Source organism: Bradyrhizobium sp. (assembly GCF_016213215.1).
GTDB lineage: Bacteria > Pseudomonadota > Alphaproteobacteria > Rhizobiales > Xanthobacteraceae > Bradyrhizobium.
The window spans coordinates 1-57,671 of sequence record NZ_JACRAW010000007.1 but is presented as its reverse complement, the minus strand read 5'-3'; the positions used below and the strand labels follow the sequence as shown (position 1 = coordinate 57,671).

The window sequence follows — 57,671 nt, the reverse complement described above, 5'->3', positions numbered from 1 at the left end:
TGGCAGCGGGCTCGGCGAACCTGTAGGACAGGCCGGCGCGCACGACGTCGAGATCATGGTGACCCGATTGATCTGCATAGGGCACGACCCCAGGGCCGTCCTGCCTGTACGATTCGTTGATCGTCCCGAAACCGTAATGGAGGTATTCGATCCGCCCGATCCAGTTGCCGCCGGGTAGCATCGCCTCGGCGCCCACACCTGCCACCCATCCGAACCGATCGGTCGGAGAGTAAGTCGAGGACGTCCACGAACCGGCCGCCGCGACGTTGGTGCGATCTGTGGTAATGCCAAGGCGTTCCCACCCCAGACCAGCCGTGCCATAGAGCAGCACGCTCTCTGTCGGCAGCCACCCGAGCCGTCCGCGCAGCGAGCCGAGCACCTCGACCTTGTCGGTCAACGTTCGCGTATAGATATTCTGTCCGACCGTATACTGGACCTGAGAAGAGCCGCCAATGTTGCCGCTGCCGAAATCCAGCTCCCACCCGGCGACCGCGCGGTCGAACTGCCAATTGTGGCCAGCATGGCCGCCGTAGACGCCGCCGCTCAGCTTCGGTCCGGTCATGTCGATGCGCGGATTCAGCAATTGCATGCGGATGAAATCGTCCTTCCCCCAGCCATAACCGCCGTGAACGCCGAGATAGAATCCCGCCCAGGATGCCGCCACGGCTGGCGTCACAGCGGCATACGCCGCCATCGGCCCTGACGGCGCACCGAACTTGTAGGACAGTCCGGCGCGAAGCAGATCGAAGCGCTGGTGGCCGGCGTGGTCTGTGAGCGTAGGCGAGGAACTTGACGCACGAGTTGCGGTCGCCTGCACCGCTCCGAAATCATAGTGCAGGTATTCGAGCCGGGCGACCCAGTTCGGCCCGAACGGCGTCACCTCGATGCCCACACCGGCAACCCAGCCAAAGCGATCGAACGGTGTGGTGCGGACAGAATTGTAGGTGGGGGCGGCGAAATGTTCCGTCTCCTCGACCCGTTCCCAGGCCAAGCCGCCCGTGCCGTAAAGCAGTACATTCGCGCCAGCCAGCCATCCCAGGCGCGCCCGTGACGTGCCGAGATATTTCAGGCGGTCAGATCGATCGGCGGAATAAGGGCCCGATCCAAAAATGGAAGTCCAAGTCGTTGTCGCGCTGCTGCCACTGACGTCAGCGGCGCTGAAGTCTAACTCGACGCCGGCGACCGCGCGTCCGTACTGCCAATTGTACCCGGCGTGTCCGCCAACAATGGCACCGCGCGAATCGAAGCCGTTGCGAACCGGGTAGGGCGCATACTCATTGAGATACTCGCGGAAGTCGTTCTGGCCCCAGGCGTAACCGCCGTGAACGCCGAGGTAGAAGCCCGCCCAGGATGGCGCGACAGGTGGAGGAGCCTTGGTCACGAGCGGCAGATCGGCGGCGGCAGCCGCCGTGGTCCCGGCCAGGCCCAACGCGCAAAGGGCGATCCAAACCCTCAAATCCCCGACAGCAATCGCGTGCCGTGTTTTCTCCGCTCTCGCCCTGTTCAGCATTCCAAATCCCCGAGTCGCATAGGCTGACTATAGAGAGAGGAATTCCGATCTTTAAGCGGATAATACGCGACAGATTCGCAAAAATAGCTAATATATCCGTATGTTGCACGGGCGCAACGACACCTGAGCGGATTACCAGCGCCAAAGGGGCGCATTGTCATCGATGCCGCCATCAAGGCGGGGCTGGCGCAATGAGAGGAAACCAGACAAAGAGGGGATGAACCCGCGCGCCTGATTCCGAGATCATGCCCAAGCTCGACGACACCGACCGTCAATTGCTCACGCTGCTGCAGGAGGATGACCGCCAGCCGCTGTCGGAGCTCAGCAGGCGTATCGGGATACCTGCCTCGACCGTCAACGACCGCATCAAGCGGCTGGTCCGACACGGCATGATCGCGGGCTTTCACGCACGGATCGCACCGGAAGCCCTGGGACTGAATCTGCTCGCCTTCATCCTGGTGAGCTGGAGCAACCCGAAGGTGGAAGCCGTCTTTTTGAAGAAGGCCAAGGCATCTCCCGACGTGCTCGAATGTCATCACGTCACCGGCGCCTGGAACTACCTGCTGAAAGTCCGGGTGAAAACGACGGGTGATCTGGAAAAGCTTCTCAGCGAAACCATCAAGTCGGTGGAAGGGGTCGAGCGCACCGAAACCCTGATCGCACTGTCTTCCGCCAAGGAGACCTGGAAGGTCAGCCTGGCCAGCCTCTAGGCTGCGGCACGCGGGACCAGGCACGTCCGACAACTTGCGCGCAAATGCCGGGCGGTTATCCTGCCGCGAGCCGTGCTATGCTGGCGGCGGCCCCAACGGCCGCCGCATTCAATCTGGCCTTGCGATCCCGTTCCAAAGCAAACGGAGTTCCCGCCATGTCGATGCACAGTGTGGCATCTCCTGCGGTCAACCTGACGCCGCCGAAGCGCAATTCCCTGAAGCACATTCCCGGCGACGAAGGCTGGCCGATCATCGGCAAGACGCTTCAGGTGCTGGCCGACCCGAAAGGCCACGTCGAACGGAACGCGGCAAAATACGGCCTCGTCTACCGCAGTCACATGTTCGGCGAGACCAGCGTCGTCCTGCTCGGGCCGGAAGCCAACGAACTCGTGATGTTCGACCAGGCCAGGCTGTTCTCTTCCGAGCACGGCTGGGGCCGGATCCTCGGCCTGCTGTTTCCGCGCGGCCTGATGCTGCGCGACTTCGACGATCACCGTCAGCAGCGCAAGGCGTTGTCGGTCGCCTTCAAGTCGGGACCGATGAAGTCGTACCTGACGGAGCTCGACAAAGGCATTGCGGCGCGGGTCGCGCAATGGAAGACCCGGCCCGGCCCGATGCTGGTTTATCCGGCGATGAAGCAGCTCACGTTGGATCTTGCCGCGACGTCGTTTCTCGGCGCGGGCATCGGACCGGAAGTCGACGAGATCAATCGCGCCTTTGTCGACATGGTGGCGGCCGCCGTCGCCGTGATCCGCAGGCCATTGCCCGGCACGCAAATGGCGCGCGGGGTGAACGGCCGCAGGCGTATCGTGGCCTATTTCAAGGAGCAGATTCCGATCCGCCGCGCCAGGGGCGGCGGCGACGATCTGTTTTCGCAGCTCTGCCAGGCAATCGACGACGACGGCGCGCTGCTCTCCGAGCAGGACATCATCGATCACATGAGCTTCCTGATGATGGCGGCGCACGACACGCTGACTTCGTCGCTCACCGGCTTCATCGGGGAACTCGCCGCTCATCCCCAATGGCAGCAGCGATTGCGCGACGAAATCTCGATGCTCGGACTTGCCTCGGACGAACCCACCGCTTCGGAGCACCTTGACAGGATGCAGCTGTCGGAGATGGCGTTCAAGGAAGCGCTGCGCATCAGGCCGCCGGTACCTTCGATGCCGCGCCGGGCCGTTCGCGATTTCACCTTCAGGGGCTTTGCGATTCCCGGCGGCACCCAGGTCGGCGTCAATCCGCTGTTCACCCATCATATGAAAGACATCTGGCCCGAGCCCGAGGCCTTCGAGCCGATGCGCTTCACCGACGAGGCGCAGCGCAATCGCCATCGCTTCGCCTGGGTTCCCTTCGGCGGCGGCGCGCATATGTGCCTCGGCCTGCATTTCGCCTACATGCAGGCGAAATGCTTCGCGCGACACTTCCTGCAGAATCTCTCGGTGTCGCTGGAGCCGGGCTACAAGGCCGACTGGCAGATGTGGCCGATCCCCAAACCGAAAGACGGCTTGCGGGTCATCGTGAGGCCGGTATGAACGGCAGATTTGCACCGCCCCTCCGGTTCACATTTTCGTTTGCCTGGCGGCTTTGAACCCTTTTCGACCGCTTCTCTCGAACCGGTCTCGGTTTGGCACCGTCAAAGTGCCGTGCGGGCCTTCCGATTTCGCCCGAGCCGATGGACGGAGAAGTCAGGTGTCAATGAAATCAAGGTTATCTGCGACGGCTTTGGTCACTCTCGTTGCTGCGAGCGCCATGGCAACCAACGCCAGCGCGTACGATCCGCGCATTCCGCCTTGCGAGCTGTCTCAGAGGCGGGGCTGCGGCGACCAACTCATTATCATTCCGCAGACAATCATTCCGCCGATACGGCATGGCCGGGGCGACATTTCTCCGCTGTACATTCAGCAGTCCGATTCGCGCTACAATCAAGGAATGCTCGACGCAGGCGGTGGGGGTGGTGGCGGCGGCGGCGGTGGCGGTGGCGGCGGTCGGTAGCAGCGCGAGCGGCAAGCCCACCGACCGATCGGGTGTCGCCACGAAACCAACCTTCGTCCTTAAGCGGGATCGCGAGAGAATCGCTGCAGTCGAAACCTCGCGCCACCTCGATCCAATTTTCAGATCGAAACGATGATGGGCACGGCGCTCAGGCGCCTTTGCCCACCCCGACAGATCCGGTTTTGACGGCTACCCAGCGTTCTGATCGAAAGCCTGGCGCAAGGCGACGTAGCCTTGCTGCTGCTGGGTCCAGTTGCGGCCGCCGGTGATGGCGCCATCGACGACGAGATCGTGGCCGTTGACGAAGCTGGATTCATCGCTCGCCAGGAAGACTGCGGCGTAGGCGATGTCGTCCGGCAGTCCCGCACGCGGAATCGGCTGCGCGGTCTTGTAGACCTCGCGCATCACGGCCGGCGTCTTCTCCGCGGCATCCGTCGACAGTCCGAGCGCCTTGCCGAAGATGCCGGTCGCGATGGCGCCCGGCGAGATCGAGTTGACGCGAACGCCGGATTCTCCAAGTTCCATTGCCACGCACTTGGTGAGGTGAATGACCGCCGCCTTCGCCGCGCCGTAGACGATCGAGGACGAGAAGCCGGCGAGCCGTCCGGCAATGCTGCCATTGTTGATGATGCTGCCGGAGCCCTGCTTCTTCATGTAGGGGGCGGCGTGCTTCATGCCGAGCATGACGCTGCGCACCAGCGTTGCCATGGCGGCATCGAAGCGGGCGACCTCGAGGCCTTCGATGCCGCCGGTCTGCGCCGGGCCGCCGGCATTGTTAAAGAGACAATCGATCCTGCCGAACTTCTCGACCGCGAGCTCGATCAACGAGCGCATCTGTTCCTCGATCGTGACGTCCGTCTGGCGGAAGATGCAGGACCCACCGAGCTTGTTGGCCAGCGCCTCGCCTTCCGGCACACGGCGGCCGGCGATCACAATTTTGGCGCCTTCCGCAACGAAGATCTCCGCGGTACGCAATCCGATGCCGCTGGTCGCTCCGGTGATCACCGCGACCTTGCCGTCCAGCCTTCCCATGGCGTGTCCCTGTTTTTGTAAGTATTGAACCAAAATCGACGGGCGCCGATCGACGCCTCGTTTCCAGGCACTATTCCCGGCTGCTCGCGACAACGCAAGCCGTGCCTGCGATGGCGCCATGTGCATTTTTGCCTTGTTTCCGATTCGTTGATCGGCTGAACTGAACCGGGTGAAGATCATCGACGAATTCCGGCGGAGCTGGCAGGCCGTCTCCCAACCGTCGTTGTTGTTGAGCACCGGCTTCGCGGCTTCGTGCCTTGCACTGGCCACGGTCGTACGCTGGGGCCTCGCCCAGTTGCGGCCTGACGTATTCTTCACGCCCTATTTTCCTGCCGTGTTCTTCGCCGCAGCGTTCGGCGGCATCAGGATCGGCGTGGCGACCGCGCTGGTCGGCGGCGCGCTCGGCGTCCTGATCAATTTCGACCAGTCCCCGGTCGATGGCACGCGGCTTCTTCTCTTGCTGATGTACCTGGTCGTGTGCGCCCTCACGATCTGGGGCGTCGAGCACTACCGCGCGCTCCTCGCCGAACAACGCAGGATTTCCAAGCGGCTGACCGAGGAAGAAGAGTATCGCAAGGTTCTGGTCGACGAACTGCAGCACCGGCTGAAGAACAAGCTCTCGACCATCCACGCGGTCCTGCACCAGGTGCTCCACAACCAGCCGGAGGTCTGGGCGAGGATTGATTCCCGCCTGCGGGCGCTGTCGGCGACTGACGACCTGATCGCGAAGGTCGATGGCACCGGATGCGACATCAGGGATCTGCTGGTGTCCGAACTCGAACCCTACGGCCACGTCCGCTTCACGCTGAATGGGGACCGGCTGTTTCTTCCGGCAAGGCTCGCGGTGAGCCTGGCGCTGATGTTTCACGAACTGGCGACCAATGCCAGCAAGTACGGCGCGTTCTCTTCGCCCCGCGGTTTCCTGCAGGTATCGTGGACCGTGACCGACGATCGACTCACAATCACCTGGGACGAAACGGAAGGCCCGACGGTGGAGAATGTCGCTCCGGCCGGTTTCGGCACGAAATTGCTGAACTCCGCGCTGCTGCCCTTCGATGGCAAGACCGAGATCTCGTATCTGAAGACCGGCGTTCACTGCGTCATGCAGTGCCGGATTCCACGGAGCGACGCTCCTGCCTGACACGGAAGCGGCGCATGTTCCCGCGCCCGCTCTTTGGCCGCGGAGGTTGACAGTGTGTTAATGACAGCGCGCAGCACCGGGACCGACAGACCATCCCCGTCGGGCGCGCCGGAGATTCTGCATCGCCCTTAACCAAAACTAAGAGGGAACTGAGCAAGATTGCGCCGACGCAACCTCGCGCCGAATAAGAAGATCTGTGGGTTCATGACCAAGGGCAAACGCGAAGGCGCGACCGAAGCCGAGCTCGGTTTTCTCAAGGAAATCATTAGAATGCTCCCGGCGGCCGTGACCGTCCTGGACGAGGCCGGCGATTTCCTGCTGGTCAACGATACGGCCGCCGCCCAGCTCGGCATGCAGGGGGAGCAGCTGGCACCCGATCTTAACCAGCGCCGAGCGGCCTGCCTGCAGGCGCTTCAGGACGGGCGTCCCGTCGTGGCCGAGGAATTCCTGAATGACGGTGATGCACGGCAGGTTCTGCTGACGACGCACCGACCGGTGCGCATCGCTGACCGCAATCTCCTGATCTCGGCTTCCACCGACATTACCGGGCAAAAGACCTTCGAGGATCAGCTTTTCCGCTCCGCCTACTACGACGAACTGACCGGCCTGCCCTCACGGCGCGTGATCGAGCACCGCGCCAATGCGCTGCTCAAGAACGACGGCGCCGGACGGTTCGCCCTCGCCTTTCTCGACATCGACAATTTCAAGCACATCAACGACTATTACGGCCATTCGGTCGGGGACGCGCTGCTGGTCGAAATCGCCAAAAGGCTCAGCCGCGACTTGCGCGAATCCGACATACTGTCGCGGATCTCCGGAGACGAATTCCTGCTCCTGCTGCATCCGGTGGTGAGCGATCTGGAGGTGGCCGAATTCATGCAGGCGGCGCTGAAGCGGCTCAGCGCGCCGTTCTTCATCGACGGCTCGGAGGTCTTCGCGTCCGTGTCGGCCGGCGTCAGCCTGTATCCCGATCACGGCCGAAGCTTCGAGCTGCTGCGCCAGAACGCCGACATCGCCATGTACCGCGTCAAGAACGAAGGCAAGGGCGCGGCGGCAATCTTCGATGCCGGCATGGAACGAGAGGCCACGGCGCGCATGAAGATCGAGCAGTCGCTGCGCCTTGCCATTCTCGAGAAGCGCTTCTGCTGCGCCTTCCAGGCGAAGGTCGACATCCGCACCCAGGCGGTGCAGGGCATCGAGGCCCTGGTGCGCCTGCGTGACAACGACGGCGTCATCCAGGCGCCCGGCTCGTTCGTCAACCTTGCGGTCGAGCTCGGGCTGATCGACGATCTCACTCATCTCGTCCTGGCCGAGATCGTGAGATCGATCGACGCCATCAACGAGATGTTTGGCCCGGAAGCCTCCATCAGCATCAATGTGGCGGCGTCTCAGGCCGGCAACCCCGAATTCATGCGATCCTTCGCCCAGGCACTGGAGGAAACCGGCTTTCCCAAACGCTTCATGATCGAAGTCACAGAAGATGCTTTCGTGACAAAGACCCGTTTCCAGAGCGAGATCGTGCCGATGCTTCGCAGGATCGGGGTCGGCATTTCGATCGACGATTTCGGCATCGGCTATTCCTCCTTGTCGGCGCTGGCCGACATCACCGCCGACGAGATCAAGATCGATCGCTCCTTCATCACCGACATCCATAAGCGGCCCCGCAGCCAAGGCATCCTGCGCGCCATCGAGTCCTTGAGCGAAGCGCTCGGCATGACCGTCATCGCCGAGGGGCTGGAAACGTTCGAGGAGCTCGCCTACCTGCAGGCGGCCACCAGGATTCGCTACGCGCAGGGCTACTACTTCTCTCGTCCGGTCTTCCTCGAAGAGCTGAGGTCGGCGGCCCCGCGCACCAGCGAGAGCCGGGTCAGCATTGCCGGCCGCCTGCCGCAGCAGACCCGGCCGACCTATTCACGGGCCCAAGGCTACCGGCGCTGAGCCGGACCGGGCCAGGAGCCCGGCGCATTTCGCCGATCAGCCCTATGAAATCTCAGGAGTTTTGATATGAAGCGTTGAGCCTCGGCAAACGCTTACGTTTTCCGATCCGGCCTGTATCGAGGGAGGGTGGCGCGCCATGTCCGATCGCCAGCCTGTTGGCAGTGCTCCCGACCTCATCCGCGCGCGGGCGATGGAAACGCTGTTCGAGCGGCTGGAGAGCCTTTGCGAGGGCGCGATTGCGATCGATCGCGGCGGACGCGTCGTCTATGTCAACGAGAAGTACCTGCCCTCACTTCGACTGCGCCACTCTTCCGAAGCGATCGGCCGGTCGATCGAGGAGATCATCCCCAACAGCCTGATGCGGAAGGTCGCGGAGACGGGCGAGCCCATCCTTCTCGACATCATGGAGCTCGGCGGCGAGCAGCTGGTCGTGACGCGCATGCCGATCGAAGACGAGCAAGGCAAGGTGATCGGCGCCATCGGTTTTGTGCTCTACCACCGCCTCGACAGCCTCAAGCCGCTGCTCGCGCGTCTGACGCAGCTTGAAAACGATCTGCGCTCGGCAAGGCGCCAGCTCTCGCATCCGCGCACCGCCCGCTTCACTTTCGACGATTTTGTCGGACGCTCCGCCGGGATCGCCCGTGCCAAGGAGCTTGCACGCCGTGCGGCGCGGCAAAGCGTCACCGTGCTGCTCACCGGAGAAACCGGAACCGGCAAGGAGATGCTGGCGCAGGCGATCCACAACGCTTCGTCCCGCGCCGAGCGGCCGTTCGTCAGCGTCAATGTCGCCGCCATTCCCGATACCCTGATCGAGTCCGAGTTTTTCGGCACCGCGCCCGGCGCCTATACCGGCGCGGACCGCAAGGGACGGGAAGGCAAGTTCAGGATCGCCGATGGCGGGACCCTGTTTCTGGACGAGATCGGCGAAATGCCCCTACAGCTCCAGGCCAAGCTGCTGCGCGTGTTGCAGGAACGCGAGATCGAGCCGCTCGGATCGGACAAGGTCACGCCGGTCGACGTCCGCGTGATCGCCGCGACCAACGTAGACCTTGCGAAGCGCGTCAGCGAAGGGGCCTTCCGGGCCGATCTGTACTACCGGCTGAACGTGCTCTCGATCCATTTGCCGCCGCTGCGCGACTGCCTTGACGACCTTCCCGAGATATCCGGCCGGCTGCTCGACGACATCCGCCTGTCGGGCGATTATGTCAATGCGCGGCTCACCCCATCGGGCTTGACGGCCCTCGCCCAGTACGGCTGGCCGGGGAATGTGAGGGAGCTCCGCAACGTGCTGGAGCGCGCGCTGATCCTGAGCGATTCCGGGCGGCTGACCGCCGACGACTTCGCCCGCATGCTGACGCTCGGGCCACAGGTCGACCTGGAAAGCGAGACGAGGCCGGCAGGCACGGTTATCCCCTACGCACAGGCGGAAGCCGCGTTCGAGCGGCAGATGCTTGAACAGGCGCTCGCAGCCAGCAACGGCCAGATTTCGGAAGCGGCCAGGATGCTGCGCATTTCGCGCGCCACGCTCTACAAGAAGCTTTCGAAGTTCGGGCTAACCCCGTCGGGCTCGCCAGCCGTCTGAACTGCGAGACTCCGACCGTCTTGAGTCTCAGAAAGTGACAGCGCCGGAGGCCGCCCAGATCGCCGGGGTCGCCGCAAAACGCCCGCCTTTCAATCGATTTGCACAACCGCCTCGCGTCTGGCGCGGGCCTTGCTCTGCCGCATCAGCGATGCACGAGAAGTGCGCACCAAGGACAGGGAGGATGAATCGGGCGATGACGATCCTGTACGAGCACACGCCCAGCGCCGCCCACCACCGGCTCCACCTGGCAACCTCGCGAACAGGCTCTTCCTCCAAGATCCCGTCGAATCGGCCGTCATGATCGCGCTCGCCTTCAGCTGCAGCAGCGGATAAAACCATGGGAGGAAGAAGCAATACCGGCATACGGTTGAAGACGCACCGGGGAGGTACGCCGTGAGCCAGCATCCCGCCTTGCCTTACCTGCGCAATTCGGAGAAGGGCAAGATCGTCACGGCGGCCGAAGCCGTCATGCTGATCCGCGACGGCGATACGGTCGCTACCGGCGGCTTTGTCGGCATCGGATTCGCCGAGGAGATCGCCGTTGCCCTGGAAGCACTTTATCTCTCCAGCGAGGGCGAGCCCCCCTATTCCCAGGGCAAGCCGCGCAACCTGACCCTGGTCTATGCCGCGGGACAGGGCGACGGCAAGGATCGTGGCCTCAACCATTTCGCGCATGACGGACTGGTGAAGCGCGTGATCGGCGGTCATTGGGGCCTGGCGCCCAAATTGCAGCAGCTCGCGATCGCCAACCAGATCGAGGCCTACAATCTGCCGCAGGGCGTGATCACGCACCTGTTCCGCGACATCGCTGCGCGCCGCCCGGGTCATATCTCGCGTGTCGGGATCGGCACCTTCGTCGACCCGCGCAATGGGGGCGGCAAGCTGAACGTGCGCACGGCGGAGGACCTGGTGGAGATCGTCTCCCTGGGCGGTCAGGAATGCCTGTTCTACAAGGCGTTCCCGATCAACGTCGGCATCATCCGGGCCACCACCGGCGATCCCGACGGCAATCTCACCATGGAGAAGGAAGCACTGACGCTGGAGGCGCTGGCCATCGCCATGGCGGCCCATAATTCCGGCGGCATCGTCATTGCGCAGGTCGAGCGGGTGGCCGAGAGCGGAAGCCTCAACCCGCGCCAGGTCAAGATACCCGGCATTCTCGTCGATTGCGTGGTCGTGGCGAGGCCCGAAAACCACTGGCAGACCTTCGGCACGCAATATAACCCGGCTTACAGCGCCGAGATCAGGGTGCGCGCCACGTCTTTGCCGCCGATGCCGATGAGCGAGCGCAAAATCATTGCCCGGCGCGCCGCCTTCGAGCTGAAGGCCAACAGCGTCGTCAATCTCGGCATCGGCATGCCCGAGGGGATCGCAGCCGTCGCCAACGAGGAACGGATCATCGATCTCATCACGCTGACGGCGGAGCCCGGCGTCATCGGTGGCATTCCCGCCAGCGGCATCGACTTCGGCGCGGCGATCAATACCCAGGCAATCATCGACCAGCCCTATCAGTTCGATTTCTATGACGGCGGCGGACTTGACGCGGCGTTCCTCGGCCTTGCCCAGGTCGACCGCGCCGGCAACCTCAATGTCAGCAAGTTCGGTCCCAAGCTCGCCGGCGCCGGCGGCTTCATCAATATCAGCCAGAACGCGAAGAAAGTAGTCTTCGTCGGCACTTTCGGCGCCGGTCGGCTGCGGATCGTTCTTTCCGACGGCAAGCTCTCCATTGTCGAGGAGGCGAAGGAACGCAAATTCGTCCAGGCCGTCGAGCATGTCACCTTCAGCGGCGCCTTCGCGGCGGCACGCGGACAGAACGTGCTTTACGTCACCGAACGCTGCGTCTTCGCCTTGCGACCTGACGGGCTTCAGCTCATCGAGGTTGCACCCGGCATCGATATCGAACGCGATATCCTGAGCCTGATGGATTTCAAGCCGCTGATCCCCCACGATCCGGTGCTGATGGATACGCGCATCTTCCGTGAAGAAGTGATGGATCTGCGCGAAGACCTGCTGTCGATCCCGCTCGACCAGCGCTTCACCCTGGACGAGCAGCAGAACCTGTTCTTCGTCAATCTCGAGCGCTATCCGGTGCGCAGCAAGGCCGATATCGACGCCATCGCCAGGACCGTCGAGGCCAAGCTGACCCCTCTGAACCGGCGCGTCTATGCGATCGTCAACTACGACAACTTTTCGATCGTGCCTGAGCTGCTCGACGACTACTCCGCCATGGTGCGCAGTGTGGTCGATCGTTTTTATTCCGGCGTGTCGCGTTACACGACTTCAGGCTTCCTCCGGATCAAGCTCGGTGAAGCACTCGAGCAGCGCGGCCTCGCCCCGCATATTTTTGAAAGCGCGGAGGAAGCGCAGTCGGATTGGCGAAACGTCGAGGGTATCGCCGCGCAAGCTGGCGAAAGCCGTCAAGAAAAGGTGGTAGGATAGTGCAAATTTCGTATCGGCAACATCGCCCGCGACAGGAAGATCGAATTGCAATGTTCCCCGGCCTGTGCGAATCGCTGTTGCCACTCAAGGGAACCTAAACCAGGAGGGATATCCGTGCGTCTAACTCTCTTTGCTGCTGCCGCCATTCTTGGCCTCGCCGCGAGTACCTCCTCGCAAGCAGATGACCTGAAGATCGCGCTGATCTACGGGAAGACCGGACCGCTTGAGGCCTATGCCAAGCAGACCGAAACCGGCCTGCAGTTGGGCTTCGAATATGCGACCAAGGGCAGCATGACCCTCGACGGTCGCAAGATCGTCATCATCACCAAGGACGACCAGGGTAAGCCGGACCTTGCCAAGGCCGCGCTCGCCGAAGCCTATCAGGACGACAAGGCCGACATCGCCATTGGCACGACCTCGTCAGCCGCGGCGCTCGCCATCCTGCCCGTCGCCGAGGAGAACAAGAAGATCCTGATTGTCGAGCCTGCGGTCGCGGATCAAATCACCGGAGAAAAGTGGAACCGCTACATCTTCCGCACCGGCCGCAACTCGTCGCAGGACGCGATCTCGAACGCGGTCGCGATCGGCAAGCCGGGCGTCACGGTCGCGACGCTGGCGCAGGACTACGCCTTCGGTCGCGACGGCGTTGCCGCCTTCAAGGAAGCGCTGGCCAAGACCGGCGCAACGCTTGCCGCGGAGGAATATGCTCCGACCAACACCCCCGACCTCACCGCTGTCGGCCAGCGCCTGTCCGACGCCCTGAAGGACAAGCCGGGCCGCAAGATCATCTGGGTGATCTGGGCCGGCGCTGGCAATCCGCTGGCCAAGCTGCAGGACATGGATCCGAAGCGCTATGCCATTGAGCTGTCGACCGGGGGCAATATCCTCCCCGCGCTCGCCGCTTACAAGGCGCTGCCGGGCATGGAGGGCGCGACCTATTACTACTATGACATCCCGAAGAACCCGGTGAACGATTGGCTGCTTGCCGAGCACAAGAAGCGCTTCAATGCCCCGCCGGACTTCTTCACTGCGGGCGGATTCGCCGCCGCCATGGCGGTCGTCACCGCGGTCACCAAGGCCAAGTCGACCGACACCGAGAAGCTGATCACGGCCATGGAAGGCATGGAGTTCGACACGCCCAAGGGCAAGATGGTGTTCCGCAAGGACGACCATCAGGCGCTCCAGAGCATGTATCACTTCAAGGTCAAGGTCGATCCGAACGTCGCCTGGGCCGTGCTGGAGCCGGTTCGCGAGCTGAAGATCGAGGACATGAACGTTCCTATCCGCAACAAGCGCTGATGCTTCCTTCCTCTCCCCGCATCTGGCGGGGAGAGGCTCTCTTGTGAACGAGCCCAGAGTTCATCGATGGCCCTGACGCTTGAAACGCGTGACCTGACCATTCGCTTCGGCGGCCATGTCGCCGTCAACGGCGTCAGCTGCACTTTCAAACCGGGTGAGCTCACGGCGATCGTCGGGCCGAACGGCGCCGGCAAGACCACCTATTTCAACCTCATCTCGGGCCAGCTCCGGCCGACGGCCGGCACCATCTTTTTCGACGGCGCCGACATCACCCAATTATCCGCGCCCCTGCGCACCCGCGCCGGCCTTGGCCGCGCCTTCCAGCTCACCAACCTTTTTCCGAACCTGAGCGTGGAAGAGAACGTTCGTCTCGCGGTGCAGGCGGCGAACGGCACCCACTATGACATGTTGCGGCCGTGGATGGTACGGCGTGACCTGATTGCCCGCGCCGATGAGATCCTCGACCGGGTCGCGCTGGGCAACCGCCGGCAGGTGACGGCGACCGCATTGTCGCATGGCGACCAGCGCAAGCTGGAGGTCGCCCTGATGATCGCGCTCGAGCCGAAGGTATTCATGTTCGACGAGCCGACCGCTGGCATGAGCATCGACGAGGTCCCGGTCGTCCTGAATCTGATCGCACAATTGAAACAGGATGCGAGCAAGATCATCCTTCTGGTCGAGCACAAGATGGACGTGGTCCGCTCGCTGGCCGACCGCATCATCGTCCTGCACAACGGCCAGCTGGTCGCCGACGGCAAGCCCGCCGAGGTGATCGCTTCCCCGATCGTGCAGGAGGCCTATCTCGGCGTCGCACCCGGCAGGAGCGCGGCATGAGCGAACTCCTGACGCTTTCCGGCGTGCACACCCATATCGGGCGCTATCATATCCTGCAGGGCATCGATCTCGTCATCCCCGAAGGACGGACCACGATGCTGCTCGGGCGCAACGGCGCCGGCAAGACCACGACGCTGCGTACCATCATGGGGCTGTGGCAGGCATCCTCCGGTCAGATCAGGCTGGCCGGCGAGCGCATCGATCAGCGTTCAACGCCGGAGATCGCGCGGTTGGGAGTCGGCTACGTGCCGGAAACCATGGCCGTGTTTTCCGACCTCACCGTGAGAGAGAACCTCGTGCTGGCGGCGCGCGACGGGCCGCTCGACGACAAGCAGCTCGACTGGGTTTTCGGCTTCTTCCCGGCGCTGCGCCGCTTCTGGCTGTCGCGCGCGGGCAGCCTGTCCGGCGGCCAGAAGCAGATGCTATCGATCGCGCGCGCCATCATCGAGCCACGCAAGCTGCTCCTGATCGACGAGCCAACCAAGGGGCTGGCGCCGGCGATCGTGATGGCGCTGATCGAGTGCCTGAGGGAGATCAAGCGCAAGGGCGCGACCATCCTCATGGTCGAACAGAATTTCTTCGCCGCCCGCGAACTCGGCGACAACGTGCTGGTCATGGACAACGGCACGATCGTGCATCGCGGCGAGATGGAGCTACTTGCCGCCGACGTAGCGCTGCAGGAGCGGCTGTTGGGATTGAGCCTGGAGGCGCATCAGTGACCGATCTGGCTGCCAGCGATCCGCTACCGAAGCCGAAGCGCGACGTCGCACCGGTCCTGTTGCCGGTCGCGCTGGCGCTTGTGATGATCCCCTTTGTCGGCTCGACCAGCTCCTGGGTGACGCTCACGATCGCAAGCCTTGCCATGGGCATGATGATCTTCATCATGGCCTCCGGGCTGACGTTGGTGTTCGGCCTGATGGACGTTCTGAATTTCGGCCACGGCGCCTTCATCGCAGTTGGCGCCTATATCGCAACCCTGATCCTGCTGCCGCTTGCGGGTTCATTGCAGGCCGATTCGCTCTGGCTCAATCTCGCCGTGCTGGCGCCTGCGGCGCTGCTGGCGATGGCTGCGTCGGGCGTGCTCGGCCTCGTGGTCGAGCGCGTGCTGGTCCTTCCCGTCTACGGCCAGCATCTCAAGCAGATCCTGATGACCACCGGCGGCCTGATCGTCGCTGAGCAGATGCTCTATGCGCTGTGGGGACCGCAGATCATTCCCCTTCCGCTGCCGGCTTCGCTGCGCGGCTCCGTGATCATCGGCGACATAGCGATTGCAAAATACCGCCTGCTCGCGATGCTGGTCGGCCTTGTCGTCTATGTCGCGATCGAACTCACCCTCAACCGCACCAAGATCGGACTTTTGATCCGCGCCGGCGTGGAAAATCGCGAAATGGTCGAAGCGCTTGGCTATCGCATCCGCCGCCTCTTTCTCGGCGTGTTCATGACCGGCTCGGCGCTCGCCGGCCTCGGCGGGGTGATGTGGGCGCTCTATCGCGAGCAGGTGCACGCTTCCATGGGAGGCGATCTCACCGTGCTGATCTTCATCGTCATCATTATCGGCGGGCTGGGCTCGATCAGCGGCTGCTTCATCGGCGCGCTTCTGGTCGCCATGGTCGCCAACTACGGCGGCTTTCTCGTGCCCAAGCTCGCACTCGTCTCCAACATCCTGTTGATGGTCGCCATTCTGATGTGGCGGCCGCGCGGGCTCTATGCGGTGACCAGCCGATGATGATCCTTTCCGGCGATCCGCCGCGCAGCCGCGTTCTCAGCATCCTGCTCGTCGTTATCATCCTGGCGCTCGCGGCCACGCCCTTCCTCTTTCCGGGCGCAAAGGCGATGAACGTCGCGGCGCAGATCTGCATTTTCGCGGCATTGGTGGCCTCCTACGATCTGTTGCTCGGGTATACCGGCTCGGTCTCGTTCGCCCACACCATGTTCTACGGCATCGGCAGCTACGCCATCGCGATCGCTCTTTATTCGATGGGACCCGTCTGGGCCGCCGTGGCAACCGGAATTGCGGTCGGATTGCCGCTTGCGGCGCTGCTGGCGCTTGCGATCGGCCTGTTCTCGTTGCGCGTCGCGGCGATTTTTTTCGCGATGGTCACACTCGCAGTCGCCTCGGCCTTCCAGGTGCTTGCCTCGCAGCTGTCCTGGCTCACCGGCGGCGAGGACGGCCGCAGTTTCCAACTGCCGGAACTCCTGCGGCCGGGAACCGTGCTGATCTCGAAGAGCCTGATCGGATTCGAGCTCAACGGGCGCGTGCTGACGTATTATCTGGTGCTCATTGCGGCGGCGACGATGATCCTCTGCCTCCTCCGGGTCGTGAACTCGCCGTTCGGACGGGTGCTGCAAGCGATTCGCGAAAACCGTTTCCGTGCCGAAGCGCTCGGCTTCCGCACCGTCTTCCACCTCACCTACGCCAATTGCATCGCTGCCCTGGTGGCAGCCGGCGCCGGCATGCTCAACGCCCTCTGGCTGCGCTACGCCGGTCCGGATACGTCGCTCAGCTTTACCATCATGCTCGATATTCTCCTGATGGTGGTGATCGGCGGCATGGGCACGATCTATGGCGCGATCATCGGCGCATCGATTTTCATCCTCGCCCAGAACTACCTGCAGGCGCTAATGGGCGCGGCATCGAAAGCGGCAGCGGATGCCGGCCTGCCGCTGCTGCCCGGACTATTGCATCCGGATCGCTGGCTGCTGTGGCTCGGCCTGTTGTTTATCGCAAGTGTGTATTTCTTCCCGACCGGCGTGGTCGGACGGCTGCGCGGAGCCGGAAGCGCGAAGCACTGAGCTTCCAGCCGCAAGGCGGTGCGTCAAGCCCAAGTTTACGGTATTATGGGAAGCCGCTCGTCCGAGGCGGCCCTGCAAGAATTCGTAGCACTCTGCAGAGCTCTCGATTTTGACAGAACGGTTAAGCGTCAGGTAACCGGCTTTCCTAAGGTTTAAGCCACCTGTCTGTCGTATTCAGGCCCCGCTGGAGAGTGGGAAATGCGGGGTTGGATTTCCGCCATAGCGAGCACTGTGTCCCAGGCTGCGACGTCCGCGCGAGAAGCCGCGTCGCGGCGCAGCCCGGTGTTCTGGCTGACAGCGTGCGGCGGCGTTCTTGTCACAGGCATTCTCATCGGCACGATCGTGATTATCAACGGTTTCCGCGAGCGCGCGCTCAGCAACAGTGAGCGCGAGCTTGAAAATACCGTGCTGCTCGTGACTCGCCATTTCGATCAGCAGATCGAGGAGTCCGAAACGCTCGCCGAGGACCTGATCTCCCAGATGGAGCTTTCGGAGATGGCCTCCGCCGAGGAGTTCCGCGAGCGCATGTCGCGCCCGGAGGTCTATTATGCGCTGAAGAGCAAGGCGGGCCCGACATCCTATCTGGGGAATATCGCGATCTACGATGCGAACGGAGACCTGATCAACTGGTCAGGCCCCTCGCCTCTGCCGAAGATCAGCATCACGGACCGGGTCTATTACCAAAGGTTCAAATCAGACCCGCACGTCGAACCGGTGCTGACCGAGAGCGCGCTAAGTCACCTTTCGAAGAAATGGACCACGATCATCGCGCGGCGGCTCAGCGGACGTGACGGCGTGTTGCTCGGCGTGATGACGCGGCGAATCGAACCCGAGAGCTTCGAACGCTATTTTGCCTCGGTAGCCCTTCCCGGAGCCACCTCCATTTCGCTGCAAGACCATAGCGGCAAACTGATTGCGCGTTACCCACATGCGCCAGAGCTGGTTGGACGGCCGCCCAGGAACATCAAGGATATGCCGCTGCTGCAGCAGATCATCGCCGATGGACGTCGGCATACGCTGCGGATCAACAGCCCGATCGACCACCAGGATCGGCTGATCTCGGGGGCGCCGCTGGGCGCCGTGCCCATCGTGGTCATTGCCACCAACACGGAATCCGCCGCGCTCGCCGATTGGCGCGAGCAGACCCGATCTTTGGTCGTGATCGCCGTCCTCTCCGCTGCGGGGGTCGCTCTGATCCTGTATCTGGTCATCCGGCAGATCAACCGGCAGAATCTCGAGGCGCAGCGGCGGCTGGAAGCGGAAAGACTGAGGCTCGATACCGCGCTCAACAACATGACGCACGGGCTTATCTTCTACGATGCCTCGGGGCGAATGGTCACCTGCAACCGGCGTTACATCGACATGTACAATCTGTCGGCCGACGTCGTGAAGCCGGGCTGCCGCTTCCAGGACGTCATGCAGCACCGCAAGGATCGAGGTTCCTTCAACGGAAACGTCGAGGAATTCTGTTCGCTCGTCATGAAGGGCGTGGCGTCGGGCAAACCCGCACAAAGAGTCCTGGAATCACGCGACGGGCGTTCGTTCCAGGTCCTGAACAAGCCCCTTGGTCAAGGTGGATGGATTGCCACCATCGAGGACATCACCGAACGGCGCCACCTGGAGCAGGAACGCGATCGCAATTACGCTTTCCTGCGCAACATTCTCGATCACATCCCATCACAGATCTCCGTGAAGGATGTCCGCGATCGCCGCTACCTCGTGGTCAACCGCGTCGCCGAGGAGCACTGGGGCCGCTCACGCGATGCCATTATCGGCAAGACGCCGTTCGAGATATTCTCGAAGGACTCCGCCGATGTCATCACCGACTACGACAACAGAACCTTGCAGTCTGCAGACGGATTGTTCCTGGACGAGCACGAGTGGCATTTCAACGGGGGACGTCGCTACATCACCTCACGCCGAATCACGATCCCGGACGAAGTCGGCGACCCCCGCTACATCATCAACGTGGTGGACGACGTCACGGAACGCCGGCGCGCGGACGAAAAGATCGCGCGCCTTGCCCATTACGACGCCCTTACCGACCTGCCCAACCGGGTGCTCTTCCGGCAGCAGATCGAACTCGAGCTCGAGAAGGTTCGTCGCGGCGACAAGTTCGCTGTGCTCTACATCGATGTCGACGAATTCAAGGGCATCAACGACTCGCTCGGCCATCATGTCGGCGATGAGCTCCTGAAATCGGTGGCCAGCCGAATCAGAAGCTGCCTCAACGAAGGCGACTTGATCGCCCGGCTCGGCGGTGACGAATTCGCTGTCATTCGCACGGGCATCGAAAGCAGCCAGGAAGTCGCCGCATTCGTCGGACGGGTGCAGGAGTCAATCCGACAGCCCTACGAGTGCCTCGGCCATCGCCTCGCCACGGATGCCAGCATCGGCGTCGCGCTGGCGCCACAGGACGGCTCGGACCTCGATCAGCTCATCAAGAACGCGGACCTTGCCATGTATGCTGCAAAGGCCGGCGGGCGGCGGACCTGTCGCTTCTTCGAGCCCGGCATGGACGCCAGCGCCAAGGCGCGGCTCGCCATGGAACAGGATCTGCGTCACGCCCTGAGCAACGGCGGCTTCGAAATTCATTACCAGCCGCTGGTCGACCTCCACAGCAATGAGGTGTCGTGCTGCGAGGCGCTGCTGCGCTGGCGTCATCCCGAGCGCGGCGCCGTGTCGCCGGCCGAATTCATTCCGATTGCGGAAGATACCGGCCTGATCGTCGAGCTCGGCGAATGGGTGCTGCGGACCGCGTGCATGGAAGCCGCAAGCTGGCCGGACCACGTGCGTCTGGCCGTCAACGTCTCGCCGGTGCAGCTCAAATGCGGATCGGTGGCGCTGAAGATCGCCAGCGCGCTGGCGGGCTCCGGGCTCGATCCGCGGCGGCTGGAGCTCGAGATCACCGAGGCGGTACTGATCCGGGACGACGAAGCGGCGCTCGCCATCCTGCATCAGCTTCGCACCATCGGCGTGCGCATTGCGCTCGACGATTTCGGCACCGGCTATTCATCGCTGAGCTACCTGAAGCGCTTCCCCTTCGACAAGATCAAGATCGACCGCTGCTTCGTCGCCGATATCGCCGAACCCGGCGGCACGCCAGCCATCGTTCAAGCGGTGGTGAACATCGCAACGGCGAGCAACATGACCACGGTCGCCGAAGGCGTCGAAACCGAGCAGCAGCGCGAACTCCTGAAGTCGTTGGGCTGCACCGAAATGCAGGGCTACCTGTTCAGTGCTCCGAGGCCTGCCCACGAGGTGAAGCGGCTGCTCGGAATGGCCCAGGATGATGATGCCGCTGTCGCCTGACGCGCGCACGGCCGCGCCCCCGCCCGCGGCTTGAAGCGTGGATGAGCTGGCCGCCCTGACGATGCTTCCTCGGGGGGCAGCTTCGCTGGGGCGCTTTACGGCATCAGGTCTACCCCCCCGGCGGCCCGGAGCAATCGACCTGGAGCCGACCGAGGGCCTCCGCTCCTCGGATTGTCGACCGTCCTGCCGTTGCCGAGTTCTCTCCAATCGGCTAAGGAAGTCCGCAAGCACCCGTAGCTCAGCTGGATAGAGCGTTGCCCTCCGAAGGCAAAGGTCACACGTTCGAATCGTGTCGGGTGCGCCAGAACTGGCTAATCGGGCTGCCTGCCATTCCTTGCCCCAAGAACACGCCTAAAATCTGCCGTCCGTGCCGGGACTGGAGGATGAATGAGGCAATCTCGGGAGGCCGCCCCGCTTTGGGTGGCGGTTTTCCGAAGGGATCGTGCTCAAACAACAAGCTAACGCGCGATGATGTCTCACCCTGAAGCCGCCGCGCTTTAGGGAGATTGAAGTTCGCCGGGCCGGCACCGTAACCGGACAGAGCTTGCCGCATCGTAGTCTGCCCGGCGGCAGCTGAGCTCACGCGCAATCGGCTGCTTCAACCAACCCGAGCGGCTCCGCCGTTCGGCACGCCGACGGCCAACATACGCGTGGCATGTCGGCCAGCTCTCGTAAACGCAGGCTTACGCGGCGAGGCTGTGCGCCGGATTGTCATTGGCCCCAAAATAGGCCTCCAGCTCTGCCAGCGCACGATGCTCCCACTCCCTGGCTTGCTCCAGCAAGGACCAGCTTTGACGCGGCCGGAACACCGCAGTTTGGCGATACAGCGAAGCGATCCCGCGGTAGCGGCGCACGTTTTCCATGACGGCCAGCCCATTCATAGGCTTATCTCCCCTCAATGTTCCCGTGCCGGCCATATTTCCCGTCAGGATTTTCAACTTCGTTAGCGTGCCGGACAGAAAGCTCGGGTGGTTTCCGAACGGTTGAAAGGGGTTCAACACCTCCCCTGCGCAACCGGGGCCATGCTTGTGCATCTCAACATTTGAGTAACAATCGAAACGCGCGGCGAGCTGTGCCCTGTCTGGTGCCGCGGGCAGGGCCGAAGCGAGTTCGCGGTGAAGACGGCGAGGATCTGCTGGACAGAGTTCGGACCCTTTAACTTGGATTAGCCAGATCAACGTTCCCGCTCTGGAACACGATGTTCCTTCTAGTCAGGAGCTTCGAGCGGAGTCTAAGCTCTGCCCGCACCGGGGGACGGACTTTGAAGCTCGGATGTATTTTGATCCGGTCAGGCATTTTTACTTACGTACGCGTTAGACCAGCGCAACCAAACTTACCGCCTTCGGGCGGTTTTTTCTGTGCATGGACCGCTGGCTCCATCTGCTGAAGGGCAGTTGCGTTGTCGGGATCCATAGTAGCGCGACAACCGGCATTCACGACGGCTCGTTTTAGTTGCTCTGCTGGTAGATCTCAGCCCTTGAAACGCTGCGCATCTCAACTTGCGAGTGGAATTCGCTTTACCTGCCCTTTGCCGAACAGCGATGACGTCGAGTTTCACAAAAAACGTTCTTACCCCGGAACGGCCGTTACCCGACCACGTTCTCTAGGCAGGATGGCTTTGCGCTCGTTGCATCCCATACCAACCTCACACCAATCAGAAATCGAGGAGCAAGAATAATGGCAAATCCACGCCAGGAGGATAAGTCTACTCAGGCCGCCGAAGACGCAATTCGCCGCACCACCGAGAAGGCTGCGGAGGAAACGAGGCGCGTCGGAGAGACTGCGGCTCAGGCCGGCGAAGAGATAGCTCGGGTCGGCGCCAAGCTGTTCCAGCAGAACACGGAAACACTGCAGAACACTTGGCGCTTCGGTCTGGACATGGCGACGACGATGGTAGGTCGCTCTACCGAGCAGCTTGGCCGAACGCTGGGCCTGTCGGGAAACGACGCGCAACGGACGGCTGAACAGTCCGCTCGCAATGCGGAGAATATTCTCTACTCGACCACGGCCGCTTCCAAGGGAATGAGCATGATGTCGCAGGAGTACTTCGAGCTCGCTCGACACCAGATCGAGAAGAACATCGACCGCATGAACGAGCTGTGGCGTTGCCGTACTCCTCACGAGGTAGCGGTGGTCCAGAGTGAGGTCGTGCGTGAAACCGTGGAGAGCATGCTCGAGAGCAGCCGCCGGATGGCAGACCTGTCGATCAAGCTGGCCGACGACACCGCCAAGCACGTGACGCAGAATATCGAACGGATGCAGCGCGCCGCCTAGCGCGTCAGCTGCCCACGCACAAGCACGACCAAGAGGAGCGGCTGACTTCGGTCCGGCCGCTCCTTTTGTCGCCGGTGGTCTAAACGTCTGACGATTGAACTTGCTGCGGACCATTGGCTCTAGCGAGGCTCTCGGACCTATCCACCCTGTGCGGTGACGCTTTTCTCCCGCACCTTCACAAGCTCGGCGCCGGTTCTAGCGGCAGCGCCTGCAGGCCGCCGAAGCGACGTTCGCGTCGATGGAAACAGGTCAGCGCATCCGCGAGATCGGAGGCGTCGAATTCGGGCCACATGCGCTCGGTGAAGTGCAGCTCGGCATAGGCGCCTTCCCACAACAAAAAATCCGACAGCCGCCTTTCGCCGCTGGTGCGAATGATGAGATCGACGTCGCGCAGGCCTGGCTCGCCGGTGACAAGCTGGGAAAAGGCTTCACGGGTAAGCGAGGTCAGAGCCGCGGCCTTTGCGGCCGCATTGAGGATGGCGTCGCGCGCCGAGTAGTCGACGGCAATGCGCAGGTGCAGCACCTCGCCGGCCGCCGTCTCCTGTTCCGCCCGCGCGATCGCGGCGGCGATGCCCGCGGGCAGGCGATCACGGCGACCGATCACGGTCAGCCGGACACCGTTGCGCACCAGGCTTGCGACTTCATTGGCGAGATAGAACCGCAACAATCCCATCAGGGCGGCGACTTCCGCCTTGGGTCGGCGCCAATTGTCGGTGGAGAACGCGTAGAGCGTCAGCGTGCCGACGCCGTGCCTGGGCGCGGCCTCCACTACCCGGCGGATGGCTTCGACGCCGGCCTCATGGCCGCGCTTGCGCGACAGTCCGCGTCGTGTCGCCCAGCGCCCATTGCCGTCCATGATGATGCCGACATGCAGCTTGTCGTTAAGTTGGGAAGCAACGTCACTTTGCATTGCAAAGTCTCCGGTTAAAAAAGGGAGATCAGGTCGGCAGCATGCCGAGACGGCCGAGCGCCGTGTGCTCCCGGCCCGCGGCTTTCGCGGCGTCGCGCACCAGGCGCTCCAGCACGGCGAGATAATCGAGAAAGCGACGGCGGCCGGCCTTGGTGAGGTGACAAGTCGTATGGGGCCGGTTGCCCTCATGACCCTTGATCACCTCGACGAGGCCGGCTTCCTGCAGCACCTGGAGGTGGCGGCTGAGATTGCCGTCGGTCAGGCCGCAAAGCTGCTTGAGGTCGGCAAACGCCAGCCCCTTGGGATGCGTCATGAGCGAGGTCAGCAACCCGAGCCGCGCCTTCTCGTGAATGACGCGGTCGAGGCCCTCGTAGGCGAACGGTGCGCTATCCGACTTCGGCATCCTTGTCTCCGGAAGCAAAATAGAGAATGCCCGCCATCACCGACTGACCGATCACGAACGGCAGCCCCATCGTCCAGGGTGAGAGCGTGTGGCTCTGGCTCGCCAGCAGCACCACGGCAAAGCCCGACACGAAGTACCAGGCGCCGGCCAGCGCGACGGTTCGCGGCAGTGAATGGACCGAGGCGAAGATGCCCAGCGACGTCAGCACCTGCCACAGCCCCGGCAGCAACCACAGCTCTTCCGGCGCGAACTTCCACAGCAGCGCGGCCAGCACCACGCCGGCCGCGCCGGCCGGCAGGAACTGCTCGATCGCCTGGTGAATCATCGCATCGGCAAGACCGGAATGATGGCGGCGCGAGCGCGCCCGCATCTCGATCCAGATCATGATCACGGACAGCGCCGCCGCCGCGGCCCAGCCGAGGAAGAACGGCAGCGGGTTGGCGGTCGGATTGTCGAGCCAGAAGGATTGCAGGACCGCCGTGATCAGGGCAATGGCGCCGGTCATCGCCATCGTCGCCGGTCCATAACCGCGGAACGCAGTACCCGCAGCAATCTGGCTGCGAATGGCCACGATATCGGCCAACGCCTTGTCGAGGTCGCGCATCTGCACGTGAACCGGCTCCGCCCCAGTTAACTTTGCGATACAAAGCATATCGTGTGGCAAAGTAAAGGCAAGCCTGTGCATTCTCGCAGCAGTTTTGCCCGAGTTTTCGTTCGGCTCCCGCCCTCCTTCAATGAAGAGGGCGCAGGAAGACCGGGTGCCCGCTGCACCCGCGGTCCCGTGTGCAAATTGCGTAAAGAAGCTGCACACGAGCATACAGGTACAGCCGACGACACCCGGCGTTCCCTCGGCGTTCCCTGCGCGGTCGCCGGCCGCGGCCCGCATCAAGCGGTTGGTCAGAGGGGCCACAGGTGGAAGTGAAGGCAGGCCAGGACGCTCTTGAGCGAACATCCGGCGCCTTACAGATCAGGTTCATCGCAGTACCGATCGGCACAAGCATCGCGCGCCTGTCGCGGCAGCTGGTGTACCGAATCACCGAAGCGCAGCACTAGAGCTCAAGCAATTCCGCGATGAGTGCCTTGGCGGCAACGAGGTCAGAGGTTTCGAAACCTTCCGCGAACCATCCGTAAATTGGGGCCAGAAGAGCCCGCGCTTCGGCACCCCTCCCTTCATCGCGCCAAAGCCGAGCCAGACTGGTGGCCGCACGCAACTCCAACGACTTTGCGCTTTGACCACGCGCAACGTTCAGTGCATTCTGCAGATAAGCCTCGACCTCGCGCGGTGGAGCACCACAAAGCCGGCGCAGTTGGCCTTCGATGCATGCAAGTTCTGACAGCCACATTTGTTCATCGTTACGCGCGGCGAGTTCTTTTGCTTCCGTGAGCGCAGCGAGGCCCTTTTCGCCATCACCAAGCTGCAAATACGTCGACGCCAGCATGCACAAGTATCGCACCTGGTACCAGCTGGCACCGAGCCGATCCCGCGCGTTCAGACTTTGCCGCATCAGTGTCAGGCCATTCTCCGCGTCACCCTCCTGGACCGTGGCCCAGCCCCTCAGGATGAGGCCGCTCAGGCGCCAGTAATTCAAGCTGTGTTGATCGGCGAGATCGACAACGGCATCCGCGTGCGCATGGGTCGCCGCCACATCCCCCATCAGCTCCGCAGTTCCCGCTCCGCCATAGATCGCGACATGGGCGGTGAGGTTTGTCTGATTCAGCTCGGCAGCATACTCAAACGCGGCGCGGCTCGCCTTGTTGGCCTGCTCGGGGTAGCCGAGTATCCAAAGCACAATCGCCAAGTAGGGTAGGGCAGAAGCCTTCGGGTCATGAACATAGTGCACAGGGGGCGGCCGATGTACGCCCGGGTCGTAACGAGCCAATATCAGCTCGAACTTGGAGTGCGCCGTAAGGAAGTCGCCGGCGTGCATAGCCGTGAGCGCTGCCAAACGATGGGCACCCAGTTCAAGGGCCATGTCATTGGTGCTCTCGGCGGCGCGTTGCGCCTCGGCAAGCAAACTCTGCATGGCGCCGTAGTCGCCTCTTACGAAATGGAAAATGAACTTGCCGCTGAGAGTGGCGAACAAGGCATCCGTGTCATCTAGCTCTCTGCAGAGAGCGTGAGCCCTAGTGAACGCATTGCCGAGCTGGGGAGCTGTGTATCCGTGAATGGCTATCAGCGGGCCTCCAATTGCCGTTTGGAGCGCGAGTTCCTGGCGATCCCGCTCAGGCCCTTCAGGACAGGCTTTGAGTGCTTCCAGTCCGTTTGTGAGATGAGTGATTGCTTCAAGATTGGCGGAGCGCCCAGCGGCATTTCTGCCGGCCTGCAGCCAGTAGCCGACCGCTTTGGCTGCCAGCCCGGCCTCGGTGAGATGCAAAGCTATCGTCTCTGGCTCCATCTCCGCACGAGCCGGATAACGTTCTTGGAGAGCTGCGGCGATACGAGTGTGGATCTGTTGTCGCTTGCTCTTTAGGAGGCTTTCGTGCGCGATATCCTGCACCAGGGCATGTTTGAAGCTGTAGCCAAGATCCGGGGGTACTCCGCGTCGGAAGATGAGTTCCGCCTCCAGGAGTTCATTGAGAGCATGCTGGAGGGCATCTTCACCGAGCGGCGTTACGGCTCTCAAGAGATTGTGTGCAAACTCACGCCCAATGCAGGCTGCGATCTGGGCGACCTCCTTGACTGGCGCGAGCCGGTCAAGACGGGCCATTAGCGAATCCTGGAGCGTCGTCGGGATCGCCAGCGGGGGTAAGGGACCGATCAGCTCATAGCAGCTTCCCCGTTCCTTTAGCAGCCCCGATTCAAGGACGGTCTTGGTAAGCTCTTCGACGAACAACGGAACGCCGTCCGTCTTGGCCAAGATCTGCTCGAGCACCTCCTGTGGAAGCAGCTTGCCGCCGGTGATCCGATCGATTACGGCAGCGCCTTGCCTGCGCCCCAGCCGGCTCAAAAAGAGCGCTGATACGTGCCCATGCCCGGTCCAGCGCGGAACGAATTCCGATCGGAAGGTAACAATCATCAGGATCGGGAGCCGCTGCACCTCGTCAACAACGCGGTCAAGGAATTCGAGCGAGGTTGGATCGGCCCAGTGGACGTCCTCGTAGATGGCAAGAACCGGCTGCTTTACCGCTAAACCTCGTATCTGCTCCAACAGAGCCTGAAACGTTCGTTCCTTCTTTTGGTGGGGACTGAGCTCCATTGGCGGGTAGCGCCCGCCTGCCGGGATGGCCAACAGATCCGCGAGAACCGGGGCGCTCTCGTGCACGGTGTCTGTCGCAAGAGCAAGCATCGCCTCAAGCTTGTCGAGCTGCTCTTCGGGAGGGTCTTCCCTCCGTATACCCGCCGCCCGTTCAAGGAGCCCAATGACAGGGTATAACGCGCTGTTCTTATGGAAAGGCGAACAGAAATGGCTCAGCGGTATGTGTGACTCGCCCGCAAGTAAGTCGCGGAGGGCACGCACGAGGCGCGATTTGCCGATGCCTGGTTCGCCGCCAAGCAAGACGATTTGCCCCTCTCGCTCTTTTGCTTGCTCCCACCGGTTCAAGAGAAGTGCCAGTTCCTGGTCTCGCCCGACCAGCGCCGTGGTCGACACTCCGTGCTGTGCGTCGAATCGACTCTCGGCGGCGCCTTCGCCGATGACGAGCCATGCTCGTACCGGGTCAGGGAACCCCTTTAGAGGCACCGCGCCCAGGTCCTGATATATGAAGGCTGCTCCAAGGAGGCGGCGCGTTGACTCCGCGATCACCACGCCGCCAGGTTCGGCGAGTGCTTGCAGTCGGGCAGCCAGGTTCGGGGTCTCTCCGACAACGGACCGCTCGCGAGCTTCTCCCGCGCCAGTCAGTTCGCCGACGACGACCAGGCCGGTTGCCATGCCAACACGAGCGGCAAGTGCTGAACCACTCGGCTCGGTAAGAGCGGCAACCGCCTTGCTTATCCGAAGCCCTGCGCGAACTGCGCGCTCCGCCTCATCTTCATGTGCCCGCGGCCAGCCGAAGTACGCCAGAACGCCGTCGCCCAGGAACTTGGCGACGTGGCCCTCAAACCGGGTGATCTCGCTCGCTACTGTGCTATGGTAGGCCTGCATCAAGTCACGCAGCTCCTCGAGATCACGTCCCGAGGCGAGCTGAGTCGAACCGACCAGATCGACGAACATGACCGTGAGCTGCCGCCGGTCTGCCTCCGATGGCAGGAGCAGGCCGGGCTGTTCAGCCGAGGCGCGAGCCACAGGTGCCGGACTGACCGAGGAAGCGAGCGCGTGGATTGCCTTCAGCACCGTCTTGCGCGGGCCGAGTGGCAAGCCGAGTTCCCGCAGATCGGCTTCGGTCAACTCTGGCAGGACCTCGGGCGTGACTTCCGCGTCTTGAAAGGCCTGTGAGTAGCGCTCCAGCCCAAGACCATGAAGCCATTCCGCAATATTCACGCAACGCCTCCTCGATCGGGTCAGCGAGGCGTACGGTCGGCTTAGTTGAAGGTGTGCAACCTCAGCTTCAGCGAGCCGTCCGCCTGACGCTCAAACACGTGCGTGGCGATGCCGCCGAAGGCTTGGCGGGACCCATCCGCCCCCTTGCCGCGAGCGCTCCATTTGGCCGTGCTGTAGGCGACCTTCTCGTCACCACCCGCATCTATGATCGTCAGGGCGTGATCAGTGAATCCGCTCGAAAAAAGCCCAGCAAAGAACTTCTCGATCTCAGCCGGACCAGATATGACTTCGTGGGTCGGCGGCAGCACTTTGGCATTGGAGACGTACGCTGCGGCAACAGCCTTTGTGTCAGCTTTGTTGAACGCCAAATCCCACTCGGCATAACTCGCGGCAATTTCGGCTGTGACGTCGGGGGCTAGGTTCGTCATAGGCCATCCCTCAGGTTAGCCTGGGTAACGGCCGCATCATACTACTGCTGACCTGTGCGGGAAATCAGGAACTCGCGGGAACAAACCGGATCATTAACTTTGCGCGTAAAGCCGATCGCGCAAGCTTCCGGCAGAAGAAGACGGGACGACCGGTCGAACGGTCCGCGCGCCAAGCCATCGACGACCATCTGAGGGCGACCAGCAAGAAGCCGGCGAATATCTGTTCACCGGCTGGCGTAGGCCAATTGCAGCCACCTCCTTAGACACAAGAGTGCCATTTCTGTGTCATATGTGCAGCCCGAATGGTGCCATGCTGAGCCGAGCAATCCCCTTGGGAACGTGGGAGCGGCGAACAACGGCCGTTCCTTTGACAACCATGCTCGCGCCTCATTCGCAATGACGGCTGAGCAGGACCGGGAGAGCATCTGCATGGTCATTGCGGCGCGATGCGAAGCATCGAGCCCGGAATGACGTCGAGGTTGCGGGGAAATTCCATGCCGTCATTGCACGCGACGACAATGAGGGAGCGTCAGTGCTCGAGACGCATCGAGCTTTCCCCGCTGCGATCAATGGTGGCCCGGTTCCAGACACAGGCACGTCAAGCGGCTCGTCGGAGAGGGCAAGGAGCTCACCTTCTCATGCCTTCGGTGCGCTGACATTTCGCAGGTCTTCTTCCCTGGTTTGGGCTAGGCTGGATAATCCGATGCTCTCTTGAAGAACTGAGCCAGGAGGCGCCATGAACGTTGCGGCATGGCTGCACGGTCTGGGGCTAGGGCAATACGAGCAATCGTTCCGCGAGAACGACATTGACGCCGAGCTCCTCACCCAACTCACGTCCGACGATCTGATTGCGATCGGCGTCACCTCGCTCGGCCACCGCCGCAAGCTGCTTGCCGCGATCACGGCCTTGCACGATGGAGCAGCGCCGGGGTCCATTTCTGTCCCTGGCGCAGCCTCCATATCTCGGACGATTTCGTCGCTGCCGGAGGCCGAGCGGCGGCAAGTGACGGTGTTGTTTGCCGACCTCGCCGGCTACACAAAGCTCGCCGACGAACTCGACTCTGAGGAAATTCACGCCCTCCTCGAAAGGTTCTTCAACCTCGCCGACGCCAGCGTCGTTGATCACGGCGGGAGCGTGGACAAGCACATCGGCGATTGCGTGATGGCGGTTTTCGGGGCCCCACTGGCCTATGGGAATGATCCCGAGCGATGCGTCCGGGCTGCCCTCGACATTGGGCGGCGTATGCCCATGCTCGCAGCCGAGCTTGGGCGCCCAATTGGCGTTCACATCGGCATTGCCAGTGGCGAAGTTGTGGCAAGCGGCACCGGCAGCGCGCGCCACCTTGAGTACACGGTCACGGGGGAGTCAGTGAATCTTGCCTCGCGCTTGACGGATCAGGCGCACACGGGAGAGATCCTCATTTCGGATTCAGTCCACCGTGCACTCGCCGAACGGATCGACTGCTCCGAAGTCGGCGACCTCCCCATCCAGGGGCTTGCGAAGCCGGTCAGGGCATGGCGACTGCGTGGCTTTCGCGAACCGGCCCGCTCGGGTGGTCGAGCCTTCGTTGGACGGCTCGGCGAACTGCGTCAGCTCGAAGCGGCCTTAGCGCGGTGTCGAAACACGAGGCGCGGCACTGTTATATACATCAGGGGTGAGGCCGGGATAGGCAAGACCCGCCTGCTCGAGCAGTTCCAGGCGAAGGCAGAGGAAGAAGATTTCACCTGCCACAGTGGACTAGTGCTCGACTTTGGAATGGGCTCCGGTCAGGACGCGATTCGCTCACTCGTCCGCAGCCTGCTCGGGCTGTCGGCCGAAAGCAGCCGGGGAGAGATCGAGGCAGCGGCCGAGATGGCCATCGCGGATGGCCTGCTTGCCAACGAGCGACGGGTGTACCTGAACGACCTCTTGAACGTGCCGCAACCGACCGAACTGCGCACGCTCTACGATGCGATGGACAACGCGGCCCGTGACCGTGGCAAGGGAGCGACCATCGCCGAGCTTGTGACGCGCGCGAGCAGCCGTCGCCCTCGCCTGCTGGCAATTGAGGACCTGCACTGGGCTGACCGAACAACTCTCGATCATCTAGCGAACCTTGCCGAGACAGTCCCTGGATGTCCGGCGCTGCTGGTGATGACCTCGCGGATTGAGCGCGATCCGCTCAACGAGGACTGGCGTCCCGCGACTGCCAGCCAGCCCACTCTGACGATCGACCTCGGCCCGCTCCAGCCGAGCGAAGCCAACCGGCTCGCTGCAGCGTATCTTGAGGCACTGGGTGAGCTTGCCCAGCGCTGCATAGAACGGGCCGCCGGCAATCCACTGTTTCTGGAGCAACTGTTGCGGCACGCCGAAGAGAGCGCCAATGGTGGTGTCCCAGGGTCAATTCGGAGCTTGGTACAGGCGCGCCTGGATCGGCTCGCGTTCCCGGACAAGCGGGCGGTGCAAGCCGCCTCGGTCCTCGGTCAGCGCTTTACCGCGGAAGCAGTGGAGGCTCTTCTCGATCAACCCCGGTCGAATTGCAACAACTTGGTGCGGCATCTGCTGGTGCGCCCGCACGGCGATCACTTCCTCTTCGCCCACGCGCTGATCCAGGAAGGCATTTACGATACGCTCCTCAGGAGCCGGCGCCGCGACTTGCACCGGCGAGCGGCAGATTGGTTCAGGAACCGCGACCTGACGTTGTGCGCACAGCATCTCGACCGGGCCGAGGATCAAAGCGCCCCACGAGCCTACCTGGAGGCAGCACGCGCGGAAGCGGCTGAATATCGGACCGAACGGGCACTACGTCTTGTCGAGCGCGGGCTTGCCTTGGCCGAGAGCCGAAGCGACGTGAGTGCTCTGTTCCTCCTCCGCGGTGAGATCCTGCATGACCTCGGTTCAATATCGGAATCGATAGCTGCTTTCGAGCAGGCACTGGCTGTTGCCGATTTCGACATCGAGCGGTGTCGCGCCCGGATCGGGCTCGCCGCCGGGCTTCGCGTGACGGATCGTTTCGACGAGGCCTTTGCGATGCTGGACAAGGCTGCGGCCGCGGCGGGTGTAGATGACCTCGCGTCGCGCGCGCGCATCCACCACCTGCGCGGCAATCTCTGTTTCCCGCTTGGAAGGCTCGTCGAGTGTCTGCAGGAGCATGAGCGGGCACTAAACTGCGCCCGAACAGCCAATTGGCCAGAGATGGAGGCGCGTGCGCTTGGCGGCTTGGGCGATGCCGAATACGCACGCGGCCGGATGGCCAGCGCGTATCGACACTTCAGCCGATGCGCGGAGCTGTCGCGAGCATCCGGTGCCGGCCGCATCGAAGTCGCCAACCTCAGCATGGTCGCGCATACCCAGGTGTATCTCAATGATTTTTCGGGCGCGCTCGCGACGACCCAGGCTGCGGTCGAGTTGGCGGCGCGGGTCGGGCACCACCGGGCGGAAATCATCGCCCATAACGCGGCGTGCAACGTATTTCGCACGAGCGGCGAGTTTAGACGTGCGAAGCTGCATGCCGAGCGGGCGCTGACCCTGGCTCGGCGGCTTGGCGCCAAGAGGTTCGAGGCGGTGAGCCTAAACGATCTGGCCATGGTCGCTCGTGCAGAGGCGAGCAGCGCAGCGGCAATGGACCTGCTGTACCGCGCCTTGGCGATCAGCCGCCAGACCGGGTCGAGCTTCGTGGGCCCGTGGATTCTCGGCCACCTTGCGCTCACGACTGAGAACCCGATTGAACGTGTTGCAGCCCTCATGGAAGGTGAGGAGATCCTTCGCAAAGGCGCGGTGAGCCACAATCACCTATGGTTCTTCAGGTACGCGATCGATGCATCGCTAAGCTCTCGGGATTGGGACGGCGCGGAGCGCTTCAGCGCTGCACTCGAGGAATACACGCAACCAGAACGGTTGCCCTGGGCCGACTTTTTCGTCCGATATGGACGCGCCGCTGGTGCACATGGTCGGTGCCCTGGACAGGAGACGGCATGCGAACTTGGCAATCTGCTGGACGAGGCGGAGCGGCTCAGCATCGGTTCACCGCTTGGGCCTTTGACGACCGCGCCAACCTTCCGGCAGGGCCGTCGGGCGGATTAGCCAAAAAATGTTTTCCGCTCTCCGGCGGATCACAAGCTAGAGTGTTCACTCGGACATCCGAGCAGCCGCCCTACCCGCCGCGACCAACTCAAGATTGCGTCTGGGGAGGCATGTTGGATTGCTTCGCACCGCTCGCAATGACGGGCCTAACGACTTGCAAGACCGTAGGGCGGATTAGCCGAAGGCGTAATCCGCTACTCGTTCGCGACAAGGCGGCGGGTTACGCTTCGCTAACCCGCCCTACGCACTGACGGACACTAACCCAACGTTCACGCCGATAGCGCAATCTGTTGCTCTAAAGCCGTTGACCATCGTTATTGAATTCAGAGGCGTGGGCAGGCGCATGAGGGTCGCGAAGAAGCTGGCATTGATAGCCGCGGGTTATGGTCTCTCCGTCGGCGGCGGTATCGTCGCTGTCGCCGTCAATGAGCTGCTCATCCCGGACGACATCAAGCAGAGTTCGGGCGGTATGATTGCGTTCGGCGACATGATCCTGTTCGTGCTGGTCATGGGGGTCTTGAGCCTGGCTCCGACCTGGTTCCTGCTGAAGCTGTGCGTCGAGAAGGCCCCGCGCACGCTGCTCGCCGCCGAACTCCTGATCGCCGCGATTGGACCGGCAAGCTGGCTTGCGGTCAGGGGCATGGCGGCCGGTGCCGGCCCACCCAACCTGCCTCAGGCCTTCAGTGGAGTGCTCGGCCTTGTCATCGCCTTCGTCGCGATCCCACGCATGGTCTTTGGGCCGGTCCTGCTGATGATAGAGGGAGCGACCTTCTTCCTGGCCCGCGAGCGCCTGACACGCACGCTCGTGGCTGCGGCGATGCTGATGGACCTGATCCCGCTAAGCATGTTCGCGCTGCAGTTGGCGGCCGCGACCCATCGATAGACGCCCGCGACCATCCTCCAATCGTGGCCCGGCAACAATTGCAGAAGCATCAGCCAAAGCGTTTGAAAAGCAAAGGACCGTAGGACGGATTAACCGAAGGCGTAATCCGCCACCCGCTCGCGACAAGGCGGCGCGGGTTACGCTTCGCTAACCCGCCCTACGCGCTATTTCTTCCTTCCTGGCGTGAAGCTCGGCTGCCAGGTCGCGGCCTTTTGGCTGGGTGCCGCGGCGATGACCTTGACCTTGTCTTTCTTGGGCTTCTTGGCTTCGCGGTTGCGTCGTTGCTGGCTCTTGGCCATGGCAGACTCTTCCTGTTTTTCAAGATGATTGAATTCGTCTGACAACAGGACCTGCCCGCGCGGAGTGCAGATCCTCACGTCGATGTAGCCTTCTTGCACGAGCTGTCTGGCCTTCTTCAGCGCGGCTGACACCGTGATGCGGCCGAGATTTTCGCGAGCCCCTTCATGGTTGCCACTGACCAGGTATTTCAATTTAGGCATGGAGGACGGCCACCACGACCGCCAGCAGCAGCGGGACGATGACGGGCGATACGATCCACTCGGCCACGCAAAATCGCCGCAAGGGAATGTTCCTGCGCTTTGCGGCGGGAGCGCGCGCGGCCCTCAGTCACCGGGCGATGCCGTGGGAAATGCGGTGATGGCTCGAGCCTACGCCAATGTTCCAGCAATAGCGAGCGCCAAGATGCTTCGCGCCGGCCGTGGCAACAACGCGCAGGAAGGGAGAAGGAACCGCCCCCTCCATTCGCGGCGCGGCAAGAAAGCGGTGGCTATTGGGGCGGAGGGAGCGCATGCTGCTCTTGGGCGCAGCGCCGGCGCCGGCCCTTTCCCGAAAGGCAGGCGCGTATGACCATCCGTTCCCGACGTGAAGTCGTCACCTTCGAACATCCGTTCCGGATCAGGGGCATCGATCGCCTGTTGCCCGCCGGCGCCTACGAGGTCGTCACCGATGAGGAGACGATCGAGGGCCTTTCGTTCGCGGCGTTCCGCCGCGTCGCCACCATGATCAAGGTGCCTGCGGAAGGCTCGCGCGGGTTGGCGATGGAGGTGGTCTCGATCGGCTCGGTCGATTTGTCGGACGCGCAGCGCATCGACGCGCGCATATCCGATGGCTGACGAACCGCTCGACCTCGACAGCCATCGCGGCATGGCGGCGCAGAGAGCGACCGACATCCGCCGCGCGCTGGCGGAAGTCGAGACCCATGCGCGGGAGTTGCGCGAACGGCGGACCGAGATCGAAGATCACCTGCTGGCGTTTCCCGCCGCGTCGTGGCCGGATGCGGCCGCCAAGGCGAGCTACGTCCTGAAGCTGTATGTCGCAGGACTGGCGCCGGAAGACACAAGGCATCGCGACCTCATCGCGGCCATCCTTGAGGACTTTGCCCGGCTCACTGAGCAGGGCTGAGGTAAACGACGGCTGCGATCGCGGCGCCGCGTCTAAGGAGTAGGACATGACGCTCACGCACGGACGCTTCATCAGTTACGAATACGACAGGATGGTGGTCCTGTTCTCGATGCTCGACGGCAACAAGGAGATTCCTTGCGCGGTCTCGACCTCCGCCATGGATGAAATGGAAGGTGCGGTGCGAGCGAAAGCGAGCCAGCGCGAGGCCCAGTTCATGCGGTTGCGCGAGCGCATCGAAGCCTGCGCCAACGGCAAGTATCATGCGACCGAGTTCGAGGGCACGCCGCCCGGAATCGTCCTGCGCAGCATCGATTTCGGAAAGCTGCGATAGAACCGCGCGGCTCGCCGCGGCACATTGGAAGTGCTGCCGTCGGGGTTAGCGACCGCTCTATGTGCTCGGCAGCCGCAAACGAACGCCCGCTGGCAGATCCGCTGGAGGCGGTTCATCTCGCTCGCGACACCGCGGCGGGTTACGCTTCGCTGACCGCCCTACGCGCTACGCCAGAGTGGGGACAGAGGCAGCACCCACTTCGACGCCAATCGAAGCAGGAGGCCAACATAATCGCGGTTTCCAAGTCTAGCCAATCCCCTGGATGATGATCCCTGTCCCATCGCAGCGTTCGCAAGCGCTCTGCTTGCCTGTCTCCTGGTCGACCTGCTTCCCGGTTCCCGCGCACTCAGGACAGATGTCATCGCTGGTACCTGGCGTTCCGGGCTCTGGATCATCATCGGGTGTATGATGCTTTCTCGGGTCCTTTGATTGCATGGTGCGCATCCTGTCTTGTTTACTGCTGAACTGCCGTCAGAAATGGATGCCCACCCAGCAAGATGAATAGTGCGGGGGGCAAGCGGTCGCTGCCGCGGCGGCAATTTTGCAAGCAAGATCACGCCACACGCGACGAGTGAGCCGTCCGCGTTTGATCTCAACTGACCACGCTCCTAACGTCGTCCAATCGTTGAGGGTGCAGCGAGCTGTAGCGATTCGTCAGCGTCTGCCGGCGCGATTAACCGGACCACCGCGATTCATTGGCGTTCCAGGCCGGACCGCTTCTCTCGCCGCAGCTCGCGCGACCGGCCGCGGTCGCAACACCACGCCGGGCCTCACAACACAACCGGCGGGATATTCCACGTATTGGCAGTACACAACGGCGCTGGCCTCCTTGGTGCTTGCGACTATGAACCCGGCCATCAGCAGAGCAGCTGCGAACGCGATTGAGAGCTTCATTTGGGCCTCCTCCGCAACACTCTTCAGCCAATCTCAAGAGCCGATCTGGTGTTGAGTCAGATCAATTGGTCAATTCGGTGCCAGATAGTGGAACTCTTGGTATTGTTTGAGTCTCGCGTACGTCCGCAATGGTCAGAGTCTGCCGAACCGCTCCAATGTCCGGAATCGGACCGGAACCGGCTGCCGCGGAGCACGCTTTATGAGTTTTCACCCTAATCATGGCAGCATGACGCTCGCCGGCGGGGATTCATACCGGAGGCGCAGGCGCACCCAGTCCATCGGATAGGGCAGGCCCTCTTCATGACGGCCGAGCGGCGTCAGGTCGAGATAGGGATAGGTGGCGAGACCGCGTGCGTAGCACGACGGTATGGCACGCGTTGCCGGCCTCGTCGCGATAACCACACTGGCGCCTGGTGCTTCCTCGACATGGAAGCCGGCAGGCAGCGGGCCAGGTAGCCGCATTTCCTTAGACAACTTGCAGTTGCCATGCGATGCACCCCCCTAATAAGATGCGCGCCGTCATGGCCTTGCGGGGGCAGCGATGCGAAGACTTTGGGTAATTGCGTGTGTGTTGCAAGCTTCTCTCATCGGAGCGGCCCAGGCAGCGGGGCCCTTCGGCTCCATCCGCATCGGCAACTGGATCGGCGGCGCCTTCAGCAACGACCAGACCGGGGCTTTCTCCCATTGCGCGGCTACCGCCCCATTCACCAGCGGTATCAGCCTCGTGGTTGGCCAGAATGCCGAAGGCTCCTGGTTGCTGAGCTTTGCCAGTCCCGCGTTCCATTTCAACAAGGGCGATAGCGCGCCGATCGATGTGATCTTTGATGGGCAGTCGGAAGCGAGGCTGTTTGCCACCGCCCATGCATCGAACATGGTCACGGCCATCATGCCTCCCAACGTCGCGCGCACCTTCCAGAAGGCGAGCCTGATGGTGGCGACGACCGGCGGCGCTCCCCTTCAGTTCAACCTGACCTCGACGGGACCTGTGCTTGCAGCGATCGCGAATTGCGTCGCCAAGGTCAAAGCTGACGGACTGGAGAAGGCGGGCGACTTTGCCAGGGTCGCCGCCAAACCGGCACCTGCTACGGGAGACAAACCTGCAACGCCGCCTTCGGGCAAATCCTCCAAGTCCGGCAGCTGGAGCGGCACGGGCTTCGTCGTCAGCGCCAACGGGCACATTGTTACAAACCATCACGTCATTGACGGATGCAGCGGCGACATCCGCGGCAATCTCACCGGCGAGGCGGCGATGGTGCTGCGCGTCGTCTCAAGCGACGAGACCAACGATCTGGCGTTGCTGCAAGCGCCGGCCGCGACATCCTTCAAGGACTTCGCCAGGATCCGCGATCGCCCGATCAGGTCCGGAGATTCCGTCGTCGCAATCGGCTTTCCCTTCCACGGACTGTTGACCTCCGATTTCACCGTCACCACGGGAATTGTAAGCTCGCTCAGCGGCATCCTGAACGACACGCGTTTCCTGCAGATCAGCGCCGCCATTCAGCCCGGCAACAGCGGCGGTCCGTTGTTCGATACCAACGGCCAGATTGTCGGTGTGGTGGCGGCAAAGCTGGATCCGATCAGGATGGCCCGGGCCACGGGCAAGCTCCCGGAGAATATCAACTTCGCGATCAAGACCGGCGCGCTGCGCGACTTCCTGGACAACAGCGTGGTCCCCTACCAGACCGCAGAGCCGAAAGGCGAGCTCAAGACGACCGATATTGCCGGGGCTGCAAGAGCCTACACGCTGTTGATCTCCTGCACCGGCACCGAGCAGGCCACCGCGAAACGATAGGACCGTAGGGCGGATTAGCCGAAGGCGTAATCCGCCACTCGCTTGCGACAAGGCGGCGGGTTACGCTTCCCTACCCCGCCCTACGCATTGCTCGCCGCGACCAAATCGTCTTCAACTGCAACAGCTTGCTGACGGGGACGCGGATTCATACCGATCGCGCAGGCGCACCCAGTCCATCGGATAGGGCAGGCCCTCTTCGTGACGGCCGAGCGGCGTCAGGTCGAGATAGTGATAGGCGGCGTTCATCATGTCGAGACCGCGCGCGTAGCACGAATAGGTGTGGAACACGTTGCCCGCCTCGTCGCGATAGAACACGCTGATGCCGGGCGCCTCCTCGATGTGGAAGGCCGACGTGCCGAAGTTGTAGATGTTGGCGCCCGACTTGACCTGGTCCGGCGTGAACGAAACCGCGAAGTCGTAATTGAAGTCGCTGCCAGCCGAGCTCAGCCAGTCGAAAGTCCAGCCCATCCGCTTCTTGAAGGCCAGCAGCTTTTCAAGCGGCGCGCGCGAGATCGCAACCAGCGTGGTATCCCGCGCGGCCAGGTGCGGCACCATGCGCTCGAATCCGTCGGCCCAGAACGAGCAGCTCTTGCAAGCCTCGTCCCAATCGGGATCGAACATGAAATGCTGCACCACGAGCTGCGGGCGACCCTTGAACAGATCGGCCAGCGTTTGCTGTCCGTTCGGTCCATCGAACGTATAGGTCTTGTCCACCTTGACCCAGGGCAGCGACCGGCGCTCCTCGTTCAATCGCTCACGGGCATGGGTGAACTCCTTCTCATGCGCTAGGTGAGACTTGCGTGCTTTGAGCCATTCCTCGCGCGAGACGATCTTGTGCGGCTGCATGGAATCCTCCTGTGTGGGGTTCAGGCGACGACGTTTTCCAGCTTGTCGAAAAATTCGGTCCATCCGCGCTTGTGGTTGTCGCGCGCGACCGCGTCGAAGAACTGTTCGTGATTGAAGATGAGCAGCGTGCCGCCGCCCTCACGCTTGAGCGATATCGTCACCTGCGACTCGCGCTCGGGCGTCGAATGCCAGGCCCAGCTGAAAACCAGCCGCTCGCTCGGCACGACTTCGCGATAGATGCCGCCGACCTCGAAATATTCACCGGCGTCATCCTCGAAGCTGATGCGATAGCGCCCGCCGACACGGACATCGAGATCGGCGCGCAGCGAACCGGGCTTGACGCTTGCCGGCCCGAACCACGCGATCAGCTTTTCCGGCTCGGTCCACGCGGCGTAGACTTTCTCCGGCCGCGCGCGGAGACGGCGCGTGAGGGTGAGGCCTGGACGGGCGGCGAGAGAGGGGTCGGCTTTGACGGGGTTGATGGCCATGGGTCTTCCTCCACAAGGGCAGCAAGGCGATCGAGGCTTTCGGACCAGAAGCGCGTGTAGTGATTGAGCCAGTTCATCGCCTGTTCCATCGGCCTGGCGGTGAGCCGGCAGGATACCGTGCGGCCGGTCTTCTCTCGCGCGATCAGGCCTGCATCCGACAACACGTCGAGATGCTTCATGATCGCGGGCAGCGACATCGGAAACGGCTGCGCCAGTTCGCTCACCGAGAGGCTCTCGTTCCCCTCAAGCCGCGCCAGGAGGGCGCGCCGTGTCGGATCGGAAAGTGCCGCAAAGGTGCGATCCAGCGTTTCGTCGTTATACTTAACCATATGGTTTAGTATAAACGCGAGCCGAGCCACGTCAATCCGGTTCCTTCAACCTCGAGATCACGAGCTCGTGGGTTGGATTGGCCGACGCCGCCGGCGCCGTGACAAGGTCAGGATTACACATGACAAAGCCCCGTCTCGCGGCGGGGCTTGTCGTCGTGTCCTGCACCGGAAGCTAGTACGGATGAACGTGCCTATAGCGCCGCGAAGGTGCCGGCTGGGGCTGACCGTAGGCAAGGCGCGGATTGACGCCACAGTAAAGGTACCGTCCGGAAACGCTTGCCATGCATTGCTGATAGGTGGCGTAGGCGCATTCGCCGGGATAGCCGTAGCTCGGCCCCTGCGCGCACCACGGATAATCATAGGCTGCTGCCGGTGTGGCCCCGGCGATACCAGCGAAAATCGCCGCACCAACCATCGTCATCATCATTGTCGAATTACGCATCAGTCTCTCCTCTGCGGGAGAGTAGAGCATCCGCGCGTCGCGTACAACGACAGCCGTGTCACAACGGCGCTACTCTACCTTCAAGCCCGCGAACTCGACGACCTTCTTCCACTTCTCGGTTTCCGCCTTGATCATCTCGCCGAACGCTTCCGGCGACTGGATGAGAGGCGCACCGCCGAGCTCGACCAGGCGCTTCCTGATTTCAGGCTCGGCCAGAATCGCATTGACCTCCTGGTTGAGCTTCATGACGATTTCCCTGGGCGTGCTCTTGGGCGCACCTACTCCGAACAGCGCGCTGGCCTCATACCCGGGTACGGCCTCGGCGACCGTCTGCACGTCCGGCAACAACGGCGATCGCTCGGTGCTCGTTACACCCAGCGCACGCAACGAACCCGAGCGGATGTGCTGGATCACCGACGGCATGTTGTCGAAGATCACCTGGACCTGACCGCCGATAAGGTCCGTGAGCGCGGGCGCGGAACCTCGATAGGGCACATGCTGCATCTTGATGCCCGCCATCGCCATGAACATTTCACCGGAAAGATGCACCGACGTGCCGTTGCCGGAGGAGGCCAGGTTCACCTTGCCGGGATTGGCCTTCACATAGGCGATGAACTCGGCAACGTTTTTGGCCGGCACGTCCTTGTTGACAGTCATGACATTCGGCACGCGGTTAAACGCCGCGACCGGCGCGATGTCGCGGATGAAATTGAACTTCAGGTTGGCGTAGAGCGAAGCGTTGATGTAGTTCGCCGGATTGACGAGGAGGATCGTATAGCCATCCGGCGCGGCATTGGCGACGGACTCGGTGGCGATGTTGTTGCCGGCGCCCGGCTTGTTCTCGATCACGAATTGCTGGCCAAGCTTCTCCGAAAGCCGCTGGCCGATCAGCCGCGCCAGGATATCGGTCGCCCCGCCGGGCGGATAGCCGACGACCCACTTCACCGGCCGGGTCGGATACTCGAGCGCGGCGGCAGGAGAGAGGGGGACGACGCAAAGAAGGCTTGTGACCATGAGGCCGATCGTGGCGCGACGTGAGATCATTCCGTTTTCTCCCTGTTGTTGGTTATTATTGCAACGAAGAGCCTAACAAACCCGGTCCAGCGCCACCAGTGTGCCCCATACATCGCGAAAGGATAAACGCATGCCGGTCAAGGTCCACGCCCTCGATCATCTTGTCATCAACGTCTCCGACGTGGCGCGTTCGGTCGAATGGTATCGCACCATCCTCGGCATGGAAGTCAAAGTGTTCGAGCCGGGCGGCGGCAAGGCGTCGCGCGTCTCACTCGTATTCGGCCACCAGAAGATCAACGTGCGGCCGCGCGATGCCGACAAGGTGGAATGGTTCACCGCCGACCATCAGACGGCCGGCAGCGAGGACCTGTGCTTCCTCACATCGAGCACGCCGGAGGAAGTGATCGCGCATCTCAGGGCGAACGGCGTTGCCATCGAGGAAGGCCCGGTGGCGAAGCAAGGCGCCCGCGGCACGCTGCGCTCGGTCTATTGCCGTGATCCCGACGCCAGCCTGATCGAGATTTCATCCTGCGAGGACGGCATGGACTGATCGCGTCTCCAGGCTGCCGTGCTCGATCGCGGAGGCATTCTGGATTGCATCGCTTCGCTCGCAAAGAGGGGTCATAACCCTCGGCTGCTTGACAGGGTCGGCATTGCGAGGAGCGCAAGCGACGACGCAATCCAGGCTGTCGCCATCCGCTCGCTTAGCGCGCTCACTTGACCTGAAGCGACTGTCCGCCTTTTTCCATCCGCGCAGCGATCGCCTCGTGGCTCCAGCCGGTCAGGTTTTCGAGGTTCTTCGCCCGCTCGGCAAAGCGCGCCGGAAGAGCTTTGATGTAGGCAGTCGCCGCCTCGCAGATCCCCGTCCCGCGCCAGGGATGACGCAGCACGTAGCGTCCCTGGAAATTGTTGCGGTCGGAGGTTTCGAGGAAGACGATATCCTCGGGGAAGGACACGGCATCATAGCGGACGTGCAGTCGCGTGACGTAGGCGTTAGACCCGCCCGGGCGCGAGGAGCGGAATGCCTTATCGTCATCGCTGCCGATCCAGCGCGCGCCCACTTCCACTAGTTCCTTGTTGCTCAGGGGATCGGCTGCGCAGGGGTCGCACCAGCCCATGTCCCAGGCATACTCGATGAAAACGGCGCGCATGTTCTCGCGCGCCACTGCGCGTTCGAACACGGCCTTGTAGAACGGACCGAACTCGTTCGCGACGTAAAGCGGCACATCGACGTCCGAGGGGATTTTCACGGTCTTGTAGTTCGTGCTCTCGATGCGCCCCTTCTTCGTCAGTGCGTAGATGATGAGATCCTGGGGCCCCCTGGCATTGACGGTGCCGAGCCGCAGCGGCACCATGAACTTTGCGCTCTGGTAGCGGACCTGCAATGGCCGCAGGTAGCCGTTGCCGATGTCCTTCATCCGATCGACATTCACCTTGGCGACGAAAAAGCGCATGCCCTGCTTGATGTAGCTGCCGAGTACGGACTCCGCGCCCTCGGGGATCTTGTACTTGTTGTCCACGAGCCAGTTGACAAGGCCGTCGCTTTCCCTGGCCGAAAGGATCAGCACGTCGTACTCGGCGACGTCATAACTCGCCTCGATGGTGACGCCGTAGTCGCGCTTCTGCAAGGTGCTGGTAACGTGCTGCATGCCGCCGGACGGGGGCCCCGCCATCATAGGGAGCGGCGGGGTGCACGGATCGGGGTCGTGGTATTCGACCAGGCGTGGCGCCGTGTAGCGATCGAGGTGATCGATGGTCTTGGGATCGACCACACCGATCTGCTTGCGCTCGATGAAGGTCGGAACGGGGACGACGACGGCAAATTCCTTGACGTCGCCTTCGAAGTCGCTCGCCATCGTGATCGCGGTCTGGTCGCCATCCCGCGCCAGCACGACCTTCGAGGTGTTGTTGAACAATTTCGCATCCGCCTGGGCCACGTAGAAGCCGCAGAAGGCGTGCGCCGGAGCGGTGGCAAGCTGGGAAACTATCGCCATGGCAGCCACACCGGACTTCAGAACACGCAAGGCGGAAGAGGTCATTTTGGGGCTCCTTGAGGGGCGGGATCATTCCAGGTGAACTGGGGTGCCGGGATCATGCGGTCGAGCAGGATCATCGCGGGCGACAGCGCGATCAGCGCAAAATAGAGCGCCGGTCGCATCTGCATGAAGAACGCGAGATAGTGCGCCAGCAGCGCGACCGCGATTGCGAACAGCAGGCGGCCGCACATGGAATCCGGCGTCGTTCGCGGGTCGGAGATCATGAAGAAGGTGAAGATGAGAAGCGAGCCGCTCTGCAACTGGTGCAGCGGAATTGCCATGGGATCGCCGAGCCACCAGGCGCGCACCAGCAGCAGCGCGGCATGGCTGACGAAGAAGAAGATCGCGATGTCGGCGCGGCGCGCCGCACCAAGCACCACGATGGCGAGCAATGCAGTCAGGGCGGCGAACCAGATTTCGGTGCCCCACTGGCCCGGAGATACCCAGACGTGGCTGGAGGCGAGCAGCAGGACCACGATGGCAAAGCCGGAAGGATTGAACACGTGCTTGCCCCGGTGGCGGATCAGGAATTTCGAACCGATGGCAATCACGCCGGCCGCGGCGTGCAGCCAGACCACGTCGGCGCGCAGCAGCAACCCCAGTGACATGCCGGTGAGGAAGGGCGAGCGCAGGTCGAGTTGCTGCAATCCAGCCAAGCTCGCGCAGACGATCTGGGTGAGAAGTGAAGCGCCAATGGCTGCCAGGGTCGGAGCAGGCCGGGCCCCGAAATCAATCATCCAGAAATTGACCGCAAGCAGCGAGATCAAGGCGACCATTTGCAGGTGGCGCGGGTCCGGCACGGGTCGTCGTCTCGGCGGCATTTGCTGCCCGATTGCTGCTTCGCCGCTCATCGCCGACCCTTCTCCACGGCGGGAAAAGTTACGTCGAATTGCGGCACGGCTGCGATCGTTCTGTACGGCATGATGCTTGGTCGCTCGCCGGAAGGTCTCCGGTTCACGCGCGATTTGATCGCCGGGCAATCCGATGGCAAAAGTGGGGGAATGGCCGGACGTGGATCACCTGCGACCGTTTCCGATCATCGAGCGATGCCTTCGTCGGTATCCATTGCCGCCATGGGCACCGAGAACAAACAGACGCAGCCGGGCAAGGCTGCACGGGAGGAAACATGAATTCGAAAGACGTGCCCGGAGTTGTCGGCCCATTCGCGGGTCTCGACGTGCCCTGGCTATTGAGGATGCGCGCGGAAGTGCGTCGCGACCATCCGTTCCTGATCTGGGCTCCGTTCGATGCGCCGGCACGACGCTATACTTATGGCGAATTTCACGACCGCGTCGGCGCGCTGGCCGCCGGGCTTGTAAAACGCGGCATCAAACCGGGCGACCATGTGCTGATCCATCTCGACAATTGCATCGAGGCGATACTGGCCTGGTTTGCCTGCGTCGAACTCGGCGCCATTGCCGTCACCACCAACACCCGCTCGGCGCCGGCGGAGATGGAATACTTCGCCGGCCATTGCGGCGCGGTCGCCGCGATCACGCAGCCCTCCTATGCCGAAATGATCGCGTCGCATTGTCGCAATCTGCGCTGGATGGCGGTGACCTCGCATGATGCCGGCGTGGCGCCCGCGCAACTATCTTCGCGCGGCGATCGTTTCGAGGCGCTGTTTGCCGACAGCGCCGACCGTCCTCGGCGCGCCGCCGATCCGTCGGCACCGTGCAGCGTCCAATATACGTCCGGCACCACCTCGCGCCCGAAGGCCGTGCTGTGGACTCACGCCAACGCGCTGTGGGGCGCCAAGGTGAACGCCGCGCACCAGGACCTGCACCAGACCGACGTGCACCAGACCTATTTGCCGCTGTTTCATACCAATGCGCTGGCTTATTCCATGCTGGGCAGCCTGTGGGTCGGCGCGACATGCGTGGTCCAGCCGCGTTTTTCCGCGAGCCGGTTCTGGAGCGTGGCGCTCGAGCACGGCTGCACCTGGACCTCGACGATACCCTTCTGCATGAAGGCGCTGCTCGAGCGCGAGATCCCGAAGCAGCACAAGTTCCGGCTCTGGGGCACCGCGCTCTGCGAACCGCCGGCCTTTGCCGCCTTCGGCGTCAAGATCATCGGCTGGTGGGGCATGACGGAAACCATCACCCACGGCATTGTCGGCGAGGTCGACCAGCCCAACACGCCGATGTCGATCGGCCGCGCCGCGCCCGAATACTCCATCCGTATCGTCGATGACGACGGCCGCCCGGTCGAGGTCGGCGGCACCGGCAATCTCCTCATCAAGGGCATTCCCGGGCTGTCGCTGTTCAGGGAATACCTGCACAACGAAAAAGCGACGCGCGAGAGCTTTGACGAGCACGGCTATTTCATCACCGGCGACCGTGTCACGCTGCTCGACAACGGCTTCATCAAGTTCGGCGACCGCGCCAAGGACATGCTGAAGGTCGGCGGCGAGAACGTCGCGGCTTCCGAGATCGAGCAGGTCATCGCCGTAATGCCCGGGGTGCGCGAGGTCGCCGTGGTCGGCAAGAGGCACCCGATGCTCGACGAAGTGCCGGCCGTCTTCGTCATCCCGCAAGACGGAATCGCCGGAGCGCCTTTGGACTTGCAGGACAGCATCATGACCGCGTGCCGCAGCGCGCTCGCCGACTTCAAGGTGCCGCACGAAGTCCGCTTGGTCGACGAGATGCCGCGCTCGACACTGGAGAAGGTGGCCAAGGCCGAGCTGAGGAAGATGCTGGACTGAAGCTTGGTCGTTCCGAGGCGCGGTGCGAAGTCGCAGGGTGGGTTAGCCGAAGGCGTAACCCACCTGCCTGGGGCGCAGAAAGTGCTGGGTTACGCTCCGCTAACCCACCCTACACAGTGGAGAAGGCTTCGTCAGAACGATCCCATCGCCACCGGGCGGAAGGCCTGCAGCAAGGGCTGGTCCAGCTTGCCGCCCATGGCCTCCATCATCGAGAAGGCGCGCAGGTGAGTGAAGGGCGCGCGATAGGACCGGGTCTCTATCAGAGCCGTATAGATGTCGACGACGGTGGTCAGCCGTACGATATCGCTGATCTGGTTGGCCTTGAGGTGGTTGGGATAGCCGCTGCCATCGAGCAGTTCGTGGTGATGCAGCACCACATCGAGCATTTCCGGCGGGAAGCCGCCCTGGTCGGCGAGCGCTTCGTAGCCGCGCCGTGGATGTTGGCGAATTTCCTGCATCTCCGCGTCGGTCAGCTTGCCCGTCTTGTCGAGGATTTCCAGCGGAATGAATGCCTTGCCCACATCGTGCAGCAGCGCCGCCCGGGTCAGGCGTCGTTGATCGTCATCGCGCATGCCGAGGTGCTGCGCGAAAGCAACCGCATAGCCGGTCGCGAACAGGCAGTGCCGATAGGTGCCGACGTGATGGCACGCCACCGTGGTCAGCCATTGCCGCAATGAACCATGCTTGATCGCCTTGATGACGTGGTTCTCGACCGCAACGACGTCGTCGAAGCTCAAGGGAGTGCCGGCCGGAAATTTGTCGAGCATCTTGACCAGGACCGCATGCGCGGCCTCGACGCCGCAATTGACCGCCTTGCCGCGTTCGCTGGCGTCATAGGCGCCGGTGTCCGGGAAAGCGGCTCGGATGCGTCGCAGGATGGCGTCGCGATCGAGCGGCCGCGAAATCGTGTCGGTAGCGCCAAGCGCCCAGGCCTGCATCGTTCCGTGATGGAGCGCATCGGCGAGCACGAACAGGCGCGGCATGGAGCCGTACGCCTGGTGGCGCAGCTTGTTGCGCACCCGCTGCACGCTTTCCGGCGAGCGCAGGTTGATATCGACTATGATGCCGGACAGATCGCGGGACGGGCGCTCGGGGATGTCCAAAGTCGCGACGGTGTCGACCTCGCCGACGGCCTGCAGGATATCGGCAAGTTCGTCGCTTCTGTCAGGGCGATCCGAGGCAAGCAGCAACCGGCGCTTGGACGGAGCCTCTTCGGCTAAAGCGGACGAGGACTCTTTGGCTAAGGCTGTCATGGGACCCCGACAGTAACGGCACAGGACAATTCCTGCCGAGCCTAGTGGGATTAGGTTCTCCGGGCCTTAATACGCATGCTGAACGAGGGTTTACCGCGATCGTTACAATTTGAGCGATTCTCTTTCGTCCCGCGCCCCGCCAAAGCAGCGCGGCGGATCACGGCGCAAACAAAATCCGCCGAAGGAGAACCTCCGGCGGATGGTCTTCCGGCCGCTGGATGACACCCACCGGGTTCAGCCTTGCGCGAAAGAATGATCGCGTCCTGCACAGAGGCAATTGCAATTTGGAATTGATTGAAACGAGGGCGGTCCGACTTGGCACCATGTTGCGTTGCGACAGCGGCGCTCGCACAAGCAAGAGCGGAGTCGCATCGCGCCAAAAAGCGCATGCCGAACCGTTGTTTGAGTGGCTCCCGCCGAAGCGATCACGCTAGAATGAATTTCGGAACCGGGATGGTGCGATGCCAAAGATTGATCGGAACGGCGTGAAAATTCACTACGAAGTTTATGGCAACGGTCCGCCGCTGCTCCTGACCCACGGCTATTCGGCGACGTCGGCGATGTGGCAGGGCCAGGTCGATGCGCTGTCGAAGGATCACCAGCTCATCCTGTGGGACATGCGCGGACACGGCGCGTCCGATTACCCGGACGATCCCAACGCCTACAGCGAAACACTGACGGTCGGCGACATGGCCGCGCTGCTGGACGCCGTCGGCGCCAAGCGCGCCATCGTCGGCGGACTGTCGCTTGGCGGCTACATGTCGCTTGCCTTCTATCGGGCTCATCCCGAGCGGGTCCGGGCACTTCTCATCATCGACACCGGTCCGGGCTTCAAGAAGGACGAGGCCCGCGACGCCTGGAACAAGCGCGCCTATGAGACCGCGGAGCGTCTGGAGCGGGAGGGCCTTTCAATTCTCGATTCGGCAAGCCGCGAGCGATCGAGCGCGAAACACCGCGACGCCACCGGTCTTGCGCGTGCCGCGCGCGGCATGCTGACCCAGCGCGATGCCCGTGTCATCGAGCTCTTGCCCGAGATCAAGGTGCCGTCGCTGATCGTGGTCGGCGCCGACGACACCCCATTCCTCGCTGCCTCCGATTACATGGCCGCGAAAATTCCCGGCGCGAGAAAGATCGTGATCCCCTCGGCCGGTCACGCCGTGAACATCGACCAGCCGCTGCCCTTCCTCGATGCGGTGCTCCCGTTCCTTGAGGCGCTGCCGCGCGAGCCCGGCGCGGAAAGGAGTGGCGGATGAGCGAGCCGCTCAACAGTTGCGCCCTCCTATTAACGGCGCTCTGCCTTCTGCCGCCGCCGGCCAACGCCCAGCAATTTGTCCCATCCGAACAACCTCGCCGGCCCTTCACCGCGACGCTATCGAACACCACGCCGCTGGCGTTCGGGATGGACGTCGAGGAAACTGCGCGCGCGCTCGGCCAGCCCCTGCAATATGTCAGCGGCCGTCCCGGCAATGAAATCTATCTCGCATTGCGCAATACCGGCGGCAGTGGCCTGGTCAATCACCATCACCGCCTGTTCCTGCAGTTTCGCCACGGTCGCCTTGCAGGCTGGAAGGGTGATTGGGGCGAGAACTGGATGTGGGAATAGGTCGTTTTCAGGATGCGAATCTTTTCGGTGCGCGAGGCTTTCAACCCTCATGGTGAGGAGGCGCGTTAGCGCCGTCTCGAACCATGAGGCCCGACACGGGCCTTCATCCTTCGAGACGCTTGCTTCGCAAGCTCCTCAGGATGAGGAGATACATAGAGCTCCCTTAATAATGGCGGGAGAGAACCGCCGGGACTTGAACCAGCTATGAGCGGCAAGAGGAATAACAACGTGGGAACAGACATCAAGCTGACGGCCTCGGACCATTTTCAGCTGGGCGCCTACCGCGCCGACCCGAGCGGCGCCCCGAAAGGCGCGATCGTGGTGATCCAGGAGATATTCGGCGTCAACCACCACATCCGTTCGGTCTGCGATCGTCTGGCGGCGCACGGCTACGTCGCCGTCGCACCGTCGATCTTCGATCGCACCGAGCCCAACTTCCAGTCGGGTTATTCGCCCGATGAGATCGCGGTGGCCCGCAAGTTCATCGCCAATGCCGATTGGCCGGCGATGCTGCGCGATACCCAGGCGGCGATCGACGCGGTGAAGGACACAGGCCCGGTCGGAATCATCGGCTTTTGTCTCGGGGGCAGCATCGCCTACGCCGCCGCGACCAAGCTGACCGGATTGTCCGCCGCGATCGGCTATTACGGCAGCGCCGTCGTGCGCTTTGCCGACGACAAGCCCAAGGTGCCGACCCAATTGCACTTCGGCGAGAAGGACGCCAGCATTCCCTTGAGCGACGTCGAGACCATCAGGGCCAAGCGACCCGAGGTGGAGGTCTTTGTCTATCCCGGCGCCCAGCACGGCTTCCACTGCGATGAACGAGCCAGCTACGACAAGGCCAGCGCCGAGGTTGCCTGGCCGCGCAGCATGGCTTTCTTCGCCAGGCATCTGAAGAGATAGGCCGGACGCCATTCCGGGCGCGCGTCGGCGCTAAGGGATTCCGGAAATATGCTGCGGAAGGATCAGAACCAGCGTTCGCCGACGTGGATGGTGTCGCCGGGACCGACCGGCGTGCCGAGCGGTACCACCACGCGCATCGAACCGGAAGCATCGGTATGCGTCATCGTGACGAGATCGCGCTTTGCCCGGGGCGAGAAACCGCCGGCGATTGCGACCGCACTCTCCACCGTCATGTTCGGCACATAAGGATATTGGCCGGGCGCCGCGACCTCGCCGAGGATGAAGAAAGGCCGGTAGGTTTCGATCTCGACCGCAACCGACGGCTCGCGAATGTAGCCATTACGCAGCTTGGCGGAGATCTCCGCGGCAAGCCCGGCCGTCGTGCGGCCGCGCGCCGGCACCGCGCCGATCAAGGGCATGGTGATCGAGCCGCCCGCGTCGATGGCATAGGTGTTGGTGAGACCGTCCTGGCCGTAGATCACGACTCTCAGCTTGTCGCCGGCATCGAGCCGATAGGCTGCGTCATACCGCACCGGCTGGGACGGCGGCATCGGTGCGGCGTAGGCAACGGGCGACGGCGCGTGGCGGGGCGAGGCAGCAAAGGCGTTGCGCGCGGCGCTGATCGCGCCGCCACCGCTGGAGTCGGCGGCAACCGGCGGAGCCGTGCGCGTGGGCTGGCCATAGGCCATGTGATCGAGATCGCCGGAAGACTGCGCCACCGCGACCGGGCCTGGCGTTTGCATGCAGCCCGAGAGGACGAGCGCGGCGACAGCGGCAATCATCGATAAGTCAAACGCGCGCGCAACTCGCACCGTAGCTATCCCTTCGACGGCGATAGCTTAAGTCTTGCACCCGTTATGGTTAACAAAGCGTTTCGGCAGCCCCACGCCGACCGGGCGAGGACTGCCGTGAAGACGCGGTCAGGCGCTTACGCCGACCCCGATCGGGCAGGACACGCCGGTGCCGCCAAGCCCGCAATAGCCGGCCGGATTCTTGGCCAGATATTGCTGGTGATAGTCTTCCGCGAAATAGAACTCACCGGCCGGAACGATTTCGGTGGTGATGACGCCAAGCCTCTTCGCCGCGAGCGCCTTCTGATAGAGCGCCCTGGACTCCTCGGCTGCTTTAAGCTGCCCGTCACTGAAGGTGTAGATCGCACTTCGATATTGCGTGCCGAGATCATTGCCCTGGCGCATGCCCTGCGTGGGGTCGTGGCTCTCCCAGAACCTCTTCAACAGGCTTTGATAGGAGATTCTCTTCGGATCGAACACGACCAGCACCACCTCGGTGTGTCCCGTGAGACCCGAACAGACTTCTTCATAGGTGGGGTTCGGCGTATGGCCGCCGGCATAGCCGGCCGCCGTAACGTAGACGCGGTCACCGAGCTCCCAGAACTTGCGCTCCGCGCCCCAGAAGCAGCCAAGTCCGAATACCGCCTGCTCGAGACCCGCCGGGTAGGGCGGCTTGAGCTTGTGACCATTGATGAAGTGGCTGGCGGCGGTCGGAATCGGTTGTGCACGACCCGGCAGCGCCTCGGCGGCACTCGGCAGTGCCGTGCTCTTACGCGTGAACAGCATGGATCGATCTCCGAACAGGCAAGCCCGTCTCAACGCGAAATCGCGCCGCGGGTGCCTTCAATGCAAGGCATTATTATAAGCCAATACGCCGGAGCGGGCAGTCCTGTTACGTCGGCGCGATCCGGCGACAGCAATGCAGGGTGACGACTAGTCGCGTGAATAGCCGATCAATGGCTTGCGCGGCCGGAACAGAACCATCAGGAGGATTCCGAGGACGCCCAGCACGGCGAAGACCGGCTGGTCCAGGATCAGCTTGTCAACGGAACTCCAGAGCCAGGGGGCGTTGCTCTCGACCCAAATCCGGACGGCCTGCTGGCTGGACTGGTGAATGTCGTTCCAGAACTGGCCGAAACGGGTGAACCGCAGCGTCTGGTCGGCGACCCAGCGGGCGCCGTCATAGACCATGAAGATGAACCCGCCGGCCAGCAGCAACAGCCCCACAAGTCGGAAAAAGCCGCGGATCATGCGTCACCCTAGAAACAAGGCCGGCAGACAGGGTTCCCAGGAGCCCATCTCCCTCGGTCACCTGAAATCCCGCCAGCCAATACCCAAGCGGGCCTGGAAATTCAACCTCGTCAGTGGCTTATCACCCCACCCGACCGCCTGGCGGACCGGCAAAGAGCCTTGCAAGGCGTTGACGGTACCACGCCTGCCCTCTATAAGGGCGCCAAATGGCGGCGGGCGCAATCCCGCCGCCGCTGTTCTTTGAGCAGTGCACAGATCAGGCTAAACACTGACTGTTTCGTCTCGCTCGGAGAACGGCTTTTTCAACCAATACCGTAAAACCGAGCGTCGATCACGCGGTCAGCAGCCGGCGCCGTTGAAGCCCGATCAAACGACCGGTCACCGCCGAAGGATATTTGAGACCATGGCCAACACCACTTCCGCCAAGAAAGCGACGCGCAAGATTGCCCGCCGTACCGTGATCAACAAGTCGCGCCGCACGCAGATGCGCAGCGCGGTTCGCCTGGTCGAAGAGGCGATCAAGACCGGCGATCGCGATGCGGCGGTGAAGGCGATGGCGAGTGCCGAACCGGCATTGATGCGCGCGGCTCAGCGCAACATCGTTCACAAGAACAACGCCAGCCGCAAAGTATCGCGGCTGACGCATCAGATCGCAAAGCTTGCGAAATGAGCTGAACGAAAACGACATTCGTCAATGAGCCCGGCTTCGCCGGGCTTTTTCTTTTTTATATCGCTGTTGCTTTGCTGTCGCACCCAGTCGGAATCGCCTCAAAAACCCGTAGTTTTCTCGGCGCATCTTTTCGCTCCGCAATTCTCCGTATTCTTACGGCGGCAATGACGCGCTGAAAACCGTCGTGCAGTTGCGGGAAAGCTTGCGAACGCGACGCCGAAACCGACTCTTGGAGCGCCTGCAGTTCCTTTTGCATTGCGCCGCGGGAGTTACCCATCGAAATGAGTCCTGAAAAACGATGGCTCGGTAATCACTTATCCCCATAGCGACAACAAGCATTTCGAAAACTCGCTCACACGGCTTTCGCTTGACGCTTTTATGAAAATTTTTTGCCGCGCTGTCCTATTTGTGACACCCCAATCGGGCTTTGCGATTCTGCACGGCGATTCAAAAACTTGCTTTCCCGTTCGTGAAGGCGGCTGCGGGCAGTCCCGTGCTCCGGGCAAGTTTCCGACAGTTCGGATTTGAATCAAATCGTTGCGGGCCGCCGCGCATCGTGTATTGCTTAGATCGTTCGCAGCGCCCACGATCTTGAGACCAGCGCGGTTTTGGAAACGGGGCGAGCGTGCAAATCGGCGGCGGTGTGCACGTTGGCGGAGCTTTACCAAGCGATTGTCGTGTCGCAACCCATAGCAATATGGGTGCGGTAGTTTTGTGTCTGAATTTCTCCGGCGGGGCATGCGTGCCTCGTTAGCTCAAGAGCAGGAGAGACACTCACGGACTACTCGGCACCAACGCCAAGCAAGGCCGGCGAACGGGGTTAGTATCGATTGAGTTACGTTGCGAACGAACAGTTGTTGTTCGGATGCATCCGTTTCTGAATCACAGCAGGACCTTGTCGCGAGTGATCGCGGCGGGATGGGGAGGTTTCATGCTATACGGAATGATCGCGGTATTGGAGCAAACTCCTTTTTCGAACCTTGTTGTCATAGTTGATTTCGTCTACCGGCAGCCGCCGACGTGCAATGGCGCGCCGAGTACGCGCTGACCTCGCGACCCGTCACCTTCAAATCGCTGAGCAGCCCAACGGCGTTTTCGCCGGAGGGGTGATCTATGCCCGAAGGTGAGCTCGCTTGAGGTCGTGCCATCGCAGGAAAGCTGCGCGGCATTCACCAACACAACATTACTCACTTTAGAGAAGTTATCAGACGATGACGACACCGGAACAAGAACGCTGGTCACGCGTGAAGGGCCGCCTGCGCTCAACCGTAGGCGAAGATGTTTACACAAGCTGGTTTGCCCGCATGGATCTGGAAGGTGTGCAGGACAAAAGCGTACGGCTTTCGGTCCCCACCCGCTTCCTGAAGAGCTGGATCCAGGCGCACTACGCCGAGCGCGTACTCTCCTGCTGGCAGGCCGAACTGCCGGACGTGCATCGCATTGATCTCACCGTGCGTTCGGCGATCCGCCCGGTGGCCCCGGGGAAGGAGGCTGCGCCAGCCATCGACCCGCGGCGTGCCGACCGTGCCGATGGCAGGACTGCCGATCTGCGCGCCACGGCGACCGTGCCGGTGTCCGCCAACCACGACGCGCTCGGTGGTTCGCCGCTTGATCCGCGGCTGACATTTGCCAGCTTCGTCATCGGCCGTTCCAACACGCTGGCGCATGCGGCGGCCCGCCAGGTCGCCGAGGGGCGCCGCGGCGATCCCGTGATGTTCAACCCGCTTTACATCCATGCCGGCGTCGGGCTCGGCAAGACCCACCTGCTGCAGGCGGTGACGTGGGCGGGCAACTCCGGCAACGAACGCAAGGTGCTGTATCTGACTGCGGAGAAGTTCATGTACGGCTTCGTCGCCGCATTGAAGACCCAGACGGCCCTGGCGTTCAAGGAAGCGCTGCGCGGCATCGACGTGCTCGTGATAGACGACCTTCAGTTCCTGCAAGGCAAGTCGACGCAAGCCGAGTTCTGCCACACGCTGAACGCGCTGATCGACGCCGGCCGGCAGGTGGTGATCGCGGCGGATCGTCCGCCGTCCGATCTGGAGAGCCTCGACGATCGCGTCCGCTCGCGCCTTGCCGGCGGCCTCGTGGTCGAGATGGGATCGCTTGGTGAAGAGCTGCGGCTTGGCATTCTCAAGTCGCGCGTCGCAGCCGCTCGCGCCCATCATGCAAGCTTCGACGTGCCGGACGACGTGCTGAACTATCTTGCCCGCACCATCACTCATAACGGTCGCGACCTCGAGGGAGCGATCAATCGCCTGCTCGCCCACTCCAAACTCAATGCGCAGCCGGTGACGCTGGAAATGGCCGAGCGCGAGGTCCGCGACCTGATCCGGCCGCAGGAGCCCAAGCGTATCAAGATCGAGGACATTCAGCGCGTGGTGGCGCGCCAGTACAATGTCAGCCGGTCGGACCTGTTGTCCTCGCGCCGCACCGCCAATGTGGTTCGTCCGCGCCAGGTCGCGATGTATCTGGCGAAGACCCTGACCTTGCGGTCGCTGCCGGAGATCGGTCGTCGCTTCGGCGGACGCGACCACACCACGGTGCTCCACGCGGTGCGCAAGATCGAGGCACTGGTCGCCAAGGACACGGCGCTATCCGAAGAGGTCGAGTCGCTGAAGCGCCAGCTGCAGGAGTGAGCCTTCGGCTCCTCCTGGCCACCTCTCGTCCGCAGAAGGTCGGCTCGCGACATGCCGCGAGCCGGGTTGTGCCTTGCCCGCTCCTGATGCTGCCCTTCCACGCCAACGAGTCGCGAAAAGGCCAGCAAAACGTGGGGAACTGCGCACCTATCCCTTGAATCCGGGGCTCATCCGCGCCACCTTGCGCGACCCCCGGGGGTTTGGTCAAATCCTTAACTGATCCGGCTTTTCGGGTGTCCAGCGCCGGGGCGTGCCATCGGGCCGCCCGGCTTTTCCATCTTGGGGATCAGGTGGGTAGTGCAATGAAGGTTACGGTCGAACGCGCGCAGCTCCTGAAATCGCTGGGCCATGTCCACCGGGTGGTCGAACGCCGCAATACCATCCCGATCCTCGGCAACGTGCTGGTGCGCGCCGAGAATACTCGTTTGTCGCTCAAGGCAACCGATCTCGACCTCGAGGTGACGGAAACACTGCCGGCCGAAACCGCCACCGCGGGCGCGACCACGGTGCCCGCGCACATGTTCTACGACATCGTGCGCAAGCTGCCCGACGGTTCGCAGATCGTGCTGGAGGCCGACGGCGACCGCGCCATTCTGGCGATCCGTGCCGGCCGCTCACGCTTCACGCTGCAGACGCTGCCGGAGAACGATTTTCCGGATCTTGCCGCCGGCGACATGACGCATTCCTTCGCGCTGCCCGCCAAGGACCTCAAGCGCCTGATCGACCGCACCCAGTTCGCGATCTCCACGGAAGAGACGCGCTACTATCTTAACGGCATCTATCTGCACGCCGCCGGGACCGCCAAGGCCGCCACGCTGCGCGGGGTCGCCACCGACGGGCACCGGCTGGCGCAGTTCGACCTCGTCCAGCCTACGGGCGCCGCCGGCATGCCGGGCGTGATCGTGCCGCGCAAGACGGTCGGGGAAGTACAGCGCCTGATCGAAGACAGCGAGGCGGAGGTCACCGTCGAGCTGTCGCAGGCCAAGATCCGCCTTACCATCGGCGACGTGGTGCTGACCTCGAAGCTGATCGACGGCACGTTCCCCGATTACGGCCGGGTCATCCCGCAGAACAACGACAAGGAGCTTCTCGTCGACAAGAAGGATTTCGAAGCCGCCGTCGACCGCGTTTCCACCATCTCGAGCGAGCGCGGACGGGCGGTGAAGCTGTCCCTGTCTCCCGGCAAGCTGGTGCTGTCGGTGACCAATCCCGACTCCGGCAGCGCGACCGAAGAGATCGAGGTCGAATATGCTTCCGACCCACTCGATATCGGTTTCAATTCCCGCTATTTGCTCGACATTGCGGCCCAGATCGAAGGCGAGGTCGCGGTCTTGAGACTTGCCGATCCGGGCTCACCCACCCTGATGCAGGACCAGAAGGACAAGAGCGCGCTCTACGTGCTGATGCCGATGCGGGTGTGACAGTTCTTCGTCATTGCCGGGCTTGACCCGGCAATCCATCAAAACGAGATGACTTACTGGGTGTACATTCTCGCCAGCAAACCCGGTGGAACGCTGTAGGTGGGCGTAACCAACGATTTGGTACGGCGCGTCTATGAACACCGCGAGGGCTTTGCGGAAAGCTTCACCAAGCGCTACGGCATTAAGATGCTCGTCTATTACGAGCCGCACGAAACGATCGCCGCCGCGCTCCAGCGCGAGAAAAACATTAAACATTGGTCTCGCGAGTGGAAAATCGACCTGATCGTTGCAAAGAACCCTGACTGGCGAGATCTTTATGATGAAATTGTCCGCTGACGCGGACGATGGATTGCCGGGTCAAGCCCGGCAATGACGAGCAAGATGACCCCGTCCCGCATCCATCGCCTGAGGCTGACGCATTTTCGTAATTACCGCGCGGCCGGCGTCGAGACGCAGGCCGACATGGTGGCTCTGGTCGGCCCTAATGGCGCCGGCAAGACCAATTGCCTTGAGGCGATCTCGTTTCTCTCGCCCGGCCGGGGCTTGCGCCGCGCCACGCTGGAGGATGTCGCCGACAATCAGGGCGATGGGTCCTGGGCCGTCTCGGCCGAGGTCGAGGGCGCCCTCGGGCTTGCCACGCTCGGCACGGGCATCGATGCACCGCAGCCCGACACCCCAACGACACGCCGCTGCCGCGTCGACCGTGAGCCAGCCTCCTCGCCGGCCGCGTTCGGCGACCACATTCGCACGGTGTGGCTCACCCCTGGCATGGACGGCCTGTTCCTTGGACCGGCCTCGGAGCGACGGCGCTTCTTCGACCGGTTGGTGCTTGCGATCGACAATGACCACTCCAGCCGCGTTTCGGCGCTCGAGCGCTCGCT

Annotated in this window: 50 protein-coding genes, 1 tRNA gene and 1 pseudogene (1 of these 52 running past the window's edge); 30 read left to right on the top strand and 22 right to left on the bottom strand. The window is 62.7% G+C overall.

The annotated features are described in order from the left end of the window. Positions 1–1,429: the 5' portion of an outer membrane beta-barrel protein gene (locus tag HY852_RS01505; protein WP_291602002.1), read on the bottom strand. Its footprint begins 707 nt before the window's first position; the window shows 1,429 of its 2,136 coding nt (coding positions 1–1,429); the start codon lies at positions 1,427–1,429; its stop codon lies beyond the left edge, outside the window. Positions 1,430–1,755: 326 nt separating this feature from the next. On the opposite strand from HY852_RS01505, the gene HY852_RS01500 reads away from it, so the two are divergent. Both HY852_RS01500 and HY852_RS01495 read left to right on the top strand, forming a co-directional pair. Then, positions 1,756–2,220 carry an Lrp/AsnC family transcriptional regulator gene (locus HY852_RS01500; RefSeq protein ID WP_291602000.1) on the top strand — a complete coding sequence of 155 codons (465 nt, stop codon included), beginning with the start codon at positions 1,756–1,758 and terminating at the stop codon, positions 2,218–2,220. Positions 2,221–2,375: 155 nt separating this feature from the next. Then, positions 2,376–3,752, top strand: a complete 1,377-nt coding sequence (locus HY852_RS01495) for a cytochrome P450 (protein WP_291601998.1) — start codon at positions 2,376–2,378, stop codon at positions 3,750–3,752. A gap of 649 nt (positions 3,753–4,401) precedes the next feature. Here the strand turns inward: HY852_RS01495 and HY852_RS01490 are convergent. After that, complete coding sequence (locus HY852_RS01490; protein WP_291601996.1) at positions 4,402–5,244, bottom strand: SDR family NAD(P)-dependent oxidoreductase; 843 nt, start codon at positions 5,242–5,244, stop codon at positions 4,402–4,404. Between the two features lie 160 nt (positions 5,245–5,404). Between HY852_RS01490 and HY852_RS01485 the strand changes: the two genes are divergently transcribed. The 11 genes from HY852_RS01485 (at position 5,405) to HY852_RS01435 (ending at position 20,886) form a co-directional block, all read left to right on the top strand. Further along, positions 5,405–6,385 carry a sensor histidine kinase gene (locus tag HY852_RS01485; protein WP_291602120.1) on the top strand — a complete coding sequence of 327 codons (981 nt, stop codon included), beginning with the start codon at positions 5,405–5,407 and terminating at the stop codon, positions 6,383–6,385. A 204-nt stretch (positions 6,386–6,589) separates the two neighbouring features. Continuing rightward, on the top strand, positions 6,590–8,323 hold the full coding sequence (locus HY852_RS01480) for an EAL domain-containing protein (RefSeq protein ID WP_291601994.1): 1,734 nt from the start codon (positions 6,590–6,592) through the stop codon (positions 8,321–8,323). Positions 8,324–8,459: 136 nt separating this feature from the next. Continuing rightward, entirely contained in the window at positions 8,460–9,905 is a 1,446-nt protein-coding gene (locus tag HY852_RS01475; RefSeq protein WP_291601992.1) for a sigma 54-interacting transcriptional regulator, read from the top strand. A gap of 393 nt (positions 9,906–10,298) precedes the next feature. Next, positions 10,299–12,344, top strand: coding sequence for an acyl CoA:acetate/3-ketoacid CoA transferase (locus HY852_RS01470; protein WP_291601990.1), 2,046 nt, complete (start codon positions 10,299–10,301; stop codon positions 12,342–12,344). Between the two features lie 114 nt (positions 12,345–12,458). Beyond that, positions 12,459–13,643 carry a substrate-binding domain-containing protein gene (locus HY852_RS01465; RefSeq protein WP_291601989.1) on the top strand — a complete coding sequence of 395 codons (1,185 nt, stop codon included), beginning with the start codon at positions 12,459–12,461 and terminating at the stop codon, positions 13,641–13,643. Between the two features lie 66 nt (positions 13,644–13,709). Continuing rightward, positions 13,710–14,477, top strand: coding sequence for an ABC transporter ATP-binding protein (locus HY852_RS01460; protein ID WP_291601988.1), 768 nt, complete (start codon positions 13,710–13,712; stop codon positions 14,475–14,477). Then, positions 14,474–15,196: an ABC transporter ATP-binding protein gene (locus tag HY852_RS01455; RefSeq protein ID WP_291601986.1), complete on the top strand. Its 723-nt coding sequence runs from the start codon at positions 14,474–14,476 to the stop codon at positions 15,194–15,196. Before HY852_RS01460 ends, HY852_RS01455 begins: the two co-directional genes overlap by 4 nt. Then, the gene (locus tag HY852_RS01450) at positions 15,193–16,203 is read left to right on the top strand and encodes a branched-chain amino acid ABC transporter permease (RefSeq protein WP_291601984.1); all 1,011 of its coding nucleotides are present in this window, start codon (positions 15,193–15,195) and stop codon (positions 16,201–16,203) included. Before HY852_RS01455 ends, HY852_RS01450 begins: the two co-directional genes overlap by 4 nt. Continuing rightward, complete coding sequence (locus HY852_RS01445) at positions 16,200–17,270, top strand: branched-chain amino acid ABC transporter permease (protein WP_291601981.1); 1,071 nt, start codon at positions 16,200–16,202, stop codon at positions 17,268–17,270. The genes HY852_RS01450 and HY852_RS01445 overlap by 4 nt, the downstream gene beginning before the upstream one ends. Before the next feature lie 198 nt (positions 17,271–17,468). Next, positions 17,469–20,582 (top strand): EAL domain-containing protein, encoded by a 3,114-nt coding sequence (locus tag HY852_RS01440; RefSeq protein WP_291601979.1) that lies wholly within the window; start codon positions 17,469–17,471, stop codon positions 20,580–20,582. A 227-nt stretch (positions 20,583–20,809) separates the two neighbouring features. After that, positions 20,810–20,886 (top strand) — tRNA-Arg (locus HY852_RS01435). A gap of 379 nt (positions 20,887–21,265) precedes the next feature. Here the strand turns inward: HY852_RS01435 and HY852_RS01430 are convergent. Next, positions 21,266–21,463 carry a hypothetical protein gene (locus HY852_RS01430; protein ID WP_291602118.1) on the bottom strand — a complete coding sequence of 66 codons (198 nt, stop codon included), beginning with the start codon at positions 21,461–21,463 and terminating at the stop codon, positions 21,266–21,268. Positions 21,464–22,259: 796 nt separating this feature from the next. Between HY852_RS01430 and HY852_RS01425 the strand changes: the two genes are divergently transcribed. Continuing rightward, the gene (locus tag HY852_RS01425; RefSeq protein ID WP_291601977.1) at positions 22,260–22,856 is read left to right on the top strand and encodes a phasin family protein; all 597 of its coding nucleotides are present in this window, start codon (positions 22,260–22,262) and stop codon (positions 22,854–22,856) included. A 175-nt stretch (positions 22,857–23,031) separates the two neighbouring features. Here HY852_RS01425 and HY852_RS01420 read toward each other — a convergent pair whose 3' ends face one another. From HY852_RS01420 to HY852_RS01400, 5 genes are all read right to left on the bottom strand, one after another. Further along, positions 23,032–23,766, bottom strand: coding sequence for a di-trans,poly-cis-decaprenylcistransferase (locus HY852_RS01420; protein WP_291601975.1), 735 nt, complete (start codon positions 23,764–23,766; stop codon positions 23,032–23,034). Between the two features lie 28 nt (positions 23,767–23,794). Beyond that, on the bottom strand, positions 23,795–24,169 hold the full coding sequence (locus tag HY852_RS01415) for a transcriptional regulator (protein WP_291601973.1): 375 nt from the start codon (positions 24,167–24,169) through the stop codon (positions 23,795–23,797). Further along, positions 24,153–24,773, bottom strand: a complete 621-nt coding sequence (locus HY852_RS01410; protein WP_291602117.1) for a hypothetical protein — start codon at positions 24,771–24,773, stop codon at positions 24,153–24,155. The genes HY852_RS01415 and HY852_RS01410 overlap by 17 nt, the downstream gene beginning before the upstream one ends. 445 nt (positions 24,774–25,218) lie before the next feature. Then, positions 25,219–28,587: an adenylate/guanylate cyclase domain-containing protein gene (locus tag HY852_RS01405; RefSeq protein WP_291601971.1), complete on the bottom strand. Its 3,369-nt coding sequence runs from the start codon at positions 28,585–28,587 to the stop codon at positions 25,219–25,221. 41 nt (positions 28,588–28,628) lie between these two features. After that, positions 28,629–29,015: a nuclear transport factor 2 family protein gene (locus HY852_RS01400; RefSeq protein WP_291601968.1), complete on the bottom strand. Its 387-nt coding sequence runs from the start codon at positions 29,013–29,015 to the stop codon at positions 28,629–28,631. A gap of 736 nt (positions 29,016–29,751) precedes the next feature. On the opposite strand from HY852_RS01400, the gene HY852_RS01395 reads away from it, so the two are divergent. Further along, positions 29,752–33,078, top strand: coding sequence for an adenylate/guanylate cyclase domain-containing protein (locus tag HY852_RS01395; RefSeq protein WP_291601966.1), 3,327 nt, complete (start codon positions 29,752–29,754; stop codon positions 33,076–33,078). A 343-nt stretch (positions 33,079–33,421) separates the two neighbouring features. Then, complete coding sequence (locus tag HY852_RS01390; RefSeq protein ID WP_291601964.1) at positions 33,422–33,961, top strand: hypothetical protein; 540 nt, start codon at positions 33,422–33,424, stop codon at positions 33,959–33,961. A gap of 164 nt (positions 33,962–34,125) precedes the next feature. On the opposite strand, the gene HY852_RS01385 is transcribed toward HY852_RS01390, so the two are convergent. Next, on the bottom strand, positions 34,126–34,461 hold the full coding sequence (locus HY852_RS01385) for a hypothetical protein (RefSeq protein ID WP_291601962.1): 336 nt from the start codon (positions 34,459–34,461) through the stop codon (positions 34,126–34,128). 363 nt (positions 34,462–34,824) lie between these two features. Here HY852_RS01385 and HY852_RS01380 point away from each other — a divergent pair, with 363 nt between their 5' ends. The 3 genes from HY852_RS01380 to HY852_RS01370 are packed head-to-tail and all read left to right on the top strand — an operon-like array spanning position 34,825 to position 35,714. After that, positions 34,825–35,094: a hypothetical protein gene (locus HY852_RS01380; protein WP_291601961.1), complete on the top strand. Its 270-nt coding sequence runs from the start codon at positions 34,825–34,827 to the stop codon at positions 35,092–35,094. Further along, complete coding sequence (locus HY852_RS01375; protein ID WP_291601959.1) at positions 35,087–35,383, top strand: hypothetical protein; 297 nt, start codon at positions 35,087–35,089, stop codon at positions 35,381–35,383. Before HY852_RS01380 ends, HY852_RS01375 begins: the two co-directional genes overlap by 8 nt. A 46-nt stretch (positions 35,384–35,429) precedes the next feature. Continuing rightward, positions 35,430–35,714: a DUF1488 domain-containing protein gene (locus tag HY852_RS01370; RefSeq protein WP_291601956.1), complete on the top strand. Its 285-nt coding sequence runs from the start codon at positions 35,430–35,432 to the stop codon at positions 35,712–35,714. Between the two features lie 654 nt (positions 35,715–36,368). On the opposite strand, the gene HY852_RS01365 is transcribed toward HY852_RS01370, so the two are convergent. Both HY852_RS01365 and HY852_RS01360 read right to left on the bottom strand, forming a co-directional pair. Continuing rightward, on the bottom strand, positions 36,369–36,572 hold the full coding sequence (locus HY852_RS01365) for a hypothetical protein (protein WP_291602116.1): 204 nt from the start codon (positions 36,570–36,572) through the stop codon (positions 36,369–36,371). Between the two features lie 252 nt (positions 36,573–36,824). After that, a complete protein-coding gene (locus HY852_RS01360) occupies positions 36,825–37,082 on the bottom strand; it encodes a DUF899 family protein (protein ID WP_291601955.1) in 258 nt (85 codons plus the stop codon). A gap of 67 nt (positions 37,083–37,149) precedes the next feature. Between HY852_RS01360 and HY852_RS01355 the strand changes: the two genes are divergently transcribed. Beyond that, entirely contained in the window at positions 37,150–38,400 is a 1,251-nt protein-coding gene (locus HY852_RS01355) for a trypsin-like peptidase domain-containing protein (RefSeq protein WP_291601953.1), read from the top strand. Positions 38,401–38,511: 111 nt separating this feature from the next. Here HY852_RS01355 and HY852_RS01350 read toward each other — a convergent pair whose 3' ends face one another. The 5 genes from HY852_RS01350 to HY852_RS01330 form a co-directional block, all read right to left on the bottom strand. Then, positions 38,512–39,246, bottom strand: a complete 735-nt coding sequence (locus HY852_RS01350; protein ID WP_291601951.1) for a DUF899 domain-containing protein — start codon at positions 39,244–39,246, stop codon at positions 38,512–38,514. 20 nt (positions 39,247–39,266) lie between these two features. Then, positions 39,267–39,728, bottom strand: coding sequence for an SRPBCC domain-containing protein (locus tag HY852_RS01345; RefSeq protein ID WP_291602114.1), 462 nt, complete (start codon positions 39,726–39,728; stop codon positions 39,267–39,269). Further along, complete coding sequence (locus HY852_RS01340) at positions 39,611–40,063, bottom strand: helix-turn-helix transcriptional regulator (protein WP_291601949.1); 453 nt, start codon at positions 40,061–40,063, stop codon at positions 39,611–39,613. Before HY852_RS01340 ends, HY852_RS01345 begins: the two co-directional genes overlap by 118 nt. 172 nt (positions 40,064–40,235) lie before the next feature. Continuing rightward, complete coding sequence (locus tag HY852_RS01335; protein ID WP_291601947.1) at positions 40,236–40,505, bottom strand: DUF3551 domain-containing protein; 270 nt, start codon at positions 40,503–40,505, stop codon at positions 40,236–40,238. A gap of 69 nt (positions 40,506–40,574) precedes the next feature. Further along, complete coding sequence (locus HY852_RS01330; protein WP_291601945.1) at positions 40,575–41,549, bottom strand: tripartite tricarboxylate transporter substrate binding protein; 975 nt, start codon at positions 41,547–41,549, stop codon at positions 40,575–40,577. Between the two features lie 100 nt (positions 41,550–41,649). On the opposite strand from HY852_RS01330, the gene HY852_RS01325 reads away from it, so the two are divergent. Then, complete coding sequence (locus tag HY852_RS01325; protein WP_291601943.1) at positions 41,650–42,069, top strand: VOC family protein; 420 nt, start codon at positions 41,650–41,652, stop codon at positions 42,067–42,069. A 163-nt stretch (positions 42,070–42,232) separates the two neighbouring features. On the opposite strand, the gene HY852_RS01320 is transcribed toward HY852_RS01325, so the two are convergent. Together HY852_RS01320 and HY852_RS01315 are read right to left on the bottom strand one after the other, a co-directional pair. Continuing rightward, on the bottom strand, positions 42,233–43,558 hold the full coding sequence (locus HY852_RS01320; protein ID WP_291601941.1) for a DUF2330 domain-containing protein: 1,326 nt from the start codon (positions 43,556–43,558) through the stop codon (positions 42,233–42,235). Then, positions 43,555–44,406, bottom strand: a complete 852-nt coding sequence (locus HY852_RS01315) for an RnfABCDGE type electron transport complex subunit D (RefSeq protein ID WP_291601939.1) — start codon at positions 44,404–44,406, stop codon at positions 43,555–43,557. The genes HY852_RS01320 and HY852_RS01315 overlap by 4 nt, the downstream gene beginning before the upstream one ends. Positions 44,407–44,681: 275 nt before the next feature. Between HY852_RS01315 and HY852_RS01310 the strand changes: the two genes are divergently transcribed. Beyond that, entirely contained in the window at positions 44,682–46,259 is a 1,578-nt protein-coding gene (locus HY852_RS01310; protein ID WP_291601936.1) for an AMP-binding protein, read from the top strand. Between the two features lie 131 nt (positions 46,260–46,390). On the opposite strand, the gene HY852_RS01305 is transcribed toward HY852_RS01310, so the two are convergent. Beyond that, positions 46,391–47,512, bottom strand: coding sequence for an HD domain-containing phosphohydrolase (locus tag HY852_RS01305; protein ID WP_291601934.1), 1,122 nt, complete (start codon positions 47,510–47,512; stop codon positions 46,391–46,393). Positions 47,513–47,973: 461 nt separating this feature from the next. Between HY852_RS01305 and HY852_RS01300 the strand changes: the two genes are divergently transcribed. The 3 genes from HY852_RS01300 (at position 47,974) to HY852_RS01290 (ending at position 50,018) form a co-directional block, all read left to right on the top strand. Further along, positions 47,974–48,765: an alpha/beta fold hydrolase gene (locus HY852_RS01300; RefSeq protein ID WP_291601932.1), complete on the top strand. Its 792-nt coding sequence runs from the start codon at positions 47,974–47,976 to the stop codon at positions 48,763–48,765. Further along, positions 48,762–49,115: a hypothetical protein gene (locus HY852_RS01295; RefSeq protein ID WP_291601930.1), complete on the top strand. Its 354-nt coding sequence runs from the start codon at positions 48,762–48,764 to the stop codon at positions 49,113–49,115. Before HY852_RS01300 ends, HY852_RS01295 begins: the two co-directional genes overlap by 4 nt. 228 nt (positions 49,116–49,343) lie before the next feature. Next, complete coding sequence (locus HY852_RS01290; RefSeq protein WP_291601927.1) at positions 49,344–50,018, top strand: dienelactone hydrolase family protein; 675 nt, start codon at positions 49,344–49,346, stop codon at positions 50,016–50,018. Between the two features lie 62 nt (positions 50,019–50,080). On the opposite strand, the gene HY852_RS01285 is transcribed toward HY852_RS01290, so the two are convergent. From HY852_RS01285 to HY852_RS01275, 3 genes are all read right to left on the bottom strand, one after another. Further along, positions 50,081–50,800 (bottom strand): polysaccharide biosynthesis/export family protein, encoded by a 720-nt coding sequence (locus tag HY852_RS01285; RefSeq protein ID WP_291601925.1) that lies wholly within the window; start codon positions 50,798–50,800, stop codon positions 50,081–50,083. Positions 50,801–50,938: 138 nt separating this feature from the next. Continuing rightward, complete coding sequence (gene msrA, locus HY852_RS01280; protein WP_291601923.1) at positions 50,939–51,595, bottom strand: peptide-methionine (S)-S-oxide reductase MsrA; 657 nt, start codon at positions 51,593–51,595, stop codon at positions 50,939–50,941. A 147-nt stretch (positions 51,596–51,742) separates the two neighbouring features. Continuing rightward, entirely contained in the window at positions 51,743–52,060 is a 318-nt protein-coding gene (locus HY852_RS01275; protein ID WP_291601920.1) for a hypothetical protein, read from the bottom strand. A gap of 403 nt (positions 52,061–52,463) precedes the next feature. Between HY852_RS01275 and rpsT the strand changes: the two genes are divergently transcribed. The 5 genes and pseudogenes from rpsT to HY852_RS01250 all read left to right on the top strand — a co-directional run. Further along, positions 52,464–52,730 (top strand): 30S ribosomal protein S20, encoded by a 267-nt coding sequence (gene rpsT, locus HY852_RS01270; RefSeq protein WP_291601918.1) that lies wholly within the window; start codon positions 52,464–52,466, stop codon positions 52,728–52,730. A gap of 1,211 nt (positions 52,731–53,941) precedes the next feature. Next, a complete protein-coding gene (gene dnaA, locus HY852_RS01265; RefSeq protein ID WP_291601917.1) occupies positions 53,942–55,369 on the top strand; it encodes a chromosomal replication initiator protein DnaA in 1,428 nt (475 codons plus the stop codon). Between the two features lie 302 nt (positions 55,370–55,671). Beyond that, on the top strand, positions 55,672–56,790 hold the full coding sequence (gene dnaN / locus HY852_RS01260) for a DNA polymerase III subunit beta (protein ID WP_291601914.1): 1,119 nt from the start codon (positions 55,672–55,674) through the stop codon (positions 56,788–56,790). Between the two features lie 99 nt (positions 56,791–56,889). After that, positions 56,890–57,126: a GIY-YIG nuclease family protein gene (locus HY852_RS01255; protein ID WP_291601912.1), complete on the top strand. Its 237-nt coding sequence runs from the start codon at positions 56,890–56,892 to the stop codon at positions 57,124–57,126. Positions 57,127–57,171: 45 nt separating this feature from the next. After that, a pseudogene (locus HY852_RS01250) lies at positions 57,172–57,671 on the top strand (DNA replication and repair protein RecF); the annotation flags it as partial.

What these genes read in the sequence shown, in the direction of transcription:
- HY852_RS01490 (WP_291601996.1), bottom strand. Translation starts at nt 5,244, where the DNA reads ATGGGAAGGCTGGACGGCAAGGTCGCGGTGATCACCGGAGCGACCAGC.
- HY852_RS01370 (WP_291601956.1), top strand. Translation starts at nt 35,430, where the DNA reads ATGACGCTCACGCACGGACGCTTCATCAGTTACGAATACGACAGGATG.
- HY852_RS01375 (WP_291601959.1), top strand. Translation starts at nt 35,087, where the DNA reads ATGGCTGACGAACCGCTCGACCTCGACAGCCATCGCGGCATGGCGGCG.
- HY852_RS01330 (WP_291601945.1), bottom strand. Translation starts at nt 41,549, where the DNA reads ATGATCTCACGTCGCGCCACGATCGGCCTCATGGTCACAAGCCTTCTT.
- HY852_RS01445 (WP_291601981.1), top strand. Translation starts at nt 16,200, where the DNA reads ATGATGATCCTTTCCGGCGATCCGCCGCGCAGCCGCGTTCTCAGCATC.
- HY852_RS01495 (WP_291601998.1), top strand. Translation starts at nt 2,376, where the DNA reads ATGTCGATGCACAGTGTGGCATCTCCTGCGGTCAACCTGACGCCGCCG.
- rpsT (WP_291601918.1), top strand. Translation starts at nt 52,464, where the DNA reads ATGGCCAACACCACTTCCGCCAAGAAAGCGACGCGCAAGATTGCCCGC.
- HY852_RS01395 (WP_291601966.1), top strand. Translation starts at nt 29,752, where the DNA reads ATGAACGTTGCGGCATGGCTGCACGGTCTGGGGCTAGGGCAATACGAG.
- msrA (WP_291601923.1), bottom strand. Translation starts at nt 51,595, where the DNA reads ATGCTGTTCACGCGTAAGAGCACGGCACTGCCGAGTGCCGCCGAGGCG.
- HY852_RS01420 (WP_291601975.1), bottom strand. Translation starts at nt 23,766, where the DNA reads ATGCAAAGTGACGTTGCTTCCCAACTTAACGACAAGCTGCATGTCGGC.
- HY852_RS01475 (WP_291601992.1), top strand. Translation starts at nt 8,460, where the DNA reads ATGTCCGATCGCCAGCCTGTTGGCAGTGCTCCCGACCTCATCCGCGCG.
- dnaA (WP_291601917.1), top strand. Translation starts at nt 53,942, where the DNA reads ATGACGACACCGGAACAAGAACGCTGGTCACGCGTGAAGGGCCGCCTG.
- HY852_RS01335 (WP_291601947.1), bottom strand. Translation starts at nt 40,505, where the DNA reads ATGCGTAATTCGACAATGATGATGACGATGGTTGGTGCGGCGATTTTC.
- HY852_RS01500 (WP_291602000.1), top strand. Translation starts at nt 1,756, where the DNA reads ATGCCCAAGCTCGACGACACCGACCGTCAATTGCTCACGCTGCTGCAG.
- HY852_RS01300 (WP_291601932.1), top strand. Translation starts at nt 47,974, where the DNA reads ATGCCAAAGATTGATCGGAACGGCGTGAAAATTCACTACGAAGTTTAT.
- HY852_RS01285 (WP_291601925.1), bottom strand. Translation starts at nt 50,800, where the DNA reads ATGATTGCCGCTGTCGCCGCGCTCGTCCTCTCGGGCTGCATGCAAACG.
- HY852_RS01350 (WP_291601951.1), bottom strand. Translation starts at nt 39,246, where the DNA reads ATGCAGCCGCACAAGATCGTCTCGCGCGAGGAATGGCTCAAAGCACGC.
- HY852_RS01385 (WP_291601962.1), bottom strand. Translation starts at nt 34,461, where the DNA reads ATGCCTAAATTGAAATACCTGGTCAGTGGCAACCATGAAGGGGCTCGC.
- HY852_RS01390 (WP_291601964.1), top strand. Translation starts at nt 33,422, where the DNA reads ATGAGGGTCGCGAAGAAGCTGGCATTGATAGCCGCGGGTTATGGTCTC.
- HY852_RS01310 (WP_291601936.1), top strand. Translation starts at nt 44,682, where the DNA reads ATGAATTCGAAAGACGTGCCCGGAGTTGTCGGCCCATTCGCGGGTCTC.
- HY852_RS01340 (WP_291601949.1), bottom strand. Translation starts at nt 40,063, where the DNA reads ATGGTTAAGTATAACGACGAAACGCTGGATCGCACCTTTGCGGCACTT.
- HY852_RS01415 (WP_291601973.1), bottom strand. Translation starts at nt 24,169, where the DNA reads ATGCCGAAGTCGGATAGCGCACCGTTCGCCTACGAGGGCCTCGACCGC.
- dnaN (WP_291601914.1), top strand. Translation starts at nt 55,672, where the DNA reads ATGAAGGTTACGGTCGAACGCGCGCAGCTCCTGAAATCGCTGGGCCAT.
- HY852_RS01365 (WP_291602116.1), bottom strand. Translation starts at nt 36,572, where the DNA reads ATGGCCGGGTTCATAGTCGCAAGCACCAAGGAGGCCAGCGCCGTTGTG.
- HY852_RS01295 (WP_291601930.1), top strand. Translation starts at nt 48,762, where the DNA reads ATGAGCGAGCCGCTCAACAGTTGCGCCCTCCTATTAACGGCGCTCTGC.
- HY852_RS01275 (WP_291601920.1), bottom strand. Translation starts at nt 52,060, where the DNA reads ATGATCCGCGGCTTTTTCCGACTTGTGGGGCTGTTGCTGCTGGCCGGC.
- HY852_RS01430 (WP_291602118.1), bottom strand. Translation starts at nt 21,463, where the DNA reads ATGAATGGGCTGGCCGTCATGGAAAACGTGCGCCGCTACCGCGGGATC.
- HY852_RS01410 (WP_291602117.1), bottom strand. Translation starts at nt 24,773, where the DNA reads ATGCGCGACCTCGACAAGGCGTTGGCCGATATCGTGGCCATTCGCAGC.
- HY852_RS01400 (WP_291601968.1), bottom strand. Translation starts at nt 29,015, where the DNA reads ATGACGAACCTAGCCCCCGACGTCACAGCCGAAATTGCCGCGAGTTAT.
- HY852_RS01460 (WP_291601988.1), top strand. Translation starts at nt 13,710, where the DNA reads ATGGCCCTGACGCTTGAAACGCGTGACCTGACCATTCGCTTCGGCGGC.
- HY852_RS01380 (WP_291601961.1), top strand. Translation starts at nt 34,825, where the DNA reads ATGACCATCCGTTCCCGACGTGAAGTCGTCACCTTCGAACATCCGTTC.
- HY852_RS01325 (WP_291601943.1), top strand. Translation starts at nt 41,650, where the DNA reads ATGCCGGTCAAGGTCCACGCCCTCGATCATCTTGTCATCAACGTCTCC.
- HY852_RS01455 (WP_291601986.1), top strand. Translation starts at nt 14,474, where the DNA reads ATGAGCGAACTCCTGACGCTTTCCGGCGTGCACACCCATATCGGGCGC.
- HY852_RS01440 (WP_291601979.1), top strand. Translation starts at nt 17,469, where the DNA reads ATGCGGGGTTGGATTTCCGCCATAGCGAGCACTGTGTCCCAGGCTGCG.
- HY852_RS01425 (WP_291601977.1), top strand. Translation starts at nt 22,260, where the DNA reads ATGGCAAATCCACGCCAGGAGGATAAGTCTACTCAGGCCGCCGAAGAC.
- HY852_RS01320 (WP_291601941.1), bottom strand. Translation starts at nt 43,558, where the DNA reads ATGACCTCTTCCGCCTTGCGTGTTCTGAAGTCCGGTGTGGCTGCCATG.
- HY852_RS01480 (WP_291601994.1), top strand. Translation starts at nt 6,590, where the DNA reads ATGACCAAGGGCAAACGCGAAGGCGCGACCGAAGCCGAGCTCGGTTTT.
- HY852_RS01305 (WP_291601934.1), bottom strand. Translation starts at nt 47,512, where the DNA reads ATGACAGCCTTAGCCAAAGAGTCCTCGTCCGCTTTAGCCGAAGAGGCT.
- HY852_RS01315 (WP_291601939.1), bottom strand. Translation starts at nt 44,406, where the DNA reads ATGAGCGGCGAAGCAGCAATCGGGCAGCAAATGCCGCCGAGACGACGA.
- HY852_RS01355 (WP_291601953.1), top strand. Translation starts at nt 37,150, where the DNA reads ATGCGAAGACTTTGGGTAATTGCGTGTGTGTTGCAAGCTTCTCTCATC.